Annotated in this window: 54 protein-coding genes (1 of these 54 only partly in view); 25 read left to right on the top strand and 29 right to left on the bottom strand. The window is 71.4% G+C overall.

The window, feature by feature from the left end; all coding sequences use genetic code 11:
• The 3 genes from AB0M88_RS08745 to AB0M88_RS08735 all read left to right on the top strand — a co-directional run.
• Positions 1-260 carry the final stretch of a carbohydrate ABC transporter permease gene (locus AB0M88_RS08745; protein WP_364097590.1) on the top strand. It extends 565 nt beyond the left edge of the window, so only the last 260 of its 825 coding nucleotides appear in the window; the start codon falls outside the window, past its left edge; its stop codon occupies positions 258-260.
• Entirely contained in the window at positions 257-2,788 is a 2,532-nt protein-coding gene (locus AB0M88_RS08740) for a hypothetical protein (RefSeq protein ID WP_364097587.1), read from the top strand. The genes AB0M88_RS08745 and AB0M88_RS08740 overlap by 4 nt, the downstream gene beginning before the upstream one ends.
• Positions 2,789-2,924: 136 nt before the next feature.
• A complete protein-coding gene (locus AB0M88_RS08735; RefSeq protein WP_364097584.1) occupies positions 2,925-4,217 on the top strand; it encodes an RICIN domain-containing protein in 1,293 nt (430 codons plus the stop codon).
• Between the two features lie 46 nt (positions 4,218-4,263).
• On the opposite strand, the gene AB0M88_RS08730 is transcribed toward AB0M88_RS08735, so the two are convergent.
• Complete coding sequence (locus AB0M88_RS08730) at positions 4,264-4,449, bottom strand: hypothetical protein (protein ID WP_364097582.1); 186 nt, start codon at positions 4,447-4,449, stop codon at positions 4,264-4,266.
• Between the two features lie 56 nt (positions 4,450-4,505).
• Between AB0M88_RS08730 and AB0M88_RS08725 the strand changes: the two genes are divergently transcribed.
• Entirely contained in the window at positions 4,506-4,646 is a 141-nt protein-coding gene (locus AB0M88_RS08725; protein ID WP_364097579.1) for a hypothetical protein, read from the top strand.
• On the opposite strand, the gene AB0M88_RS08720 is transcribed toward AB0M88_RS08725, so the two are convergent.
• On the bottom strand, positions 4,643-6,649 hold the full coding sequence (locus tag AB0M88_RS08720) for a serine/threonine-protein kinase (RefSeq protein WP_364097577.1): 2,007 nt from the start codon (positions 6,647-6,649) through the stop codon (positions 4,643-4,645). The genes AB0M88_RS08725 and AB0M88_RS08720 overlap by 4 nt on opposite strands.
• A 27-nt stretch (positions 6,650-6,676) precedes the next feature.
• Positions 6,677-7,183, bottom strand: a complete 507-nt coding sequence (locus tag AB0M88_RS08715) for an FBP domain-containing protein (RefSeq protein WP_364097574.1) — start codon at positions 7,181-7,183, stop codon at positions 6,677-6,679.
• 136 nt (positions 7,184-7,319) lie between these two features.
• Here AB0M88_RS08715 and AB0M88_RS08710 point away from each other — a divergent pair, with 136 nt between their 5' ends.
• The 4 genes from AB0M88_RS08710 (at position 7,320) to AB0M88_RS08695 (ending at position 11,491) form a co-directional block, all read left to right on the top strand.
• Positions 7,320-8,060 (top strand): DUF554 domain-containing protein, encoded by a 741-nt coding sequence (locus tag AB0M88_RS08710; RefSeq protein ID WP_364097571.1) that lies wholly within the window; start codon positions 7,320-7,322, stop codon positions 8,058-8,060.
• A 59-nt stretch (positions 8,061-8,119) separates the two neighbouring features.
• Entirely contained in the window at positions 8,120-9,010 is an 891-nt protein-coding gene (locus AB0M88_RS08705; protein ID WP_364097569.1) for an SDR family NAD(P)-dependent oxidoreductase, read from the top strand.
• Positions 9,011-9,021: 11 nt separating this feature from the next.
• Positions 9,022-9,783 carry an SDR family oxidoreductase gene (locus tag AB0M88_RS08700; RefSeq protein WP_364097566.1) on the top strand — a complete coding sequence of 254 codons (762 nt, stop codon included), beginning with the start codon at positions 9,022-9,024 and terminating at the stop codon, positions 9,781-9,783.
• Positions 9,784-9,913: 130 nt separating this feature from the next.
• Positions 9,914-11,491 (top strand): methyl-accepting chemotaxis protein, encoded by a 1,578-nt coding sequence (locus AB0M88_RS08695; RefSeq protein ID WP_364097564.1) that lies wholly within the window; start codon positions 9,914-9,916, stop codon positions 11,489-11,491.
• Here AB0M88_RS08695 and AB0M88_RS08690 read toward each other — a convergent pair.
• Both AB0M88_RS08690 and AB0M88_RS08685 read right to left on the bottom strand, forming a co-directional pair.
• Positions 11,485-13,227 carry an ATP-binding protein gene (locus AB0M88_RS08690; RefSeq protein ID WP_364097561.1) on the bottom strand — a complete coding sequence of 581 codons (1,743 nt, stop codon included), beginning with the start codon at positions 13,225-13,227 and terminating at the stop codon, positions 11,485-11,487. The genes AB0M88_RS08695 and AB0M88_RS08690 overlap by 7 nt on opposite strands.
• Positions 13,224-13,937 carry a response regulator transcription factor gene (locus AB0M88_RS08685; protein ID WP_364097558.1) on the bottom strand — a complete coding sequence of 238 codons (714 nt, stop codon included), beginning with the start codon at positions 13,935-13,937 and terminating at the stop codon, positions 13,224-13,226. Before AB0M88_RS08685 ends, AB0M88_RS08690 begins: the two co-directional genes overlap by 4 nt.
• A gap of 100 nt (positions 13,938-14,037) precedes the next feature.
• Here AB0M88_RS08685 and asnB point away from each other — a divergent pair, with 100 nt between their 5' ends.
• Positions 14,038-15,984: an asparagine synthase (glutamine-hydrolyzing) gene (gene asnB, locus AB0M88_RS08680; RefSeq protein ID WP_364097555.1), complete on the top strand. Its 1,947-nt coding sequence runs from the start codon at positions 14,038-14,040 to the stop codon at positions 15,982-15,984.
• Here asnB and AB0M88_RS08675 read toward each other — a convergent pair.
• Positions 15,961-16,800: an ABC transporter permease gene (locus AB0M88_RS08675; RefSeq protein WP_364097552.1), complete on the bottom strand. Its 840-nt coding sequence runs from the start codon at positions 16,798-16,800 to the stop codon at positions 15,961-15,963. The genes asnB and AB0M88_RS08675 overlap by 24 nt on opposite strands.
• Entirely contained in the window at positions 16,797-17,696 is a 900-nt protein-coding gene (locus AB0M88_RS08670; protein WP_364097549.1) for an ABC transporter ATP-binding protein, read from the bottom strand. Before AB0M88_RS08670 ends, AB0M88_RS08675 begins: the two co-directional genes overlap by 4 nt.
• A 132-nt stretch (positions 17,697-17,828) precedes the next feature.
• On the opposite strand from AB0M88_RS08670, the gene AB0M88_RS08665 reads away from it, so the two are divergent.
• The 3 genes from AB0M88_RS08665 to AB0M88_RS08655 are packed head-to-tail and all read left to right on the top strand — an operon-like array spanning position 17,829 to position 20,104.
• The gene (locus AB0M88_RS08665) at positions 17,829-18,980 is read left to right on the top strand and encodes a sensor histidine kinase (protein ID WP_364097547.1); all 1,152 of its coding nucleotides are present in this window, start codon (positions 17,829-17,831) and stop codon (positions 18,978-18,980) included.
• Positions 18,977-19,642: a response regulator transcription factor gene (locus tag AB0M88_RS08660; RefSeq protein ID WP_364097544.1), complete on the top strand. Its 666-nt coding sequence runs from the start codon at positions 18,977-18,979 to the stop codon at positions 19,640-19,642. The genes AB0M88_RS08665 and AB0M88_RS08660 overlap by 4 nt, the downstream gene beginning before the upstream one ends.
• Positions 19,643-19,681: 39 nt before the next feature.
• Positions 19,682-20,104 (top strand): NUDIX domain-containing protein, encoded by a 423-nt coding sequence (locus AB0M88_RS08655; protein WP_364097541.1) that lies wholly within the window; start codon positions 19,682-19,684, stop codon positions 20,102-20,104.
• Positions 20,105-20,150: 46 nt separating this feature from the next.
• Here the strand turns inward: AB0M88_RS08655 and AB0M88_RS08650 are convergent, their stop codons facing one another.
• Together AB0M88_RS08650 and AB0M88_RS08645 are read right to left on the bottom strand one after the other, a co-directional pair.
• Positions 20,151-20,813 (bottom strand): ATP-binding protein, encoded by a 663-nt coding sequence (locus AB0M88_RS08650; RefSeq protein ID WP_364097539.1) that lies wholly within the window; start codon positions 20,811-20,813, stop codon positions 20,151-20,153.
• Positions 20,810-22,114, bottom strand: a complete 1,305-nt coding sequence (locus AB0M88_RS08645; RefSeq protein ID WP_364097536.1) for an MFS transporter — start codon at positions 22,112-22,114, stop codon at positions 20,810-20,812. The genes AB0M88_RS08650 and AB0M88_RS08645 overlap by 4 nt, the downstream gene beginning before the upstream one ends.
• Positions 22,115-22,145: 31 nt before the next feature.
• Between AB0M88_RS08645 and AB0M88_RS08640 the strand changes: the two genes are divergently transcribed.
• A complete protein-coding gene (locus tag AB0M88_RS08640; protein ID WP_364097794.1) occupies positions 22,146-23,078 on the top strand; it encodes a LysR family transcriptional regulator in 933 nt (310 codons plus the stop codon).
• Positions 23,079-23,154: 76 nt separating this feature from the next.
• On the opposite strand, the gene AB0M88_RS08635 is transcribed toward AB0M88_RS08640, so the two are convergent.
• From AB0M88_RS08635 to AB0M88_RS08625, 3 genes are all read right to left on the bottom strand, one after another.
• Complete coding sequence (locus AB0M88_RS08635) at positions 23,155-23,724, bottom strand: dihydrofolate reductase family protein (protein ID WP_364097533.1); 570 nt, start codon at positions 23,722-23,724, stop codon at positions 23,155-23,157.
• The gene (locus AB0M88_RS08630; RefSeq protein WP_364097530.1) at positions 23,721-24,311 is read right to left on the bottom strand and encodes a dihydrofolate reductase family protein; all 591 of its coding nucleotides are present in this window, start codon (positions 24,309-24,311) and stop codon (positions 23,721-23,723) included. The genes AB0M88_RS08635 and AB0M88_RS08630 overlap by 4 nt, the downstream gene beginning before the upstream one ends.
• Before the next feature lie 427 nt (positions 24,312-24,738).
• Positions 24,739-25,014, bottom strand: coding sequence for a hypothetical protein (locus AB0M88_RS08625; protein ID WP_364097527.1), 276 nt, complete (start codon positions 25,012-25,014; stop codon positions 24,739-24,741).
• A gap of 382 nt (positions 25,015-25,396) precedes the next feature.
• On the opposite strand from AB0M88_RS08625, the gene AB0M88_RS08620 reads away from it, so the two are divergent.
• Positions 25,397-26,113, top strand: a complete 717-nt coding sequence (locus AB0M88_RS08620) for a hypothetical protein (protein ID WP_364097524.1) — start codon at positions 25,397-25,399, stop codon at positions 26,111-26,113.
• On the opposite strand, the gene AB0M88_RS08615 is transcribed toward AB0M88_RS08620, so the two are convergent.
• The gene (locus AB0M88_RS08615; RefSeq protein ID WP_364097521.1) at positions 26,106-26,783 is read right to left on the bottom strand and encodes a hypothetical protein; all 678 of its coding nucleotides are present in this window, start codon (positions 26,781-26,783) and stop codon (positions 26,106-26,108) included. The genes AB0M88_RS08620 and AB0M88_RS08615 overlap by 8 nt on opposite strands.
• A gap of 239 nt (positions 26,784-27,022) precedes the next feature.
• Positions 27,023-28,630 carry a hypothetical protein gene (locus tag AB0M88_RS08610; RefSeq protein ID WP_364097518.1) on the bottom strand — a complete coding sequence of 536 codons (1,608 nt, stop codon included), beginning with the start codon at positions 28,628-28,630 and terminating at the stop codon, positions 27,023-27,025.
• A 433-nt stretch (positions 28,631-29,063) separates the two neighbouring features.
• Here AB0M88_RS08610 and AB0M88_RS08605 point away from each other — a divergent pair, with 433 nt between their 5' ends.
• The gene (locus tag AB0M88_RS08605) at positions 29,064-30,029 is read left to right on the top strand and encodes an A4/G1 family peptidase (protein ID WP_364097515.1); all 966 of its coding nucleotides are present in this window, start codon (positions 29,064-29,066) and stop codon (positions 30,027-30,029) included.
• Between the two features lie 216 nt (positions 30,030-30,245).
• Here AB0M88_RS08605 and AB0M88_RS08600 read toward each other — a convergent pair whose 3' ends face one another.
• The 10 genes from AB0M88_RS08600 to AB0M88_RS08555 all read right to left on the bottom strand — a co-directional run bounded on the left by AB0M88_RS08600 (position 30,246) and on the right by AB0M88_RS08555 (position 40,494).
• Entirely contained in the window at positions 30,246-31,592 is a 1,347-nt protein-coding gene (locus AB0M88_RS08600; protein ID WP_364097512.1) for a hypothetical protein, read from the bottom strand.
• Positions 31,593-31,682: 90 nt separating this feature from the next.
• The gene (locus AB0M88_RS08595) at positions 31,683-32,336 is read right to left on the bottom strand and encodes a zf-HC2 domain-containing protein (RefSeq protein WP_364097509.1); all 654 of its coding nucleotides are present in this window, start codon (positions 32,334-32,336) and stop codon (positions 31,683-31,685) included.
• Positions 32,333-32,815 carry a sigma factor-like helix-turn-helix DNA-binding protein gene (locus tag AB0M88_RS08590; RefSeq protein ID WP_364097507.1) on the bottom strand — a complete coding sequence of 161 codons (483 nt, stop codon included), beginning with the start codon at positions 32,813-32,815 and terminating at the stop codon, positions 32,333-32,335. Before AB0M88_RS08590 ends, AB0M88_RS08595 begins: the two co-directional genes overlap by 4 nt.
• Positions 32,812-34,512, bottom strand: a complete 1,701-nt coding sequence (locus AB0M88_RS08585) for a YncE family protein (protein ID WP_364097504.1) — start codon at positions 34,510-34,512, stop codon at positions 32,812-32,814. Before AB0M88_RS08585 ends, AB0M88_RS08590 begins: the two co-directional genes overlap by 4 nt.
• A 49-nt stretch (positions 34,513-34,561) precedes the next feature.
• The gene (locus AB0M88_RS08580) at positions 34,562-35,653 is read right to left on the bottom strand and encodes a VWA domain-containing protein (RefSeq protein ID WP_364097502.1); all 1,092 of its coding nucleotides are present in this window, start codon (positions 35,651-35,653) and stop codon (positions 34,562-34,564) included.
• Entirely contained in the window at positions 35,653-36,636 is a 984-nt protein-coding gene (locus AB0M88_RS08575; protein ID WP_364097500.1) for a VWA domain-containing protein, read from the bottom strand. Before AB0M88_RS08575 ends, AB0M88_RS08580 begins: the two co-directional genes overlap by 1 nt.
• Positions 36,633-37,559, bottom strand: a complete 927-nt coding sequence (locus AB0M88_RS08570) for a DUF58 domain-containing protein (protein ID WP_364097497.1) — start codon at positions 37,557-37,559, stop codon at positions 36,633-36,635. Before AB0M88_RS08570 ends, AB0M88_RS08575 begins: the two co-directional genes overlap by 4 nt.
• Positions 37,560-38,540, bottom strand: coding sequence for an AAA family ATPase (locus AB0M88_RS08565; RefSeq protein WP_364097494.1), 981 nt, complete (start codon positions 38,538-38,540; stop codon positions 37,560-37,562).
• A gap of 26 nt (positions 38,541-38,566) precedes the next feature.
• Entirely contained in the window at positions 38,567-39,439 is an 873-nt protein-coding gene (locus AB0M88_RS08560) for a trypsin-like peptidase domain-containing protein (RefSeq protein ID WP_364097491.1), read from the bottom strand.
• A 68-nt stretch (positions 39,440-39,507) separates the two neighbouring features.
• Entirely contained in the window at positions 39,508-40,494 is a 987-nt protein-coding gene (locus AB0M88_RS08555) for a gfo/Idh/MocA family oxidoreductase (protein WP_364097488.1), read from the bottom strand.
• 163 nt (positions 40,495-40,657) lie between these two features.
• On the opposite strand from AB0M88_RS08555, the gene dhaK reads away from it, so the two are divergent.
• From dhaK to AB0M88_RS08530, 5 genes are all read left to right on the top strand, one after another.
• The gene (dhaK, locus tag AB0M88_RS08550) at positions 40,658-41,659 is read left to right on the top strand and encodes a dihydroxyacetone kinase subunit DhaK (RefSeq protein ID WP_364097485.1); all 1,002 of its coding nucleotides are present in this window, start codon (positions 40,658-40,660) and stop codon (positions 41,657-41,659) included.
• A gap of 5 nt (positions 41,660-41,664) precedes the next feature.
• Positions 41,665-42,294: a dihydroxyacetone kinase subunit DhaL gene (gene dhaL / locus AB0M88_RS08545; protein WP_364097482.1), complete on the top strand. Its 630-nt coding sequence runs from the start codon at positions 41,665-41,667 to the stop codon at positions 42,292-42,294.
• 1 nt (position 42,295) lies between these two features.
• Complete coding sequence (ptsP, locus tag AB0M88_RS08540; RefSeq protein ID WP_364097479.1) at positions 42,296-44,788, top strand: phosphoenolpyruvate--protein phosphotransferase; 2,493 nt, start codon at positions 42,296-42,298, stop codon at positions 44,786-44,788.
• Positions 44,789-44,799: 11 nt separating this feature from the next.
• Positions 44,800-45,444 (top strand): hypothetical protein, encoded by a 645-nt coding sequence (locus AB0M88_RS08535; protein ID WP_364097476.1) that lies wholly within the window; start codon positions 44,800-44,802, stop codon positions 45,442-45,444.
• A gap of 131 nt (positions 45,445-45,575) precedes the next feature.
• Positions 45,576-46,319, top strand: coding sequence for an alpha/beta hydrolase (locus AB0M88_RS08530; protein ID WP_364097473.1), 744 nt, complete (start codon positions 45,576-45,578; stop codon positions 46,317-46,319).
• Between the two features lie 3 nt (positions 46,320-46,322).
• Here AB0M88_RS08530 and AB0M88_RS08525 read toward each other — a convergent pair whose 3' ends face one another.
• Entirely contained in the window at positions 46,323-47,261 is a 939-nt protein-coding gene (locus AB0M88_RS08525; RefSeq protein ID WP_364097470.1) for a DMT family transporter, read from the bottom strand.
• A 38-nt stretch (positions 47,262-47,299) separates the two neighbouring features.
• Between AB0M88_RS08525 and AB0M88_RS08520 the strand changes: the two genes are divergently transcribed.
• Together AB0M88_RS08520 and AB0M88_RS08515 are read left to right on the top strand one after the other, a co-directional pair.
• Positions 47,300-47,839, top strand: a complete 540-nt coding sequence (locus AB0M88_RS08520; protein ID WP_364097468.1) for a CGNR zinc finger domain-containing protein — start codon at positions 47,300-47,302, stop codon at positions 47,837-47,839.
• A gap of 64 nt (positions 47,840-47,903) precedes the next feature.
• Positions 47,904-49,085: a putative acyl-CoA thioester hydrolase gene (locus AB0M88_RS08515; RefSeq protein WP_364097466.1), complete on the top strand. Its 1,182-nt coding sequence runs from the start codon at positions 47,904-47,906 to the stop codon at positions 49,083-49,085.
• Between the two features lie 26 nt (positions 49,086-49,111).
• Here AB0M88_RS08515 and AB0M88_RS08510 read toward each other — a convergent pair whose 3' ends face one another.
• Entirely contained in the window at positions 49,112-49,786 is a 675-nt protein-coding gene (locus tag AB0M88_RS08510; RefSeq protein WP_364097463.1) for a TetR/AcrR family transcriptional regulator C-terminal domain-containing protein, read from the bottom strand.
• Between the two features lie 65 nt (positions 49,787-49,851).
• Here AB0M88_RS08510 and AB0M88_RS08505 point away from each other — a divergent pair, with 65 nt between their 5' ends.
• Positions 49,852-50,301, top strand: a complete 450-nt coding sequence (locus AB0M88_RS08505) for a nitroreductase/quinone reductase family protein (RefSeq protein ID WP_364097461.1) — start codon at positions 49,852-49,854, stop codon at positions 50,299-50,301.
• A gap of 275 nt (positions 50,302-50,576) precedes the next feature.
• Here the strand turns inward: AB0M88_RS08505 and AB0M88_RS08500 are convergent, their stop codons facing one another.
• Positions 50,577-52,907: an FtsX-like permease family protein gene (locus tag AB0M88_RS08500; protein ID WP_364097458.1), complete on the bottom strand. Its 2,331-nt coding sequence runs from the start codon at positions 52,905-52,907 to the stop codon at positions 50,577-50,579.
• Positions 52,904-53,572 (bottom strand): ABC transporter ATP-binding protein, encoded by a 669-nt coding sequence (locus AB0M88_RS08495; RefSeq protein ID WP_364097455.1) that lies wholly within the window; start codon positions 53,570-53,572, stop codon positions 52,904-52,906. Before AB0M88_RS08495 ends, AB0M88_RS08500 begins: the two co-directional genes overlap by 4 nt.
• 131 nt (positions 53,573-53,703) lie before the next feature.
• Here AB0M88_RS08495 and AB0M88_RS08490 point away from each other — a divergent pair, with 131 nt between their 5' ends.
• Both AB0M88_RS08490 and AB0M88_RS08485 read left to right on the top strand, forming a co-directional pair.
• A complete protein-coding gene (locus AB0M88_RS08490; RefSeq protein ID WP_364097452.1) occupies positions 53,704-54,900 on the top strand; it encodes a sensor histidine kinase in 1,197 nt (398 codons plus the stop codon).
• A gap of 25 nt (positions 54,901-54,925) precedes the next feature.
• Positions 54,926-55,603 (top strand): response regulator transcription factor, encoded by a 678-nt coding sequence (locus AB0M88_RS08485; RefSeq protein WP_364097449.1) that lies wholly within the window; start codon positions 54,926-54,928, stop codon positions 55,601-55,603.
• Here AB0M88_RS08485 and AB0M88_RS08480 read toward each other — a convergent pair.
• Positions 55,604-57,237, bottom strand: a 1,634-nt coding sequence (locus tag AB0M88_RS08480) for an aldehyde ferredoxin oxidoreductase N-terminal domain-containing protein (RefSeq protein WP_364097446.1), incomplete at its 5' end; no start/stop codon positions are given.

Raw genomic sequence — 57,237 nt, 5'->3', positions numbered from 1 at the left:
TGAGCCGCCCGGCGACCGCGGCCGTGGTGATCTTCCTGGCGCTGTGGATCTGGAACGACTTCCTGAATCCGCTGTTCATCCTCGGACCGCTGCACGGCCAGACCATCACGACCGGGCTCTATCTGTCGGTCGGGCAGTTCCAGATGGACTACGGCCAGCTGTTCGGCATCATGTTCCTCGCCGGGGTGCTGCCGGTGGCCGGATATCTGGCCATGCAGAAACAGTTCGTGGCCGGGCTGACCGCCGGATCGACGAAGTGATCCCCGTTCTGCAGGACGTCGCCGGCGAATGGATCGCCGCTTCCGAACTCGCCCACCTACCCTCGCTGCGCAATCAGATCGGGCAGGGCCACGTCAACGCGGATCTGTCCTCGATGTCGTGGATCGCGGCACCGCCCTACACGTTCGGCTATCACACCGGGCGGCTGCACATCGACGGCGTGGTGCCGATGGCCCAGCGCTTTCGCTGGAAGCCGTGGGGCGTGCAGCGGTCCCATACCGACGACCGGCTCACGATTCTCACCGACACCCGAATGAGCCTCGGCGAGGACGTCCTGCTCTGGGAAATCACGGTCACCAACCGTACGGACTCCGCGCTGGAGACCCTCGTCTCGCAGGATCTCTTCGCCCCGGTCGCGCATTCCGAGACCGGGTGGGGCTGGCTCTACGACGTGCCGTGGAATTCCGGGAACTACCACGATTTCATGACCCTCGAACGGGTGCGCTCGTTCGCTCCGCATCTGGTGGCGCCCGGGAAGCGGACGCTGCGACTCGGAGTGCCGCGACTGCCCGGCCTGCAACGCGACGGCTCGGCGATGTCGCTGGACGACGCGCTACCGCGACACGTCAGCGCGGACACCGTCTATCCGCACCGCACCTCGGTCGCCGGCGCCATCCGGTCGGTCACCCTCGACGGCAGCCCGGTGAGCGCGCCCGAGGAGGTGATCACCCTCCACCCGGCCGGCGAGGTCACGCTGGAGGCGTTCGAGCTGCGGCCGGGCGCGGTCCTCGCCTGCGAAGTGCGGCTCGACCGGGACGGCCAGACCGGCGTGCTGCTCACCCACGGCAATCACCCGGACTCACTCCAGGTGGGCGTTTCGGAGGGGTCCCTCTGGGTGGGAATCGGCGGGGAGAAGGCGTACGGCGGAGCGCCGGCGGCCGGGGTCTGGCATCACGTGGCCGTGCACCTCTCGGCCGACCGGGTGCTGCTGGTCGTCGACGGCGTTCCGGCCGCTTCCACCCAGCCGTGGACAGCCGCGGGGCGATGGACGGCTACCTATCAGGCCGGACATCTGACCATTGTGGATTCACGGTCGGCGGGGCGGGCGGTCTATTCGTTCGGGACCCTGCCCGGATCGGTCGAGTTGCTCGGTGCGGGCGGGCAGGCGAACTGGCGTTTGCGGTTGGGGGCGGGCGAGGCGCGTACGGTCTCGGTGGCCTGTTCCTTCGGAGCGTCTGCCGACCGCCCGGTCGATTTCGACCGGGTTTTCGCCCGCGGCGAAGAAGGCTGGGAACGGTTGTGGCAGAACGCGTTCACGCCCGGAAACCCCGACTTCAGCGGCCACCTGCCGACGCTTTCGACCCCCGACACCGACCTGGCGAAGTCCTATTACATGGCGGCTCTGCTAGCCGTCTATATGCGGAACACGCGGGTGAGCCCGCTCGGGCCGGTATTCCTGACCGGCGGCCCGCGACTCGGCCCGACGACGACGTTCTATTGGGACCACACGGAGTGGAGCCGGCTCTATGCGCTGCTGGAGCCGGCCGGTCTCCGCTCGTGGCTGCTGGCGGCGCTGGCCTCGCCCTATTCGTCGGCGTTCGGCTTCGACACCCGCCATCTGGGGCCGCTGGGCAACCATTACGCGTCCAATGAATACTCGCTGTTCCGCCTGGTCGAGCACTACGTCGGGGTAACCTCCGACCTCGGCTTCCTCGACGTTCCCGCCAGCGACCGGACCGTCTTGGAGCACCTGCGCGGTTTCGCCACCCGGTCGTCGGGAGCGTTGATCGACTACGGCAGCGACCCGTGGGAGCTGCTCGAATGCGTGCCCAACTATGTCAATGTCGTGGCCGGATTCAACGCCGCCCAGGTCGGCATGATGCGCTCGTTCGCCGCTTTGGAACATTTTCTGGGGCAGCCGGCTGCCTCGCCGTCGACCGCTTCGCCGTCGACCGCTGATGCGGCGGCCGCTGATGCGGCGGCCGATGCGCTGGCCGCGGCGGTCATCGGGCTCGCGGCGCCGGGCGGCCGCTGGCGGATCGTCCACCCGGGCCGGTCCCGCGACGACGTGATCGGGCACTGCCTGGACTTCGGGCTCGTCGCCGCGCACCTGCAGGACGATCTCCCACCCTCGGTCTCCGCCGCGATGATCGACTTCGTCGAGACCCGGCTCCTGGCCGCGACCTGGATGCGCGCGCTCGCCCTCGACGACCCGGCCGCTCCCCTGGCCGACCGCCCGGACCACGGCGCGGCCGGCGCGTTCGGCGCCTGGCCCGGCGTGACCGCCTACGGCCTGGCCCGACTCGGCCGCCCCGACCTGGCGCTGAACCTGCTCCGCGAGACCCACCGCTCGGCCTCCGGCGCGCTGTGGGGCCAGGCCCAGGAGATCGTCGGCGACCGCGTCCGGGTCGCCGAGGCCGGCGTCTCCAACCGCGACGCCGTCTCCGGCGTCGCCACCGCCGAGGCGATCGTGGCCGGCCTGTTCGGCTACGAGCCGGGCTTCCGCGCCCTCGCCGAGTCCCGCCCCGAAGTCATCGAGGTCCCCGGGCTGGGCCGCCTCCGGTTCTGAGCCCGGGAGAGCGCTCTATCAGAACTTAATTCATCTTCTTGGGGTAAGGGCCTTGTCCGGCGCGGCATCGACCGTTAACAATGTTGCCAATTCGGTCCCCGCTTTCCTCCCCCTATCCGAAACGAGGACGCCCCCCATGCCTCGAAAATTCCTGCGTACCGCCTTCGCGGCCGGCCTCGGGCTGGTGGCCGCGGCGGCGGTCGGCATCGCCGTGCAGCCCGCCCAGGCCGCCGCGACGCCGTTCAAGGTGCTCGCGTTCTACGACACCGACAGCGGCGACCCCGCGCACAACAACTACGTCAAGGAAGCCCTGCCCTGGTTCACCCAGACCGGCAGCCAGAACGGCTTCTCGTTCGAGAGCACCACCGACTGGGGCCGGCTCTCCGGCGACCTGTCGTCCTACAAGGTCGTCATGTTCCTCGACGACGCGCCGCACGACTCGGCCGGCCGCAACGGTTTCCAGCGGTACATGGACAACGGCGGTGCGTGGATCGGCTTCCACGTCAGCGCGTACACCGACAACGCCAACGAGTGGCCGTGGTACTACAACACGTTCCTCGGCTCCGGGAACTTCCAGACCAACACCTGGGGCCCGACCGCCGAGACGCTGAAGATCGAGGACCGCAACCACCCGTCGACGGCGGGCCTGCCGGCCACGATCCAGTCGTCGGTCAGCGAGTGGTACTCGTGGAGCAACGACCTGCGGCAGAACCCGAACATCGACATTCTCGCGTCGATGGACCAGGGCACGTTCCCAGTCGGTGACGACCCCAACCAGCAGTGGCACAGCGGCTACTACCCCATCATGTGGACGAACAAGAACTACAAGATGCTGTACGCCAACTTCGGCCACAACGCGATGAACTACACGACCAACACCGGGCTGTCGTCGACGTTCGCCAGCGCGCAGCAGAACCAGTGGCTGATCCAGGGCATCGTCTGGCTGGGCGGCGGCACCACGACCACGACCCCGCCGACCACTCCGCCGACGCAGGGTCCGATCTCGTCGACCACGTGGTACCAGGTGATCAACAAGACGAGCGGCAAGTGCGTCGACGCCAAGGCGGCGGGCACCGTCAACGGCACGGCGATCCAGCAGTACACGTGCAACGGCACCGTCGCCCAGCAGTACCAGTTCGTGCCGACCAGCGGCGGCTACCTGCGCATCAACAACCACGGCAACAGCGCCCAGGCGCTCGACGTGACCAACGTGTCGACCGCCGACAGCGCCCCGATCCAGACCTGGACCTACAGTGGCGGCAACAACCAGCAGTGGCAGGCGGTCGCCGAGTCGGGCGGCTACTACCACTTCGTCAACCGCAACAGCGGCAAGTGCCTGGACACCCCGGGCGCCTCGGTCGCCGACGGCGTCCAGCTGGTGCAGTACACCTGCAACGGCACCGGCGCCCAGTCGTTCCGCCTGCAGTAGAGAACAACAACGGGGCCGGCACCCGGCGGGGGTGCCGGCCCCGTTGTCATCCGGCCTGTGCCCGGGCGAGGGCCTCGGCCGTCGCCGCGTCGGCCGCCAGGTGGATGACCAGGCGCTGGTCGTCGTCGGCCGGGAGGTCGAGGGTCTCGTACCCGAGGCGGAGCGGCCCCAGCCCGGGATGGGCCAGGCGCACCGTGCCGGTCGCGTGGGGAAAGCCGGGTACCGTCGCCACCCGGTCCGTGAACGCGTCCCCGGCGATCAGCGTCAGCTCGTCGGCAGCGCCGCCATGTGGGGTTCGGCCCGGAACGGCCCGTTCTTCAGCCGGGCGACCTCTTGTTCTCGCCCACCGGCGGCACCCCTGACCCCGGCGACCTGCGCCGGTGGTCGGCCGAGATCGCCCCGGCGGTGCGGGAAAAGGTCGGCGGCTAGCCTGGGAGGTCGAGCTCGTCGACCTCAACGATCGTGCCGCCGCGGATCACGACCCGGGCCGGGAACGGCGCGTTCATCGTCGCCCAGGCGTTGAAGCGGTCGCGCGTCGAGGCACACTTGCCGGCCCGCGTACGAGTGTCCACGCACGACTGATCTCCGGCCCGGAACTCGCGTACGCGGTAGTCGCGGGCCACCGGAACCGTGACCGTCATCCCCTTGGGGTCGAGGACCGTCGCGGCCGCGCAGCGGTCGGAGCTCGCGTCGGTCTGATGCCGGCGGCAGAACTCGGCGCCGGTGACCAGATCGGCCGGTTCGGCCACGGCCACCAGCGAGTCGTCGTTGAGGTAGTACATCGTGACGTCGAACGTCGCGTCGCCGTGCAGGAAGGCGGGCAGCGGGATCGGCTTCGGGCCGCCCGCGCGCAGCACGGCCTGGCGGAAGACGACCTGGGCCCGGGCGTCGCCGCCGCTCTTCTCGGCCAGCGCCCCGAAGGTCACCTTGCCGCTGACCAGCGTGGCCTCGGTGAGCGGGCCACTCAGCACCTGAGACCCGTCGACGCCGACCGTCACCTGTGACGCGTTGGCGAAGACCGTGAGCTCGTGGGCCAGGTGGCCGGTCTTGCCCCGGTAGGCGGCCGAGGCGAGCGTCGTGACGGCACCGTCGCCCTGGACGCCCAGTGTGACCTTGTCCGGGCAGACGGCGACACGGTAGTCGCCCTCGGTCGTGATGCGGAAGTAGACCGCGGCGCAGGAGTCCTCCGACAGCTGGGCCAGCACGTCGATCGTCTGCGTGCTCGGGAACACGGTGTCCGGGCCGAGGTCGCAGCGCACCTCGGAGGTCGTGGCCACCACCAGACCGCCGTCGTTCCGGCAGGATCCGGTGGTGTCCTCGAGGTCCTGCCACTGCGCCTCGCGGCCCAGCGAGTCGATCAGGATGGGACCGGCGACGGTGGACGGCGCGGGCGACGCGAACGGCACCGGCGGTGCCGCGTCGACCCCGGAGTGCGCGACGTGCGAGATCAGCAGGCCGCTCGCCGCGGCGAGCGTGGTCAGACCGGCGGTGACGGCCGCGAGCTTCCGTCGCGGTTTTTTCCGTACGCGCGGGGGCACGTCGTCCGGGACGCTCCGCGCTGCCTCGGCGGCCCGCCGCACGTCGGGAAGCATCGGCAGGGCGCCCGGGGTGCCCGGCGCTCCCCTCAGCAGCAGGTCGAGCAGTTGGTGGGCGGTCGGGCGCTCGACCGGGTCCTTGGCCAGGGCGAGCGCGACCACCCCGGCCAGCGGCTCGGGCAGCCCGTCGAGGACCGGTGGCGCGGTGAGGATGCGGGCGGCGGTCACGGTCGGGATGTCGCCGGTGAACGGGGTGCGGCCGGTGCCCGCGTATGTCACCACGGCGCCCCACGCGAAGATGTCGGCCGCCGGGGTGAGGTGCCGGTCGGTGGCCGGGTCGAAGCGCTCGGGCGCCATGTAGGCCAGGGTGCCGACCATCTCCTCGGTGCGCGTGTGATGGCTGGTCGCCTCGAGCGCCCGGGCGATGCCGAAGTCGATCACCTTGGGGGCGCCGAGGGCGAACAGCACGTTGCGCGGCTTGAGATCGCGGTGGATCACGCCGGCGCCGTGGATCGCGGCCAGCGCGGCCGCCACCCCGACCGCCACGCTGTGCAGGTTGCCACCGGTGAGCGGGCCCTGGTCGCGGATCACCTCGGCCAGGCTGGGGCCGTCGACGTATTCGACCACCAGGTAGGGCGGGTCGTGGTCGGGGTCGGCGTCGAGCACCTCGGCGGTGCAGAACGGCGGCACCTGACGGGCCCGGTTGACCTCGCTGCGGAACCGGGCCCGGAAACGCTCGTCGGGCGCGAACTCGGGCCGGATCACCTTGATCGCGACCGGCCGTCCCTCGGGGTCACGGGCCAGATAGACCGCGCCCATGCCGCCCTCGCCGATCCGGGCCACCGTGCGGTATCGCCCGAGGACGCGCGGATCGGCGGGAAGCAACGGGCTCGACATGGCGAGCCCACCATAGACGAGGAGGGTCTATGCGGCGACCCGCCGCACGAAGCCGTCGAGCTTCGTCATCGCCCGCTCGATCTTCTCCTCGACGCTGAGCGTCTCCTCGTATTTCACCAGGCGCAGCCGGGGCTGGCGCTTGCCGCGCAGATAGAGCGAGCAGGCGAGGTCGGAGCAGAGGTATTCGCCGAGGGAGTTGCCCTTGCGGCCGGAGGCGCCGGCCCGGGCCGCGGTGAACAGGCTGACCCCGCCGGACCCGTGGCTGGTCAGGCAGACCTGGCACATGCTCGACCGGGCGGCGCCGCCGGACGCGGAGCCCCGGTCGGCCCGGCGCAGCATCAGCGTGCGCAGACCGTCGGGGCCGGGCACCGCCATCGCGGCCCGCAACGGGGCACTCGGGTCGATCCAGCCGAAGAAGTCGAGGTCGGCCCAGGGAGTGCCGGCGAAGTCGGGTGGAAGTTTGACCCGGGTCGCGTCGCCCTTGCTGCAGTTGAGGAACGAGCGCCGGATCTCGGCCTCGCTGATCGGTTCCATGGTGTTTCCCCTGCCCGTGAGTCAACCGGGACCATGTCACGAGCGCCCGGCCGGCGGCACCTGATTTTTCTCGCCCCGCCCACGCCGTGTCACGATCTTCGAACCGGTCGCAGCAGAATCTCGGGGGGAACGAACCGTGGCGGTACCCGGACTGGGCACGCTGATCAACGCTGCCGCGATCGTCGCCGGGGCCGGGCTGGGCACGGTGGCCGGCCATCGGTTGCCCGACCGCGTACGCCACACCGTGACCGACGTGCTCGGCCTGATCACCCTGGTGATCGGCGGCCTGGACGTGGCGTCGCTGGTCGACCCGGCGCTGACCCGGGCGGTCGGCGGCCGGGCGCCGCTGCTGATCATGCTGGGCGCGCTGGTGATCGGTTCGGTGGCCGGCGCCGCCGTGCACCTGGAGCGCCGCCTCGAACAGGTCGGCGAGTGGATGCAGCGCCGGCTGACCCGGGGCGGGGAGGCCGGCTCGTTCAGCGAGGGCTTCGTCACCGCTTCGCTGGTCGTCGCGGTCGGCCCGCTGGCGATCCTCGGTGCGCTGTCGGACGGGCTGGGCCGCGGCATCGACCAGCTGGTGATCAAGAGCGTGATGGACGGCGTGATCTGCATCGCGTTCGGCGCCTCGCTGGGCTGGGGCGTGGCCGCGGCCGCCCTCTCGGTGATCGCCGTGCAGGGGTCGTTCACCGTGGTCGGGGCGACACTGGGCACGTTGCTGCCCGACGCCGAGATCGCCACGATCTCGGCGGTCGGCGGCGTCCTGCTGCTCGGGGTCGGGTTGCGGGTCCTCAACGTGCGGCAGATCCCGGTGGCGAACATGCTGCCCGCGCTGATCGTCGGACCGCTGCTGACCTGGATCGTCTCGATCAGCCGGTGAAACGATCCCCCGTCGTTTGACCGAAGCTATCTCCGGGTGATCCTTCCTAGCGTTCACCCATGCCAAAGAACATCTTCGTCACCGGCGCGTCCAGCGGCTTCGGGCTGATGACGTCCCGGGCGCTGGCCGACGCCGGACACACCGTGTTCGCCGGCATCCGGGACATCGGCGGTCACAACGCGGCGGCCGCCGCCGACGCGGCGGGCTACGCGAAGGCCAACGGCGTCGACCTGCGCGCCGTCGAACTGGACGTGACCGACGAGACCTCGGTCGAGCAGGCCGCCGCCGACGTCCTCGGCCAGGCCGGCCGCCTCGACGTGATCGTGCACAACGTCGGCCACATGGTGGTCGGGCCGGCCGAGGCGTTCACCCCGGAGCAGCTCGCCTCGCTCTACGACACCAACGTGCTCGGCGCGCACCGGGTCAACCGCGCCCTGCTGCCGGCCCTGCGCGCCCAGCGCGACGGCCTGCTGGTGTGGATCGGCAGCAGCAGCACCCGCGGCGGCACCCCGCCCTACCTCGGGCCGTACTTCGCGGCCAAGGCGGCGATGGACGCGCTCGCCGCGACCACCCAGCTCGAGGTGGCCCGGTTCGGCATCGAGACCACGATCGTCGTGCCGGGCTCGTTCACCCAGGGCACCAACCACTACGCGCACTCCGGGCGACCGGCCGACACCGACGTCGCGGCCGCCTACGACGAGCTGTATCCGCAGCTCATGGAGCACATCTCGACCCGGATGGCAGCGCTCGAGCCGGCCGACGCCGACCCGAGCCGGATCGCCCGGATGGTCGTCGAGGTGGTGGACACCGAACGCGGCAAGCGGCCGTTCCGCCTCCACTACGACCCGACCGACGACGGCGCGGCCGTGGTCAACACCGTCGCCGACCGGATGCGGGTCGAGTTCCTCGGCCGCCTCGGTCTCTCCGACCTGCTTCACCCGACGTTCTAAGGGGATTTGTGATGGCTGGAAAACTGAGCGGCAAGGTCGCGATCGTCACCGGCGGCAGCGCCAACCTGGGCAAGCTGTTCGTCGAGGCGCTGGCCGACGACGGCGCCGACGTCGTCGTGCACTACAACACGGCTAAGCGGGCCGACGAAGCCGCCGTCGTGGTCAAGGACCTCGAGTCGCGGGGCGTACGGGCGTTCGCCCACCAGGGCGACCTGACCGCCGACGGCGAGATCACCAAGCTGGCCGACGCCGCGATCGCGCAGTTCGGCCGCTGGGACATCCTGGTCAACACCGCCGGTCTGATCATTCGTAAGGCGCTCGCCGACACCACCGAGGACGAGTACGACCGCTCGATGGCGATCAACGCCAAGGTGCCGTACTTCCTGATGAAGGAGGCGGCGACCAAGATGGCCGACGACGGCCGGATCGTGAACATGGTGACCACGCAGGTCGCGTTCACGGCGCCGACCTACTCGGCGTACGCGGGCAGCAAGGCGCCGGTCGAGCACTTCACCAAGGCGTTCTCCAAGGAGATCGGCGTCCGCGGCGTGACCGTCAACTGCATCGCCCCGGGCCCGCAGAAGACCGCGTTCTTCTACAACGCGGAGACCCCGGAGACGATCGCGTGGCTTTCCGGCCTGACGATCAGCGGCGACATCGGCGACCCGATCGACGTGGTGCCGGTGATGCGTTTCCTGGTCGCGCCCGAGACCCGCTGGGTGACCGCGCAGACCATCTACGTCAACGGCGGCATGATCGCCCCGATCAACTGAACGTTGCCGCGGGCCGCGCGGTGCGCCCGCCGCGCCCTGGTTGGTAAATTATACCACGGACACGGCGATGCGCCATGCTTTGAACCGAATCACTGCTATCTGAGAGTGTTTACGGTTGTCGGGAGGCTTTGTGCGCTCGTTGAGCATTCGCGGGAGTCTGCTGGTGGTCGCCGCGATCACCCTGGTCGTGGCCGCCGTGGTCGGCGTCATCGGCATCGTGCGGGCGGGCTCCATCGCCAAACGCACCGATACGATGTATACCGACTCCCTCCAGCCCCTGAACGTCGCCAAGGATCTGCAGCAGCTGGTCTGGCACGGCCGCTGGGCCAGCCTCTCCGGCACCACGAGCAGCAGCCTGAGCGCGGCCAAGACGTACAACGACCAGGCGGCACAGATCTTCAACCAGATCCCGCTGCAGATCAAACAGTTCCGCACCTACCACGTCTCGGCCCCGGAGCTGGCCGCGCTGAGCTCCTTCGAGGCGTCCTGGGCGAAGTACAACCAGCTCCGGGCGCAAGCCGTGCAGCTGAAGGCGGCCGGCCGGATGGCGGAGTGGGAAAACCTGCGCACGACCGGCCTCAACCCGACGATCGCCCAGGCCATCCAGCAGATCGACACCCTGGTCAACACGTCGCTCAAACGCGCCGCGACCTCCGCCGCGGACGCCAACCGCTCGGCCCGCGACGCCCGCGTCACGATCATCCTGGTGCTGGTCGTCGGACTGCTGATCGCGGGGTCCGTCGCCCTGGTGACCGCCCAGGCCATCGGCCGGCGGCTGACCGCCCTCCAGCACGTGCTGTCGGAGATGGCCGACGGCGACCTGACCGGGAACGAACCGGACACCGCCGGCCACGAGATCGGCGCGATGTCCCGCTCGGTGCACCAGGCGGCGACCCGGATGCGCGAGACCGTACGCGAGGTCGCCCAGATCAGCACCGGGCTGTCCACCGGCTCGACCGAACTCCAGCAGGCCAGCCGCGACCTCGCCGGCAACACCGACCAGGCCTCCGGCCGCATCGGTTCGATCGACGCCGCGGCGGGCGAGGTCAGCGCCGGCGTGCAGGCGGTGGCGAGCGGCGCCGAGGAGATGGGCGCGGCGATCCGCGAAATCTCGATCAGCGCCACCGAGGCGGCCCAGGTCGCGGCCAACGCGGTCGGCGCGGCCGCCCAGGCCAAGGAACTGATGGTCAAACTCGACGAGTCCTCCGCCCAGATCGACAGCGTGGTCCGGGCGATCACCGCGATCGCCGAGCAGACCAACCTGCTGGCGTTGAACGCGACCATCGAGGCGGCGAGGGCCGGCGAGACCGGCAAGGGCTTCGCGGTCGTCGCGGGCGAGGTCAAGGACCTGGCCCAGGAGACCGCCAAGGCGACCGAGGAGATCAGCCGCCGCACCGAGGCGATCCAGGCCGACACCCGCGTCGCGGTCGACGCGATCGCCGGCATCGGCGAGGTCATCGAGCGCATCAACGACTACCAGAACACGATCGCCTCGGCGGTCGAGGAGCAGAGCGCCACCACCAGCAACATGACCGGCGACCTCAACCGCGCGGCCGGCGGCACCTCCCAGATCAGCCGCGAACTGGCCGACGTCGTCTCGGTCACCGCCACCACCCGCGACGCCGCCCAGGCCACCGAGCGCACCGCCGGCGACCTGGCCGACATCGCCACCCGCCTCAACACCATGGTCGGAGCCTTCCGCTACTGACCGGGCGGCCTCTCCCGGGGCAGGTGGACGGTGAAGGTGGTGCCGATGTGGGGGCGGCTGGTCACGTCGATGCGGCCACCGTGGTCGGTGACTATGCGGTGGGCGATGGTCAGGCCCAGGCCGGTGCCGCCGGTGGCGCGCTGGCGGGCCGGGTCGGCGCGCCAGAAGCGGTCGAAGACGCGGGGCAGGTCGCCCGGCGCGATGCCGACGCCGGTGTCCTGGACGGTCAGCACCGCCTCGCCGTCGTCCGCCCGCACCTTGAGCAGCACGTGGCCGCCCTCGTCGGTGTAGCGGATCGCGTTGCTCAGCAGGTTGCCGAGGACCTGGCGCAGGCGGTCCGAGTCGGCCTGGACCCAGACCGGGTGGGGGGCGTCGACGGTCAGGGCGATGCCGGCCTCGGCGGCGACCGCGCGGTGGGCGGTGGCGCCGGCCGAGACCAGGTCGGCCAGGTCGGTGGCGGACCGGGCGTAGTTGAGGTCGCCCGCCTCGGCCTGGGCCAGCACCTGCAGGTCGTCCAGGATGCGGCCCTGGAGCAGGGTTTCCTCGTGCAGTGAGGCGAACAGTTCGCGGCTGGGCTCGACCACGCCGTCGGACAGCCCTTCCAGATAGCCGCGGAGGTTCGACAACGGCGTACGCATCTCGTGCGCGACGTCGGCGATGAGCCGGCGCTGTCTCTCCTCGCTGCGTTGCACCGCCTCGGCCATGGTGTTGAACGACTGGGTGAGCCGGTCCAGTTCGCTGCGCCCGCGCACCGGCACCCGGATGTTGAAGTGGCCGCCCGCGAGCAGCACCGACGCCATCGTGAGGCGGCGCACCGGACGGCTGAACCGGCGGGCGATCCACGCCGTGCCGAGCACCGCGACCACGACCAGCCCGGCCGCCCCGAACGCGGCCGGCCGGCCCAGTTCGGCGAGGTCGAGCCCGTTGCGGCTGCCCAGGAAGAGTTGCAACGGCACCGCCGAGACATCGGTCACCGCGGTGCTGAAAGCCCACTCGAGGCAGCCGGCCTTCGGCAGGCCGGTGGCGTCGGGCGTCTGGCAGGTGGTGTATTGGGACCAGGCGGCGGACAGCCACGTCCTGTCGTCGCGTACGGCAGCCGCGGCCTGCGAAACGCAGGCCGGACGGCCGGAGATCTGCGCCGGGGTCAGATAGGGCGGCTTGGCCGTCGGCAGGCCGGCGTCGCCCGTGCAGCGCACCGCCAGCAGCGCGGCCCGGTACTGGGCCGCCTGCCGGAGCATCAGAGCGCCCGGCCCGCCGAGGGCCCCGTCCTGCGGGGCCGGACCGAACAGGTCGGCCGGCAGCAGGCCCGTCTTCTTCACCCACTGCCGCTCGGCCGAGGGGGAAAGCCGGGACGGCGTCTGCAGGATCGACGGGTCGATCGTGGGGCGCGGGTCGATGACGATCGTGCCCCGCACCGGCCCGGAGGCCTGGTTCGCGATGTTGTCGGAGTCGGCCACTATGTCGCCGATCCCGCCGGCTTCGGTCGACCGCAACTGGATGTGCAGCTCGGTCCGGTTCGACTCCTCGGCCACCACCTTGTCGACCCCGGGCCAGCTGCCGTGCCGGAATCCGTAGTCGCGCACCGCGTCGATGATCTCGTCCTGGTGGTCGGCTGCCGCGCGGGCGGCCTGGGCCAGCTCCCGCTGGGTGAGCCGGAGGGTGAGCCACGCGGTGGCGCCGATCGCGGTCACCGCGACGACCATGACCAGCACGAAGATCCGCAGGCGGAAGCTCAATGCTCGGCCATCCGGTAGCCCCGGCCGTACACCGTCTGCACGTAGCGCGGCTCGGCCGGGTTGTCCTCGACCTTGCGGCGCAGGTTGACCACGTGGGCGTCGACCGTCCGCTCCGAGACGTCGTGTTCGAAGCCGAACGTCTTGTCGATGATCTGGCCGCGGGTGAAGACCCGGCCCGGCTCGCCGGCCAGCAGTTCGAGGATGCCGAACTCCTTGGCGGTCAGGTTCACCGGCACGCCCCGGATCCGCGCCTCGAACCGGCCCGGGTCGACCTCGAGGTCGCCGACCTTCAACACCGCGGTGGCTCCCTCGGCCGCGCCGGTCCGGCGCAACAGAGCCCGTACGCGGGCGGTCAGTTCCCGAGGGCTGACCGGCTTGCCCAGGTAGTCGTCGGCGCCGATGTCGAGCCCGAGCAGCATGTCGTTCTCCGACGAACGGGCGGTGACCAGCAGGATCGCCACGTTCGACTCGGCGCGCAGGATGCGGCAGACGTCGAGACCGTCGACGATCGGCATCATCACATCGAGGACGATCAGATCGGGGCGGCGGGCGCGGGCCTGTTCCAGCGCCGCCCGACCGTCACCGACCGTAAGCACCTGATGGCCCTCGCGCTCCAGATAAAGCTTGATGAGCTGCGCGTGCTTGGGATCGTCGTCGGCCACGAGGATACGTGCAGTCACGTCGCGATTCTGGCCCAGGCGGTCAAACATTGTTGGGATCCGGTGAAGTTCCCCTCCGATTTCGATGGGCGCCCGGATCTCGACGACTTCCGCACAGGTTCCTCACAACCCCGGTCGTACGTTCCGCCGCATGTGTGGTCTCAGTGTTTTCGTCAGCAGCCGCCCGCAGGCCGGTGCGCCCGACCCCGACACGATCGCGGCGTTCTCGGCCGCGCTGGAGACGATGCACCACCGCGGCCCCGACGACACCGTCGTCGAGTACGCCGACGGGATCGCCTTCGGTTTCAAACGGCTCGCCATCATCGACCGCGAGGGCAGCCCCCAGCCGGTGCACTACCCGGCGGACTCCGGCCGGTGGACCGTGGTCTGCAACGGCGAGATCTACAACTACCGGCAGCTGCGGGACGAGCTGATCCGGTCGAACGGCGCCTCGTTCACGACCGACGGCGACGCCGAGGTGCTGGCGGCGGCGCTGCACTACTGGGGTGCGGGCGCCCTGCCCCGGCTGCGCGGGATGTTCGCGTTCGTCGCGTACGACCACTGGACCGGCACCCTGCACGCCGCCCGCGACCCGTTCGGGATCAAGCCGCTCTACCTGCTCGAGACCATGGACGGACTGTTCCTGGCCAGCGAGCGCAAGGCCCTGGCGCCGTTCAGCGGCAACGCGGCCGCCGCCCTCGACACCGACGCGCTGGCCCACTACCTCAGCTTCCAGTTCGTGCCCGACCCGCTCACCCTGCACAAGCAGGTTCGCCGGGTGCCGCCGGGTCACCGGCTGACCTGGACCCCGGGCGGTGGCGTCCGGCAGGAACGCTACTTCCGCCCGTCGCTGCGGCCCCTGCACCGGCCGGCCGACGAAGCGCACGAGCACATCCAGTGGGCGCTGCGCGACAGCGTGCGCGCCCACCTGCGGGCCGACGTGCCGGTCGGCGCGTTCCTGTCGAGCGGCATCGACTCGACCGCGATCGTGGCGCTGGCCCGCCAGGAGGTGCCCAACCTGCGGGTGTTCACGGCCGCGTTCGAGGAGGACGGCTACTCCGAACTGGCGGTCGCCCAGGACACCGCCGGCCGGCTCGGCGTCGAGCTGATCCCGGCGCCGATCACCGAGGACGACGTGATCCTCCAGCTGCCGCGGATCGTGCACCTGCTCGACGACCCGATGGGCGACCCGTCGCTGATCCCGCTCTACTTCGTGGCCCGGACCGCGTCCCGCTACGTCACCGTGGCGTTGTCCGGTGAGGGATCGGACGAGCTGTTCGGGGGCTACACGATCTATCGGGAGCCGATGTCGCTGGCCGGGATCAGCTGTCTCCCGGCGGTCATGCAGCGGGGCCTGCGCGGGCTGTCGCACGTCATGCCGGAGGGCATGCGCGGCCGCAGCTTCCTCGAGCGCGGCACGACGCCGATCGAGGAGCGCTACTACGGCAACGCGCGCATCTTCTCCCCGGCCGAGAAGGCGGAGATCATGCGATTCACGGCCGAGCCGCACACCGCGGTCACGGCCCACCTGTACGCCGAGACCGCCGACGTCGACGACCCGGCGTCCATGCAGTACGTCGACCTCCACACGTGGCTGCCCGGCGACATCCTGGCCAAGGCCGACCGCATGTCGATGGCGCACTCGCTGGAGCTGCGGGTGCCGTTTCTCGACCCGGCCGTCTATGCGGCCGCGGCCGGGCTGCCGACCGGGATGAAGCTGCCGGCCCACCAGCGTACGACCAAGGCGGCCCTGCGCGAGGCGATGCGCGGCATCGTGCCCGAGTCGGTCCGGGACCGGCCGAAACTCGGCTTCCCGACCCCGACCCGGGTGTGGCTGAAAGGCTCGATCGGCGACTGGATCGGCGGCCTGCTCGCCGATTCGGGAGCAGGCCACCTGCTCGATCTGCGCTACGCCGGGCAGCTGCTGGCCGACCACCGGGCCGGCCTGGCCGACAACTCCCGCAAGGTGTGGGCGGTCGCGATGTTCTGCCTGTGGCACGCGATCGAGATCGAGCGGACCATCAACCCGGCGCCGTCCGACGTCTACCGGCCCCGGCTGCGGCACGGCGCCCCGCTAGGCCACGTCACGGCGGCGTAGCAACATCGCCGCCAGGGCGACGAAGGCCACGAGATAGATCGCCGCGGTGGCGGTGGCGGCCGTTCCGGTCAGCGAGGTGACCACGCCGGGCGTGCCGTCCGGGCTGCTGGCCGGGGTAGCGCCGACGGCCGCCGCGAGTGAGCCGGCCGCGGTGCCGGGCAGGTGATCGGTGATGGGGTTCAGCCAGTCGAGCAGGCCGCCGACGGCGCGCAGCAGGTTCTCCACCACGAGCGCCCAGACCAGGCCGAGGCCGACCGCCAGGGCCGGGCCGCGGGCGAGCAGTCCGATGAAGACGCCGGCCGCCGTCCACAATGCTGAGATCAGCACCGTGCCGCCCAGGGCCTTGAGCAGCGCGAAACCGCCGGGCAGGGTCAGCGCCTGGCCCTCGGCCGACGCCACGAGCAGCGACAGGGCGAGGTCATAGACGAGGGTCACCAACACGAAGACCATCACCGCGACCAGCAGGGCCAGGAACAGGCCCCGAGCCACCTGCAGACGCGTGCGGCCCTGAGTGAGCACGGTCTTCCAGGTGCCCCAGGAATATCCCGACCCGGCCGCGAGCGCGCCGAGGATGAGCAGGATCGCGCCGCCGAACATCGGCGTACCGCTGACCAGCATGACCGGCAGCTGAGCCGGAAGCATGCTGCTCAGCAGCTCGGCCTTGCTCGCACCCTCGGTCGAGAAGCCACCACTGCCGCTGCTGCGGTAGGAGAGGTAGGGAAACAGGAAACTGAAGAGCCCGCTGAGCAGCAGCCAAACTCCCAGCATCAGCCAGGCGGCCGGCCACTTGCGCAGGCGCAGCAGATCGGCGGTCATGCGGACACCTCCGTCAATTCGAAGAAAGCCTCTTCCAGGGAACGTTCGGCGGGCCGGATCTCCTGGACACCAGCCCCGGCCAGCACCAGCTCGCGGGTCAGCTCGGAGGCCCGCCCGGGGTCGAGGCGCAGGCGCACCAGACCGTCGGCGACGGTGACCGCGTCGTCGCCGGCCAGCCGCATCCCGACCGCCAGCACCACGTCGAGCGGCTCGGCCCGCACCAGCAGGCCGCCGGCCGCCCCGCGCAGCTCGGTCACCGGCGCCTCGATCACCAGCCGGCCGGCGTTGATCACCGCGACCCGGTGGCAGATCTCCTGGACCTCACCGAGCAGGTGGCTGGAGAGCAGCACGGTCTGCCCGGCCGCGGCCAGCGCCGCGACGAGCGTACGCATGTCGGCCACCCCGGCCGGGTCGAGCCCGTTCGTCGGCTCGTCCAGGATCAGCAGCTCCGGGTCGCCGAGCAGGGCCGCCGCCACGCCCAGCCGCTGCTTCATGCCGAGCGAATAGGACTTGAACCGGTCCCCGCCCCGGTCCCGCAGGTCGACCCGTTCGAGCACGGCGTCGGCCGCCGCGTCGGGCAGTCCCCGATAGCGGGTGAGCACCCGCAGGTTGTCCCGGCCGCTCAGGTAGGGAAAGAAGCCCGGGCCCTCGACGAGCGCGCCGACCCGCCGGGCGACCTCGGGACGGCCCGGCTCCCCGCCGAGCACCGTCGCGCGCCCGCCGGTCGGCGTGATCAGGCCGAGCAGCATCCGCAGAGTGGTTGTCTTGCCGGCACCGTTCGGGCCGAGGAAGCCGTAGACCTCCCCGCGCCGGACGGTCAGGCTGACCCGGTCGACGGCGAGGCGCTCGCCGTACCGCCGGGTCAGATCGTGAGTCTCGACCACTGAAGTCGTCATGCCGTCCAGGCTCCCGCCGCACCCCTCCCGGCGCGTCCGCCTGAGCGCGGCCCCGGCCGTACGCGGATCCGCGTAGAAGGGGTACGCGTGATCTGGGACGCGAGAGCGCGCACCCGCGCCTACCGTGTGCTCATGAGGATCGGGCGAACCCGGGGCCGGCTGACCGACCTCGCGATCTGCCTGCCGCTGCTGCTGATCGGACTCGGCGGCACCGGGCCGGCCGGGCGCAACCAGCCGGCCAGCACCCGCGCGCCCGACCACTTCGCATACCTCCTGGTGCTCGTCGCGGTGGCCGGGGTGGCGCTGCGCCGGCGGCCGGCGTGGAGCCTCGCGGTCACCGGGGCCGCGCTGGCGGCCTATCTCGCGGCCGGATATCCGTACGGGCCGGTGCTGTTCACCGCCCCGGTCGTCCTCGGCAACGCCGCCGCCCGCTGGCCGTTCCGCCGCGCGGCGGTGGTCGGCGGGGCCTGGATGCTGACGTTGCTCGGCGCGGTCTTCGTGAAGGAGTCGCGGACCACCCCGCCGATCGGGGCGGTCGGCGCGGCCTGGCTGACCTTCGCCTGGCTGGCGATCGGCGCCGGGTCACTCGCGGTGGGCGCCGCGGTCCGGGTCCGCGGTGAGTCGGCCGCTCGCGTACGCGCCGAGCAGGCCCGCCGGGCGGCGGCCGACGAACGGCTGCGGATGGCCCAGGACCTGCACGACACGATCGGACACGGACTGGCCGTGATCGCGATGCAGGCCGGAGTGGCCCTGCACGTGCTGGAACGCGACCCGGCGCAGGCGCGCGAGTCGATGGAGGCGGTGCGGGCGACCAGCCGGGAATCGCTCGAACATCTGCGCACCCAGCTCGACACCCTGCGCGGCACCGACGAGCCGGCAGCACGACAGCCGAGCGCCGGACTGGCCGACCTGTCCCGGCTGATCGAACGCGTCCGGGCCGGCGGCCTGGCAGTGCGGCTGAGCGGCCGGCCCGCGGTGCCCGACGCCGTGGGCACGGCCGCCTACCGGATCATCCAGGAGTCACTGACCAATGTGCTGCGACATGCGGGCAGCACCTCCGCCTCGGTCACCATGGACGTCTCGGCCGGCGTCCTGCGGGTCACCGTCGCCGACGCGGGACGGGCCCCGGGCGTACCGGCACCGCCGCCGCCGGAATCCGGCGGCTCGGGCATCGCCGGCATGCGCGCCCAGGCACAGGCCCTCGGAGGAACGCTGACCGCCGGGCCCGGACCAGGCCCGGGTTTCACGGTGGCGGCCGAACTGCCGGTGGGAGAACCGTCGTGACGCCGATCCGGGTGGTGGTGATCGACGACCAGGCCCTGGTGCGCATGGGCGTGCGGGCCCTGCTGACGGTCGAGGAAGACACGTCGCTGGTCGGCGAGGCGGCCGACGGCCGGGCCGGCATCGAGCTGATCCGGCGCACCCGGCCCGACGTCGCGCTGATGGACATCCGCATGCCCGCCCTCGACGGCCTGGCCGCCCTGCGCGAGATCACCGCCGACCCGGCCCTGTCCGGCACCCGCGTGGTCATGCTGACCACGTTCGGCCTCGACGAATACGTCTTCGAGGCCCTGCACGCCGGCGCCAGCGGTTTCGTGCTCAAGGACGCCGACCCCGAGGAACTGCTCCGGGCCGTACGCGTCGTCGCCGCCGGCGAGTCACTGCTCTCCCCCGCGGTCACCAGCAGCGTGATCGCCCAGTTCGCCCGGCGCGGCCCGGCCCGCACCACCCACCCCCGCCTCGGCGACCTGACCGAACGCGAACGCGAGATCGCCGGCTGGGTCACCACCGGCATGTCCAACGACGAGATCGCCGCCCGCCTGGTGGTCAGCGCCGACACGGTCCGCACCCACGTGAGCCGGGCGATGGTCAAGCTGCACGCCCGCGACCGCGCCCAACTGGTCGTCTTCGCCATCCAGTCCGGCCTCGGCCCGTCCGCGCCTTGAACCCGTCCCGGCCGGACGGTCCTGCCATAATCCCCACCCATGCACGAGATCGTCACCGCGGCTCTGGTGCGCGAAGGCCGAGTCCTGCTCGTCCACCGAAATCCGGACCGCCGCGCCTACCCGGACGTGTGGGATCTGCCCGGCGGACACATCGAGACGGGCGAGACCGAGCTGGTCGCGCTCGCCCGGGAGATGCACGAGGAACTGGGCGTGCGGATAGCAACCGGCTCGGCGATCCCCCTGTGTCGCCTGGACGCGGGCCGCGGAGAGGAATCCGTACACCTCAGCGCCTGGCTTGTCGGCGAATGGGAGGGGACACCGGCAAACGCCGCCCCCGACGAACACGACGAGATCCGTTGGTTCCGGCCCGAGGAGTTGCCTCCGGTCGCCCACGAACTCATAGGCACGGCGATCGTGAAGGCGAACCTCAACGCGCTGACGGTTCGCGCGGTGGAATCGTGAGCGCCGAGCGCACCGGACGGGGCCGTCCGCTCGGCCCGAGCGGATGTCACGGGGTTGGCGTCCGGGCGTCGTATCCGGCCAGTTCCTGCTCGTCGGGCGGTTCGAAGTGACGCCGCCATTCGTCAACGTCCGAGCGTTCAACGGGAGGATCCTCCATGGCCCGTTCTTGGATCCGGCGCCAAAGTTCGTCATCCGGGACATCGAGGTAGTGCAGCTCCACGGCAGCCCCGAGCCTTTGGGCCTGAAGTCTCAGGGCGTCGCGCTCTGAACGGGCCCACGTTCCCCATTCGATAATCACCGTGTTGCCGAGGAGCAGCAGTTCCTTGGCCACCGACCATTGAAGCGTTTCTACACGCTGTCGCATGGCGTCGTCCCACACGCTGATGCCGAGCGCTGTCATCCACTCATCCGGTCCGAGCCGTAGGCCGCGCCGTTGAGCGGCTACTTCCTTGGCCCTGGTCGTCTTCCCGCTGCCGGGCAGCCCGCAGATGATGATGAGTCGGCCCCGCGATGACCCATTAATTGGGCGATCAGCACCGTCCCTCGTCATACGAGCCATTGTCTCCCGACGCCGGCGAGCCACGCGGCGGCGGACAGGCTGCTCGTCCGGACAGTAATCCGTCGCAGCAGTGCCGATCGACCACCCGAATCGGCTGCAGATGCCGACGAGCTCGTCGGGATATTCGTCGGACCTGTCGATGTTGGTCATGACCCTCTCCCGGCTACGACGGTGTCCGCGTTGCGGATCTTGGACACTGCCGCCGGTGCGCCGAGGAACACCAGCATCGCCAGGCCGGTCGGGATAACCAGGGCAACCGGCAGCGTCGCCCGTGCGGCGACGTAGCCGATGGCTGCCGGCCCGACCAGACCGCCGGAGTAGCTGACGGTCGTGGCCGCGGAGAGCCGGGGGCCGACCGCTCCGGCGGCGCCCAGCGCGCTGAGCACGACGGGCCACACCACGGCCATGCCCATGCCGGCGAGCGCCCAGCCGGCGGTGGCACAGGCCACCTTTGTTGGCATAGCCGCCGGCAATGCGCCTGAGGCCAGCACCAGGCCGTGCCCGGCGGCGGCAGCGCCTCCGGCCAGTCGCAGGGTCGTCGAGGCACCGAGCCGGGCACGCACCACGTCGCCGGCGAACCGCACCACCGTCATCGCGGCGAAGAAGACCGTGTACACCAGTGAGGCAACGGACGGGTCCGCGTGCAGCACTCGCGTGGCGTGGACACCGGCCCAGTCGGTTGCGGCGCCTTCGGTGATGAAGGCTGCCGCCCCGACGGCACCGAGCATGATCACCAGTGTGGAACGCGGCGCCCGCGTCGTCGTGGCCGCGATATCCGGTCGGGTGTCCGCATCCGCCGGTGCCGCACGCATCCACATAGGAAGCCTCGACGCCGCGGCCCGGCCAGCGACAGCAAGCGCGACCCCACCGGCGATCTGGACCCCCCGTACGTCCAGGCCGAGGCGTAGAGCGGCGGCAACCGCCGTTCCGCCGGCGACCGCGCCGAGCGCCCAAGTGCCGTGCATCCGCGCGATGACCGGCCGGCCGAGCGCGCGCTCAACGGTCACCGCCTGCACGGTCAGAGCCACGTTGAGGCCGCCGAACTGAACACCAAGCACGAAAGCGGACACTGTCAGCAGCCCGGCCGATGAAGCAGCGGCCGGACCGGCCAGTGCCACCGCCGACGCCGGAATGGCGAACTGCAGCAGGCGCCGTGCGGTCCACCGGTCGACCAGCCGTCCGGCGAGCGGCATGGCGATGAGGGTGCCGACCGCCAGTGCTGTCAACGCTCCGCCGAGTCGCCCCGGACCGAGGTTCAGCCGGGCGTCGGTGGCGGCGAGCGTGGCACCCCATACCGCCGTCAACACGCCGGCGAGTCCGAAACACGCTGCGACCGCGCCGAAGGCGCCGGCCACTTTGCCATCTGAGCGATCCATGCCGCGATCGTTTCGTGGCACACCAGTCAAGGTCGAACACCTATCTGGCCATGATTCACACGGCACCCGCGTCAATCGAGGTAGAAAGGAGCCTGTGCCCGACGACCTGGAATTCAGACTCCTGCGGTACTTCGTCGCCGTGGCGGAAGAGCTGCATTTCAGCCGGGCCGCGCAGCGCCTGTTCGTGGCGCAGCAGGCACTCAGCCGGGACATCCGACGGCTCGAGGAGCGGCTCGGCGTCCGGCTGCTCGACCGCACCACCCGCCGGGTCGCGCTCACCCCCGCCGGTGCCGTACTACTCACTCGAGCCCGGGAGCTACTCGCGCATTTCGATGCGACCGTACGCGAGCTGCGCGGCGAGCGACGGTCCCTGACCGTCGACGTCGTCGGGCCGGGCCTCACCCCCGAACTCGTTCTGGCCGCGGCTCGGCAGCACGCGCCGGACGTCGAGTTCTTCGCGCGTTTCCACAGTGGCTACGAAGCCGCCCCGCCGATGCTGCTGGCCGGGCGGCTCGACGTGACCTTCGGCCGCCACCACCCGCTGTCCGACCGGCTGCGGCAGCGGACCGTGCGGCGAGAACCGTTCGCCGTGCTCGTATCGGAGCACCACCCCCTCGCCCGGCTCGACGCGGTGCCGCTCGCGTCGCTGCGGGACACCGGGCTGTGCTTTCGTGCCGGCAACCACGCCACACCCGGATGGGAGCACGCGGCCGTGCAATTGCTCGCCCCGTTCGGCATAGACCCGACGGACGCGCATCCACACGTCTACGGACTCGACGAACTGGCACGCCACATCCACGACCGCAACGCGCCCGTACTCGCCATGACCACCCAGCCCGCGGTACCCGGAGCTGTGCTACGCCCGCTCGTCGAGCCGGTCGCCCTGTTTCCCTGGTCGATGATCTGGGATGCCGGCACCAACCATCCCGGCCTGCAGGCCCTGCACCAAGCCATCGACCAACTGACCGCGACCAACCACTGGCTCCGCATACCTGACGGCGCCTGGCTCCCCGAGCCGGAAGCGTCACAGCCTCGCTGACAAGTGCCTTGGAATCCCAACCACATGCCGTTGCTTCGGCGCGGCAACCAAGCTGGTCACCGCCGTTGACGCAAGGTCACCGCAGCACCCGGTAACGCAGGTGCGTCACGTCGCGGTCGTGCAGCCGCCGGACCAGTTCCAGCTCGACCGGCCCGGAGTCGACCGGGTCGAACAGCCGGCGACCCGCGCCCAGGAGCACCGGAACGAGATTGATCTCCATTTCGTCGAGTTCGCCGGCTCGGAGCAGCGCTTGTCCCGCGCCCGCACCGTGGACCAGCACGCCCCGGTCACCGGCCGCGGCGCGGGCCTGCCGGGCGCATTCGGCGACGTCGGTGAAGTACCTCGTGTTGGCCGACAGTTGCTCACTGTCGTCGGGGTGATGGGTGAGGATGAGGATCGGGACGCCGTCGTGGTGGTCACCGTGCCAACGGTCGGCGAGTTCGAACGTGCGCCGCCCCGCGATCACCGCCCCGGTCGCCGAGCCCTCCCGGTAGACGCGCCCGCTGGGGCCGTCCCCCATGCGGTCGTCGAGCCAGTTGAACAGCCGGCCGCCGTTTCGGCCGAGGCCCTGGCCCTTCCGGTCGTCCGGTCCGGTGATGAAGCCGTCGAGAGACATCGACATGTAGAGCCGGATCGGGCCGGTCATGCTCGCTTCACCTCGTAGCGGAGGTGCAGGGTCTTCGGCGCCTCCAACGTTCGGACCAGGTCCAGTTCGATGTGTTCAGGTGGCAGATCCTCGAACAGGAGTCGGCCCTGGCCGAGCAGGACCGGCATGAGCTGAAGCTCGATCACGTCGAGCAGGCCGGCCTTCAGGCACTGCTGGGCGGTGTACGCGCCGTGCATCATGACGTCCCGGTCGCCTGCGGCCGCCTTGGCCTGCTCGACACACGCCGCGATGCCCTCGGTCACGTAGTGCACCCGCTCGTACGGGTTGTGCGCCGGAGCCTCGTGGGCGGGCACGAAGATCGGTACGCCGTCGTGGTGGTCGCCGCCCCAGTAGTGGGCGAAGTCGCCGGTCCGCCGCCCGGTGATGACGGCGCCGGTCGCCTTCGACTCGTCGAACACGGTCTGGCTTTGGCTGTTGGTAGGTCGGAACTCGGCCACCGTGGGCCCCGGGCCGAGCCATTCCATCAGCCGCATGCCGCCCACACCGGCCGGGTTGTCCTCGTCGTCGTCGGGGCCGGTGATGAATCCGTCCAGGGACATCGCCATGTACAGGATGATGCGGGCCATGACTCCTCCATATGTTCACCTTGATCAGGCTCGAGGCAGGCCGGCCGGGACGTCGTGGCCCTGAACGCCACCGGCATCCTCACGCCGAGGACACCCGGCACCTTGCCACCTGAGCAATCCATGCCGTGATCGTTTCGCGCCGCACCAGTCAAGGTCCAACACCTGTCAACTCGCGATTCACACGGCACCCGTGTCAATCGAGTCGGATCAGCGAGCCGGTCGCCGGGGCGCACGATCTGCCGCAGCCGGCGACCCCTCGTCCTCGGTCAAACGACGTGCCCGAACAGGATCTGCCATCTCGGCAGACCCCGGCTGCTGGCGATAGCGTGCCGGCGACGAACGGGCATCGCAGCCGGACGCGGCCACGGTGCCGATGTAGTCGCCGGGAAGGCACCCCCAGCGGCAAATCCAGATGTCCTGTTGGGCGTCATCGGCCGTAATAAATCAACCGGCCAGGACCGACGATCAGGTCGAGAAGGACCAGGCAGGACATCACGCCACCAACCACGGCGAAGATCCCGCCAATGATCCGGTCGAGAATAACGAGCGGTGTCTGGTCCGCTGGTCCACGGCGAAAACGAGGACTCCATCGCTGAGCCGCTCGCACATGTTTCGCGGCGAGTTCACGGTAATTGGTCGCCAGCGCAGTCCCAGCCACCGTCATAAAGATCGAAAACCCGAGGGCGATCCACGGTGCAGCCACGTCGGTCAGCGTCGCACGGCGGCACAACCACCACGGCTAGCACCCGCTACCCGACCAAGCGTGCCCGCGCGGACCGGTGGGACCCGGCGGGCGCTCCCCTCTGCCGGCCCGGTCAGCGTCGCTATGACCATATCTGACCCGCTCAGCGCCCCAGAGATTCGCGAAAGCAGCCGAAGAGGGCATTGACCTGGGCCTCCCCTTCCCTGAATATCTCTGGTCGCCAGGGTGGATCTCGCCGCGGCTTCGACCGTCGCGGCCCGCGTGGCCGTACGTCCGCAGAAAGTGACCTTCCATGACATCTGTCCCCGGTCGGCTCGTCGTTCTTGTCACCGTTCTCGGGCTGACCGCCGCCGGCTGCAGTTCTCACCAAGCCGGCTCGCCGGTGGTCTCCTCGGAACCGTCTCGAACGGCGCCGCCGCCGGTCGACAACAGGGCACCCCAGCAGATCGTGATAGCCGGCTTTCCGACCGGGACGTCACCCATCTATCACTACACGGTCAAGTCCCTCGACTCCTCCGAGAGCGGCGTGATCGATGCACCCGACAAGATCGCCGAAATCACCCTGTCGCCGCAGCACTACACGAGGCCGCCCTACACCGAGGTCGTGATCTATCTGCTGACGAAGGACAGGTCTTGGCTGAAGCTGGAGGACCAACCGGCCGGCCGCAGCGGGTTTCCGCAGAAGTGGATGTCGTTCGACCCCAAGAAGCTGCCAAACGAGGACGGAACGCCGGATGTCTACTCCGGCGAGACCGCGCCCAGGGCCGCCTACATCATCTTCGAAAACTCCAGCGACATCAGCCGGACCAGCTCGGGCCATTTTCGGGGCACCGTCAATCTCAGCCAGACTGAGGGCTTCTTGACCGCTAAAAATCTCAAGGCACTCGGGAAGAAAGCGGACTCGATCCCCTTCACCGTCGTGCTCGACGCCCAGGGCCGGCTGACGTCGACCACCATGCGGATTCCCGCTGCGGCCAAGTTCAAGGGCGGCACCTTCGAGATCACTTACGACCACTACGGGACTGCGGCCGTGCCGAAACTCCCGACCGCTGCCGAACAGACGAAGGCCCCGGCCACGCTCTACCGGTTGTTCAACTGAAAGCATTGGTGACGGGGTCGGCCCATGTGGCCCGCAGAAGGCCGACCAGACCCGTACTCGCCGAGCGCCTCGCTGCCGAAAGAAGTGACTCGGCGGCTTGCGCCTCGTGGGCCAAGGTCGCGGCAGTCACGGCCTTGCGACGTGCCTCTTCCTCGGCCCGCCCCGCCTCGGCCTCGGCTTGCTCGTACCGTCGTCGAGCCTCGCGCACCCGTAGCTCCCATCCGAGCGGCATCGCGGCCGGGCCGGGCGTGGGTTCGGCCATGACCAGCGTGTGCTGCCAGATCCGGTTGAGTTCAGCCACCGACAGCTGCCTGCGCTGGTAGGCGTCCAGCGCGGCTCGCTGCAGGAGCTGATGAGCTTCGCCGGCCGCCTCGGCGTGTTTCAGTGCCAGTCGGTGGCGTTGCTCCGCCATGTCGCGTGCCGCGGCAGCCTGTACCGCCGCATGCTCTGCTTGGTCGGCTTCCTCCAGGGCGCGTTTCGCCGCTGCGGTTGCCGTTTCGGCATAGGCCGCCACGACGTCCACCTCGTCGGTGATGGGCACGGCCCAGCCGTAATCCGTTCGGATGTCGGCGCGTTCGTGTTGGCGATGAGCAACGATGCCCAGCAGCACCAGAGCCAGCAGCAGGTTGACCTGGACGGCGCCGACAATCAGCACTACGAGTATCGACACTGTGGTCCCTTTCCATGCCGGGCGGCGAGACCCTGCGGTCTCCTCGACCGTATTGCTGATCTTCGGACGGCGCACGGCGAAACGGCGCCTCGATGGAGTGGGTGAAGTCCCCCGGAGCCGGACGGGCCGGTTACGGCTCGCCGGTCAGCCGCATCCGGCCGGGTCGCGGGTAAGCGTGACAATCCCGCTCTTGAAGGGATGGCCATCGGGCCCAGCTGGGCGAGTCGGTGTGCCTGTGTTCATAGGCTCCAGGTCCAGATGGTGCCGTCCCAGTGGCCGGAGATGACGATGGGCCTGCCGCCGAGATTGCCGATCGCGATGGCTTCGGCTCCCTTGTCCGGGCCGGCGAGGCCATCGCCGTAGGGCCGGTCGGTAGCCAGATCCCAGATCCGGATGGTGTTGTCGTCGTTGCCGGAGATGGCGATGGTCCGGCCGTTGACGGTACCGATGGCCACGGTCTTGACCGCGTTGTTGATGTGGCTGAGGATCGTGCCAGCGGGCTCAGCTGCGGTGAGGTCCCAGATCCGGACTTCACCGTCCTCGCCGCCCGAGACCGCGACCGTTGTGCCGCGCGTTGTGCCGATGGCCATCGTTCCGACCATGGCCTGATGGGCGCCGAGGTCGCGGACGACGCGTGACGCGTCCAGATCCCAAAGGCGCACCGTGCCGTCCGCGCTGCCGGACACAGCGATCGCGGTGCCTTTCAGGGTGCCGGTGGCGATGCTGGTTACCTCGGAATCGAGCCTCCCGCCGAGGATCTTGCCGCTGAGTTCGGGGACGGCCGGGTCCCAGACCCGGACCGTGCGATCGTCTGCGGCGGACACGACCACGGTCCGGTTGCTCACGGTTGCCAGCGCGACGCCGTTGATTCCGCCGCCGAGCCGGTCACCTATGCGGGTGCTCGTGGGCGGGTTGGCCGTGAGGTCCCAGACCCGCAGTGTGCCGTCGACGCTGCCGGACACCGCGATCGGGCTGCGTAGGGCGATGGAGTACACGGGTTTGTCGTGGCCGGTGAGTGGACTGCTGCGAGCTCGGCCCGTCGCCGGGTTCCACAGTTGCACAGTGCCGTCGGCCCGTCCGACGACCGCGACAGGCTCGCCCTTCAACATGCCGATCGAGACAGACCAGACGGGGTCGTCCTTGGCGATCGGAGGGCTGAGGAGCCTTCCGACGGAGCTGTAACCGGCGTCGTCGAGGGGCGGGCCGGTTCCCGTGCCCACAGAGCTCGAGGCCGGTGTCGGCCGCGGCGACACGGCTCTGTGTAACCACATGGGAAGGAGGACGCTTGCCCCCGCGACGGCCAGCGCCGCGGGCGCCGCAAGGAGGATGCGCCGTCTGGTGAGGGCACCCGTTTCTCCTTCCAGCGCATCGCTGTTCTCGGCCGCGGGCGCTTGAGCCGGGGACGGAGTCTTGGGAGGCGCCGTGGACGGAGTTCCGGGAGGTATCGTCCCGGCTTCGGCGGGGATGGGGCCGGAAGGGCGTTCCGGGAGGGGACGGACGGCGGCGCGGCGTGGATAGCGGTCAAGCTGGTCTCGTAGGTCCCGATAGGCCTTGTCCCAGCTGCGGCGATCGCCGAGGACGGGCGGCAGCGAAATGTTCTTCTTCGCTGCGACGCGTAGGCAGGTATCGACGAAGACTTCGAAGTTCGCCATTTCCGGCCGAACCGGGCGCTCTCGACTGGTCATTCCGGCTATGGTGCTGCGTTTGAGGCGCACCGCTTTTTCCGCCCGGCGACGCGGAGTCTGTTCGCTTTCGATCTCCAACTGTCTTATGGAAAGACCCACCGCCTCTCGCAGCGCCTGTAATCGGCGAGCGAACGTCACTCTCGGATCGGTCGTCTCATCCACGCACTCTCCTGGGCTTTTGCAGGTGAGGTGTCCGGCACCGCCGGACACTCAGATCGATGCAGCGTACCTCCCCACCAGCGGATAGTCAGGACCCGGCAGAAAATGCGTCCGGGCCGCTTGCCGGACACCTTGCCCGGGCAGGATCGTTGAGCGGGCATCGGTGCACATCTGCCGGTACGTAATCGACGCGCATCAACGGCTTTTGTCAGTTACCCGACTTTCGCCCAGCGCTGCTTCTGGTCTCACACATTCGTCGGCGAATGACCGCCACGGATGCGCAAGGCGCTCATATGGACAATTCCCGGGCCGGCAAAGTCAGCCGCCGGCCAGGACCGCGTCCAACCGCCGCCTTGATCGTCCCGTCTACCGGCGCCGCGGCCGGCGACGGTGCCCGTCGGTCTCGAGCCGGACCACCAACCCGAACGGAGCGGTTATGCCAACTGACCCAGCGAGCGAATTCGTCGACAAGCTACGTGTCTTCGAGTCCGTCCCCGATAGTTTCGACCCACGTGCCGCCTCGGCGAGCGACCTACGCCGGTACGGTTACCCGCGCCGTCCCGATCCCGAGACCGAGCCGCTCTTTTCCCGCCTGTGGGAGGACGCTTTCGACGATCGGACAACGATGATCACACCCAAGCTGAGCATCGATCCGATCATGAGCTCGCGACGGTCCAGACAGCGTCGCTCCGCCGCTCTTGGACTGGTCGACCAGCAACAGTTCGCGGCGAGCGGCTGGGCGGGCGCGATATTGTCCCGGCCTCCGGATGAGCCCTTGACCGCCGTGTCCGGGTCATGGACCGTCCCGAACGTGGCCTCACCGGGTCCGCTTCCGGCTGGAAGCTACACCATCGGTTTCTGGATCGGCTTGGACGGCGCCTTCGCGAGCAATCAGGTGGTACAGGCCGGCATAGCCGCCTCGATCGACGTGCCGGACGGATTCACCCGCTACTGGGCCTGGTTCGAGTGGTTCCCCGCGCTGTCGATGCGGATCGACAATTTCGACATGCTTTACGGTGACACCATCACGATGACGGTCTGCACACCAAGCTCCGACCACGGTTTCGTCTCGTTGAAGAACCAGCGGACCGGCGTGGCCACGAGCGTCGGAATCCCGCAACCCACCCCCGGCCTGCTGTCCGACGGCAGCTCTGCCGAGTGGGCGGTCGAAGCCATCGACAACTTCGTGCCCTACTTCAGCAACGTCCAATTCCATGACTGCACAGCGGGAAGCAAGACCCATCAGCTGGATCTGGGCAACGACTACGCGATCACCGAAATCCGTGGCAACGGCCGGGACTTGACCGCAACAAACGTGTTCCATCACGTAGTGGACGCCATCGGCCACCCGCCAACGGCCATCAACAACGTCGATGTAAGTTTCGTGTCGAGTGGCGTCTAGGGCGATCACCGAACGGTCATGAAAGGCATTCGGTGGAGCGAGTAAGAGGTGCCGGGTAGTCGAGCGCAAGACATTTGCCTTGGTATACCTACGTCGGCTACTTATCCGGACGTCGGCCGGCCCGGCGTGGGTGCTGCCAGACGTAAGGCCGGCCGGCACCCGGGGTCGATGGTCCCAAGCGTGCGGACATCCTCGAGTTGCGGCTCGATCGCGCGCCTACAGGTCGTGCCAGGGAGAGCGGGGCGACGACAACCGCTCGACCGGGGTCGTCGTGGGCGCCGGCTGGCGTGGGGGCCACTCGGGTGGCGCCGTCATCGTCTCGCCGTCCAGTTCTGAGATCCAGCCGTCGGGGTTGGCCGATTCGGGCTTCCAGTCGGGGGAAAGTACGGCGCCCACGTCGAGATCGTCCAGTTCGGACATCCAGCGCGGCCGGGGTACGGCCTTGGAGTCGGGCTGGTCGTCTTCGGTGACCCAGCGGGCCGGGACCGAGTCGGCGTCGGCCGGGCGGGGTGGGCGCCAGTGGGGTTCGGCGTGCCCGGGGGCCGACGTGAGGGAGGCGGCCGCCGGGCGCGCCTGCATCGAGGGCTGGGGCCGGGAGGGTGGGACCCAGACCGGGGGCGGGCCCCACCAGATGATGCGCTGGCTGCCGCGGGCCATTCTCGGGGTGACCGGGATCGGGGCCGGCGGGAGGACCGGCGGGGGTGGTGGCGCGCCCTCGGCCGACGGCACCGCGGTGTCGTTGTTGGCCGGTGCGCTGGCGAGCAGCACGGCCGCGGCCACCGTGACCAGGCCGGCGACCGTGGCCGCCAGGCTCCAGCCGGGGCGTACGGTGTCGCCCAGCATCAGCAGGGCCATCCCGGACGGGGCGATGACCTCGGCGATCCACAGGACGGCGGTGACCGGGCCGACCTGGCCGCGCTGCAGGGCGTTGGCATAGAGCAGCATGCCGGTGCCCGCGAAGACGACGAGCGCGCCGGTCATCGGCTCGGTCACGATGGCCAGCACCGCCGACAGCGGGTGTGCGGTGGCGTCCGGTGGGAGGGCGAGGGCCCGGCCGCAGAGGGCGGCCGCGCCGAGGGCCAGCCCGGCCAGGCCGGCCGCGACGCCCGGGCCGGTGACCTTGGTGGAGATCCAGCCGATCAGGGCGGTGGCGACCGCGGCGACGCAGAAGCCGAGGCGCAGCTGGGGTGAGGCGACCACGGCTTCCTGTGGGCCGGCCGACATGGCCAGGACGGTCAGTGCGGCGACCGTGACGACGATGGCGACCGCGTCGCGCCGGCGGAGCCGGGAGGCGAGGAAGATGCGGGCCGCGACGACGGTGATGGCGAGCGAGCCGGCCAGGACCGATTCGACGAGGTAGACCGCGAGTTCGCGCAGGGCGACCATCGAGCCGGCCCAGGCGAGCAGGTCGCAGACGGTTCCGATGATGTAGAGCGGATGGCCCAGGGTCTGCACGGTGCTGGTGCTGCGCCGGGCGCCGACGGCCTGGAGGATCGACGCCGCCGCGTAGGCGAAGGCGCCGAAGATGGTGATCGCCAGCGCGATCCAGCCGGCGGAGGTCATGACCGTCGCCGCCGTGATGCGTAACGCTGGGTATACCGAGCAATCACACAGCGATAATATCCACGTCGGTGACTTGATCGATAGTCCTGATCACACGGGAACCGTGACGAGAATCTGGCCGGCGTAGGTCTCGGCCTGTACCGAGGTCACGTCGGCCGGGGCCATCAGCGCCGAACCGTCCACCGCCATCGGCCCCGCGGCGGCCAGCCACGAGGCGGCCTGCTGGCGGCCCCCGTCGGCCGAGACCACGAAGATGCGGCACTGCTCGCCCGCCGGCACGCCGGACAGGACGGCATGCACCCGCACCCAGCCGGCGGCCGGCGTGACGGCGACGGTCATCGAGACCCCGGTCCGGGGGTCGGTCGCGGCCACCGGCGACACCGAGGGGGCGGGCGCCGCCGTAGCAGCGGCCGGGGACGTGAACCGGCCGGCCGAGATGCCGCCGGCCAGCGCGATCACGAAAACGGCGACACCGGCGAGCACCCACAGGTAACCACGGGAGCGGTGCGACTCGCGTACGTCGGAAAGCGTCAGTTGCAGCAGGCCGGAACCCTCCGGAGGAGGCCCGTCGAGCAGTGCCTCGGGTGGGATCTCGCCCAGCGCCGCCTCCATCTCGCGCAGGTCGTCGACCTCGCGCCGGCACGCCTCACAACTGTCCAGATGGGACCGGACGGTGGCCCACTCCTCGCCGTCGAGGACCCCCAGGACGTACGCCCCGAGCAGCTCGCTCTCGTGTCCGCTCACGGCGTGACCTCCCGGACGAGCGGCGCCGCCGAGACGCCGAGCGCGTCCCGCAACCGCCGCAGCGCCGCCGACACCCGGGCCTTGACGGTCGCCTCGGACACCCCGAGATCGGACGCGGTCGATGCCACGTCACGCCCCTGGAAGAACACCGCGTGCAGCACCTCGCGTTGCTCGGGCGGCAGCGTGCGCACGGCTCCGAGCACGGCCGTCGAGTCGACCACCAGACCGGCGTCGGCCTCCTCGCCGCGCCGCTCGGCGATCACCCGGCGCACGACCGCGAACAGGTAGGCCCGCGCGGCTCCGGCGCCGGCCGTCGACCGCGGGTCGGACCAGGCCCGCAGCAGGGTTTCCCGGACCACGGACTCGCCGCCGGCTCGATCGCCGGCCAGCCTCGAGGCGTACGCGACGAGCGCCGCACCGTGGTCCTCGAAGAGTCCCCGGATCAGGACCTCGCCGGCCGAGCCGACCGGCCGGCTCACTCCCCCACCCGCAGCACCGAGATCGTGTCGTCCTCGCCGTCGGAGACGTAGGCCGAGCGGCCGTCCGGGGACACCGCGATGTAGCGCGGGCTGTGCCCGACCTTGACCGTCGCCGTCACCTTGCCGGTGTGCCCGTCGAGCACCGAGATCGTGTTGTCGCCCTCGTTGACGATGTAGCCGTGGTCGCCGTCGGCCGAGAACGCCGCACTCTGCGGCTCCTTGCCGACCTTGAACGGGCCGGTCCGCTTGAGCGTGGACGCGTCGATCAGGTTGGCGGCGTTCGCCCCGAACGCGGCGACCAGCACCCGGCGGCCGTCGGGTGAGACGGCCAGGCTGTGCGGGGCGTTGCTGACCGGCACCGACCTGATCACCTTGCCGGTGCCCATGTCGATGGCCGAGACCACGTTGGACTCGTGGTCGGGGGTGAAGGCGCGCATCAGGTCGGGCGAGAAGCCGACCGAGTGCGGGTTGGGCGGCGTCTGGATGCGGCCGTCCGCCTTCATCGTCCCGGGGTCGTAGATCTCGACCCGGCCGGCGCTGTGGATCGGCACCCAGAGCTTGCCGTCGGGGCCGATCGACAACGCGTACGGCTGGGTGCCGGTGACCAGGTTGCGCAGCACCTTGTGGCTGGCCGCGTCGATGACGGCCACGCCGCTGCCGGTCAGGTCGGTCTCGTACATCGACACGAAGACCAGCTTGCCGTCGCGCGAGGTGGTCACGAACCGGGGCGTATCGCGCAGCTTCACCGAGGTGACCTGGCGCGTGCCGACGTCGACAACCGAGAGGATGCGCGCGCTCTGGTTGGCGACGTAGACCGTGCGGCCGTCGGGCGAGACGGTCAGGCCTTCGGGCTCGTTGCCGACCTTGATCGTGCCGGCGACCGTCGGCTTGTCGACGCTGGCGATGCGTTTGGCCAGCGGCTCCCGGGCGACGGCGCTCGGCGGGAGCTGCGTGGTCGGCGCGACCGAGACCGGTGCCGGGGTCGGCGCCGCCACCGGCGCGGGACTGCCCCGGTCGCGCATGGTCAGCGCCATCGCGACGCCCGCGCCGCCGAGCACGACCAGGGCGACCAGCGATCCGGCGAGCACCGCGGTGCCGGCCCGGCGGCGGCGCCGGACGGGCGGGTCAGGAGGCAGCACGGTCACCTGGGGTATGCGCAGGCCACCGAGCGAGTCGACCGCGCGCAGCCGGGCCTCGACCGCGGTGGTCGACATCGGACCGGACGCGATCTGGCCGGTGACGCGTACGTCGGCCCAGCCGGCCGGGCCGCGTACGGTGACCGAGCCGTCGAGCCAGTCGGATCTCGGCTGCCAGACGATGTGCAGCCGGCGGCCGTCGAGCATCGCCCGCAGCCCGGGACCGGAGACGGTCAGGGTGGCGGCCGCGACGGCGAGCGGTGGACCGTCGACCGCGACCTCGGCGGCGAGCCGCGGGGTCTCGGGCGTGACCTGGCCGAAGTCGATGCGGTCGGGGTTGAGGCGGACGGCCGTGCGCTCGAGCGACGCGGCGGCCGAGGCGGCCACGCTGCGGCTGTCGTCCTCGGTCATCCGCTGCAGCACCGCGCGGGCGGCCGCGGCCAGTTGGAGATCGGCACCGGCGGCGATGCGGGTGAGTTCGTCCACCCCGGACAGCCGCTTTTCCCGGATCGGGCTGCCGATCTCGGTCAACACATGCGGTGGAATCCGTAGTTCACTCATAGTGTCCCCTCGATCATCATGGGTGACGATCGATGCTCAGGGGAACCCGTCAGCGCAAATTGGCATTTGACGAAAGGGCGGGGCCGCGGTTCCACCACAGCGACAGGCCGACCCCGGAGAACACCAGCAGCGCCCCGACCAGCACGAACCAGCTGCTGATCTCGACGTGCTCCTGATGCAGGCCGATCTCCTTGGGCAGCCCGGACAGGATGTCGTTGAGCTTGCCCGCGTCCTGGGCCCGGAAGTAGCGGCCACCGGTCGTGTCGGCGACCTTCTGCAGGGTGTCCTCGTCGATCTCCTGAACCCGGGCCCGCCCGCCGTACCCGCCGAACCCGCCGAAGCCCCCGCCGCCGCGCGGCCCGAACGCGCCGTCGTCGCCGATCTGGCTCGCGCTGCAGACCATCGAGGACGGGTTGGTCGTGCCGAAGCCGATCGTGAAGACCCGCAGGTGCCGGGCGGCCGCCTGCTGGGCCGCGGTCACCGGGTCGACGCCGGTCGTGTTGGAGCCGTCGGTCAGGACCACGATCGTGTCCGGCTGGAAGTTGCCGGGCCGGCCGGGCGCCTGGTCACCCAGGTCGACGCCGCTCTTGGTGACGTTCGGATTGATCTCGGCGATCGCGTCGATCGAGGTCAGGATGCCCTGGCCGATCGCGGTGCCCCGGGCCGTCTTGAGCCCGTCGATCGCGTCGAGCAGCTTGCCCTGGTCGGTGGTCGGCGGCACCAGCAGGCCGGCGATGCCGGAGAAGGCGACCAGCCCGATCTTGGTGCCCTCCTTCTGCGCCTTGATGAACTTGCGGGCCGCGTCGCTCGCCGCGGCCAGCCGGTTGGGCCGCACGTCGGTGCTGCACATCGAGCCGGAGACGTCGAGGGCGAGCAGGATCGAGGTGTTGTCGGCCGGGACCGAGACGGTCGCCTGCGGCCGGGCCAGGGCGGCGGCGAGCGGGAGCAGGCCGGCCAGGAACAGGTAGGCCGGGATCTTGCGGCGCCAGGCGGTGCGGCCGGGCAGGGCCGCCTTGATCAGGGCCACGCTGCTCACGGTGATCGCGGACCGCTTGCGCCGCCGGTTGAGCCACCAGCGCACCGCCGGCAGCAGCGGCACGGCCAGCAGGGCGAGCAGCGCCCACGGCCAGCTGAGCGACATCAGACGATCCTTCCGTGCCAGCGGGTGCCGAGCAGCCCGCCGAGCGTCAGGAACACCAGCGCGGCCCCGGCGAACGGCCCGGTCAGCTCCACCTGCTCCTTCTTGGTGGTCAGCCGCAGGTCGATCGACCTGGTGACCGCGTCGACGGCGTCGGCGTCACCGGCCGCGTGATAGGCGCCGCCGCTGGTCCGGGCGACGGTCGTGAGCTCGGACGCGTCGAGCGCGGTGCCCAGCTGATAGCCGTCGACCTGCACGGTCGCGCCCTTGGCGGTGCCGACCCCGATGGTCTGGATGCGAACCCCGGCGGCCGCCGCGACCTCGGAGGCGGCCTCGGCGTCCGGGCCGCCGGTGTTCTGCCCGTCGGAGAACAGCACGATCGTCCCCGACGGGAAATAGCCGAGGCGGCCGGTGGTCGGGGCCTGGCCGTCCTTGGGCAGCGCGACCGGCTTGCCGGTGATCGTCCCCAGCGAGACCAGGATGGCCTGGCCGAGCGAGGTGCCGCCGCCCGCCTCGGCCCGGTTGATGGCCGCGATCGCGAGGTCGTGGTCGCCGGTCGGGGCCTGGGTGAGCAGGGCGGTGTCGCCGAACAGCAGCACGCCGACGTCCACGCCGGACGGTTGCCCGTCGACGAAGTCGGCCGCGGCGGCCTGGGCGGCGGCGAGACGGCTCGGGTTGACGTCGGTCGCCTTCATGCTGTTGGAGACGTCGAAGGCGAGGATCACGGTGCCGCCGACCTTGGGCACCTTGAGATCGGCCTGCGGCCGGGCCAGACCCACGAGCAGAATCGGGAAGGCGGCCAGGAGGAGGGCGTACGGCAGATGCCGGCGGATGACCGCCCGGCGTGACCCGCCGCCGGCGAGGGAACCGAAGCCGGAAGCGGTGAGTGCGGCGCTGCGGCGCCGCTGCAGGAGGACGTACGCGGTGACCGCGCCCGCCGTCAGCAGCACGGCCAGGATGATCACGATCGGGTAGTGGACGCTCACCGGCGGCTCCGTCCCGAACGGCGCACCATGTCGACGAGGGCGGCCAGCAGATCCTGATCGGTCGTGATGTGGTGCGGGTCGACGCGGGCCTTGCGCATGCCCTCGGCCAGTTCCGCCTCCCGCGCGCCGACCTGACCAGCCAGCCGCTGCCGCAGAAGCGGGTCGCTGGTGTCGACCAGCAGCTGCTCGCCGGTCTCGGCGTCCTCGACCAGGATCAGGCCGACGTCGGGCAGTTCGGCCTCGGCCGGGTCGGTCACCCGGATGACCACGACCTCGTGGCGGTGGGTGAGCATGGCCAGCGGTCGCTCCCAGCCGGGGCCGGCGATGAAGTCGCTCATCACGAAGACGAGGCTGCGGCGGCGGGCCGTGGTGGTCGCGGCCAGCTTGAACATCGCCGACAGATCGGTCGTGGTTCCGGTGGTGGCCGCGGATTCGCTCATCAACTCGCGGGCGATCCGCAGGATCTGATCCCGGCCGGTGCGCGGCGGCATGACCAGGTGCTTCCCGTTGTCGAACAGGATCGCGCCGACCCGGTTGCCGCCCTGCGAGACCAGCCGCCCGAGGCCGACCGCGAGCTCGGTCGCGACCGACTCCTTGCCCTGCCGCGCGCCCTCGCCCCGCCCGGAACCAACCCGCCCGGAACCGCCCCGCCCGAACCGCATCGAGGCCGAGCGGTCGACCACCAGCCAGGCGGTGAGCTCGCGGTCCTCGGTGTACTGCCGGACGAACGGCTCGTCGAGGCGGGCGGTCACGTTCCAGTCGATGTGGCGTACGTCGTCCTCCGGGACATAGGCCCGGAGGTCGGTGAAATCGACGCCGTCGCCGTGCCAGACCGTGCGGTAGGCGCCCTGCAGCCGCCCGTCGAGGCGGCGGCCGAGCCGCCACTCCAGGCGCCGCAGGAGGCGATCGGGTGCGGTAGCCACTTACCGGCCCCGGCCCGCCGGCTCCGGAACCTGCAGGTTCGCCAGGATCTTGGAGAGGATCACGTCGGCCGTGACCTCGTCGGAGAGTGCCTCGTAGGACAACACGAGGCGGTGCCGCATGACATCGAGCGCCAGATCGGACAGATCCTCCGGCACGACGTATTCGCGCCCCCGGATGTACGCGAGAGCCCGCGCCGCCAGCACGAGACTGATCGACGACCGTGGACTGGCCCCGAACGTCACGTAGCGCGCCAGGTCGGCCAGCCCGGCCCGCGCCGGGTCGCGGCTGGCGTGGGCCAGGTTGACCGCGTATTCGATCAGCGACGGGTCGACGTAGACGGTGTCGACCTCGTTCTGCAGCGCGACCAGGCGCTCCGGGTCGATGATCCGCTGGATCACCGCGGCCGGGGCGAGCGCCCGCTCGACGACCACGAACTCCTCGGTCATGCTCGGGTAGCCGACGACGACCTTCATCATGAACCGGTCGACCTGGGCCTCGGGCAGCGGATAGACGCCCTCCGACTCGATCGGGTTCTGCGTCGCCATGACCAGGAACGGGTTGGGCACCTTGTGGGTCTCGCGGCCGATCGTGACCTGGCGCTCCTGCATCACCTCGAGCAGGGCGCTCTGCACCTTGGCCGGCGCGCGGTTGATCTCGTCGGCGAGCAGCAGGTTGGTGAAGACCGGGCCGAGCGACACCTGGAACTCGCCGGTCGGCTGGTGATAGACCCGGGTGCCGAGGATGTCGGCCGGCACCAGGTCGGGAGTGAACTGCACCCGGTGGAACTCGCCGCCGATCGCCTCGGCGAGCGACTTCACCGCCAGGGTCTTGGCCAGGCCGGGCACGCCCTCGACCAGGATGTGACCGCGGGCGAGGAGGGCGACGAGCAGCCGTTCGAGCAGCGCGTCCTGGCCCACGATGGTCTTCTTGACCTCGTAGAGCACCTTCTCGATCGGGCTTTTCTCTTCCGTCCAGCTCATGCGTCCCTCTTCTTGCAGTCCTGTTCCTACAGGGGCGGGGCGGGTTGCCCGCTGCCCCGGCCGGCGCCGAGCGCGGACCCGATCGGGACGGCGAAGCCGATGCCGATGAACGTGTCGGAGCCGGTCGGGTTGGTCAGGGCGACCACGATCCCGACCACCTGCCCGCGCTCGTTGATCAGCGGTCCGCCCGAGTTGCCCGGGTTGACCGCCGCGTCGAACTGGATGAGCCCGCCGATGTCGCCGTTCTTGTCGCGCGACAGCACCCGGCCGAGCCCGGAGACGACTCCGTTGGTCGTGGTGCCGGTCAGGCCGAACGGGTTGCCGATGGCGGTCACGTCGTCGCCGACCGCGACACCGCCGCCGAGCACGGCCGGCACGAGGGTTCCGGGCAGCTTGGCCGGGGTGAGGGTGGCGATGTCCTGCTTGGGGTCGCCGGTCGCGACGGTGGCCGGCGACGAGGTGCCGTCGACGTAGGTGACCTGGACGCTCCTCGACCCGGCGATCACGTGGTCGGCGGTGAGGATGGTCCCGTCGGCGTTGATGATCACGCCGGTTCCGGTGGCGACCTCGGTCTCCTGCCTGCCGTTCACGCTCGAGCTGCCGCCGACCGCCCGGATCAGCACGACCGAGGGGCGGACGGTCTGGTAGATCTGGGCGACGGTCAGCGGGGCGTCGGAGGCCGACGGGCTCGGTGCCGGCTTCGCGGTGACCGGGGCCGGGGTGTCGCCGCCGCCGCGGATCAGGACCACGGCGGTGATCGCGACCGCCCAGATCACCACCAGGCCGATGAGGATGTGACGTCGCTGGGGCCGAGGCCAGCGACGCCGCACGGGCACCGGCGGCTCGTCACCGTCGGTGCGCATCACGGTCATCACGGGACCCGGGCCCGGACTCTCCATGGATCCGACTCTAGGTTCGTTTCCTCAAAATTGGCCGTGAGCGGCCTCGCTGTCTGCGCAACGCGAGATCACCCACCCTCGCCGAATCCGCCGAAACCGGGCGTCGTCACGGTTCGGCCGGTCGCCGCCGCCTCCTCGATCGCCAACCCGACCGCGTGATCGTGCAGGCCCTCGACCAGTGGATAGGGCGGTGGGGCGGCACCGCGTACCCAATCGGCGGTCGCCCGCAGCAGGCGGGCCGTGGCGATCTCATCGTCGTTGAAACGCATCCCCGGCCCGGGGATCGCGTCCCGGCCGATGACCGTACGCACGATGGTGCGCGGCCCGGCCAGCCTCAGCACCTGGTCGTCCTGCAGTTCGCCGTGGCTGCCCCGGATGCGCAGCTGACGGGACCGCAGCTGGTTGCGGGTCTGGTTGTCGGTGAAGTCGTAGAGCCCGCTCCGCCCGCCCCCGAAGTCGAGTGTCGCGATCGTCGTGGTCGCCCGCTTCGGCCGCGGGTCGTCGGTCCAGCCGCCCCGGTCGAGCGGGTCCACCAGGTCGGCCTCGTGCCGGCTCGCCCGGACCGTGACGCTGCCCCGCCCGACCCCCAGGAAGCCCCGCATCAGGGACACCGCGTGATAGAGCTGGGTCGACGAGACCTGCACCTGCGTGGGCGTGCCGATCAGCCCCGCCTCGACCACCGATCGGCGGGCGGAGTGGGTGGGCATCAGCAGATATTGCTCCGCGACCTGCACCAGCCCGGTGCGGCCGACCGCCGCCCAGAGCCGCCGCATCGCGCCGAGATCGCCGGCCGGCGGCGTCTCGGCCAGCACCGGCCGGCCATGTCCGACCAGCTCCTCGACCACACCGGGCGTGACCGTCCGCGGAACCGCCGTGACGACGAAATCGGGCCGGGCCACCCGCAGACACTCCGCGACACTGCCGAACGCCGGCACCGGCAGCGGCCGGGGACTCCGCACCACGGCCCCGACACAGCGCGGCTCGCCCGCCCGCGCACTGATCCGCCAATAGGCCGCCGCCCGGAAGCCACCCCCGACCACCGCGAACGAAACCATCAGCAAGCCTCCCCACATTGCGGCACGTTCGGCAATGCCGAACGGCGTTCCTGGCGCGAACGCCCGCGGGCGGATGACGATCGAGGCAGGCTGCGCCGCCCCGCCTCGGCGTAGCTTGTCTGAGGGCAGGTCGTCAGCCCGGCATCCGAGCGAGGAGCCACCGATGAAGAAACTCATCAACGACCCGGCAACCGTCATCACCGACGCGCTTCGCGGCCTCGCCGCGGCCCATTCCGAGCTGCGCGTCGACTTCGAGAACCGCATTGTCTACCGCGCCGACGCGCCCGTCGCGGGCAAGGTCGGGCTGATCTCCGGTGGCGGCTCCGGGCACGAGCCGCTGCACGGCGGATTCGTCGGGCCCGGCATGCTCGACGCCGCCTGCGCCGGGGAGGTCTTCACCTCGCCGGTGCCCGACCAGATGGTCGCCGCGACCAAGGCCGTCGACGGCGGGGCCGGGGTGCTGCACATCGTCAAGAACTACACCGGCGACGTCATGAACTTCGAGATGGCGGCCGAGATGGCGGCGGCCGAGACCGGCGTCGAGGTCGCCTCGATCGTCACCAACGACGACGTCGCGGTCGAGGACAGCCTCTACACGGCGGGCCGCCGGGGCGTCGGCGTCACCGTGCTGGTCGAGAAGATCGCCGGTGCGGCGGCCGAGGAGGGACGCCCGCTGGCCGCGGTCGCCGAGATCGCCCGCAAGGTCAACGCCAACGGCCGCAGCATGGGCATGGCGCTCACCAGCTGCACCGTCCCGGCGGCCGGCAAGCCCACCTTCGACCTGCCGGACAACGAGATGGAGATCGGCATCGGCATCCACGGCGAGCCCGGGCGGCGCCGGGTGCCGGTCGCGCCGGCCCACGAGGTCGCCGAGATGCTGGTGACCCCGATCCTCTCCGACCTCGACTTCACCGGCGGCGACGGCGTCATCGCCTTCGTCAACGGGATGGGCGCGACCCCGCTGATCGAGCTCTACGTGATGTACCACGAGGTCGCCGAGATCCTGTCCAAGAACGGCATCTCGATCGCCCGGTCGCTGGTCGGCCCCTACATCACCAGCCTCGACATGGCCGGCTGCTCGGTCACGCTGGTCAAGGCCGACGACGAGTTGCTGCGGTTGTGGGACGCTCCGGTGCGTACGCCCGGCCTGCGGTGGGGAGTCTGACAACCATGAGCGACAGCGTCGACGTCACGGCCTGGCTGCACGAGTTCGCCCGGCTGATCGCGGAGCACAAGGACGAACTGACCGCGCTCGACTCGGCGATCGGCGACGCCGACCACGGCACCAACATGGACCGTGGCATGACCGCCGTGGTCAAGGCGCTCGACGAAGGAGGCGGAGGCAGCCCGTCGACCCTGCTCAAGCAGTCCGGGATGAAGCTGATCAGCACGGTCGGCGGGGCGAGCGGCCCGCTCTACGGCACGGCGTTCCTGCGCATGGCCACCGCGGCGGGCGACGCCCCGGCGCTCGACGGGCCGACCTTCGCCAAGGCGCTGCGGGCCGCCCTCGAAGGGGTGGTCACCCGGGGCAAGGCGGTCGCGGGCGACAAGACGATGTTCGACGCCCTGTCACCCGCGGTCGACGCCCTCGACGCGGCGCTGGCCGACGGACAGTCGCTGACCGAGGCCCTCACGACGACGGTGGCCGCGGCCGAGAAGGGCCGCGACGCGACGATCCCGCTGGTCGCCCGCAAAGGCCGGGCCAGCTACCTGGGCGAACGCAGCGCCGGCCACCAGGACCCGGGCGCGACGTCGGTGACGCTGCTGCTCGCCGCCGCGGCCACCGCGGCCGGCGCCTGACATGGTCGGCCTGGTGGTGGTCGGGCACAGCCGTGCCCTGGCCCTCGCCGCGGTGGCGCTCGCCTCCGAGATGGTGCCCGACCAGGCGGTCCCGATCGAAGTGGCGGCCGGCCTCGACGACACCACCTTCGGCACCGACGCCACGGCCATCATGGCCGCCATCACCGGCGCCGACCAGGGCGACGGCGTCGTGGTCCTGATGGACCTGGGCAGCGCCCTGCTCTCGACCGAGCTGGCGCTGGAACTGCTGGACGACGCCGTACGGGAAAGGGTGACGCTGTCGGCGGCGCCGCTGGTCGAGGGGCTGGTGGCGGCCGCGGTCTCGGCGGCGGCCGGGGCGACGCGGCCGGAGATCGCGGCCGAGGCGGCGAACGCGCTGGCCGGCAAACAGGCCCAGCTGGGACTCACGCCGGAGGTCGCGCCGGGCGGGCCCGCGGAGGGTACGCCGTCGGACGCGTCGTTCGTCGTCAGCAACCCACACGGCCTGCATGCCCGGCCGGCCGCCCGCCTGGTCGCCGAGGCGCGGAAGTTCGAGGCGTCGGTCGAGTTGCGCAACGCGACGACCGGCTCGGCCTGGGTGCCCGCCGGGAGCCTGTCGAGGGTGACCACGCTCGGTGCGCTGGAGGGCCACTCGGTCGAGTTGCGCGCGTCGGGGCCCCAGGCCCGCGAGGCGACGGATGCCCTGATCGCGCTGGCCGGACGTGCTTTCGACGAGTCTCCGGCACCGACCGATGAGGTGTCGCCGCCCAGCGCTGCCGCGGCTCCCCGCTCGCCGGCTTCGCCGCCGTCGCCCAGCCCGCTCATGCCCGGCACGCCCGGCCCGGCGTCCACGGTCATGGCCGGACGAGCCGCCTCGCCCGGGATCGGAATCGGACCGGTCTGGCACCTCGGGGGCGGAACTCCCGAAGTTCCGGATGAGCCCGGCCAAGGACCGGCGATCGAACGACGGCGGCTCGACGAAGCGCTGGCCTCGGTGCGGGCAGAGATCGACCGGGTTCGCGACGCCACCGCCCGCGAGGTCGGGCCGGCCGAGGCGGAGATCTTCGACGCACATCTACTGCTACTGGACGATGTCGACCTTTTGGACGAAGCGCACCGGCGGATCCGGGACGGGGAAGCCGCCCCCCACGCCTGGGCGGTCGCCATCCGGCGGACGGCGGCCGCGTTCGAGGCCCTCGGCGATCCCTACCTGCGGGCGCGGGCGGCCGACGTACGCGCCGTGGGCGACCAGGTCCTCCGGGCGCTACTCGGAGTCGCCGCCACACCGGTGAGCGGCGACGGCGTGCTGGTCGCGCCCGACCTGACCCCGGCCGAGGCGGCGGCGCTCGATCCGGCGACGGTCACCGGGGTGCTGCTCGCCGCGGGGAGCCCGACTTCGCACGGGGCGATTCTCGCCCGTACGCGGGGTGTCCCGGCCGTCGTCGGCCTGGGACCGGCGATCCTGGATCTCCCCGACGGCACCTCGGTGGTTTTCGACGGCGGCACCGGCGACGTCGTGATCTCGCCCGGCGCCGAGCAGGAATCGGCGTTCCGACGACGTGCCGCCGAGCAGGAAGCGTCCCGAGCGAGAGCCGCCGCGCGATCCGCGGAGCCCGCCGTCACCCGCGACGGCGTGACCGTCTCGGTCGGCGCCAACGTGGGCTCGGTCGCCGACGCCTCGGCCGCGCCCGGCGCCGACATGGCCGGGCTGGTGAGGACCGAGTTCCTGTTCCTCGGCCGCGACGCCGCGCCCGGCGTCGACGAGCAGGAGGCGACCTACCGGGCGATCGCCGCCGCCTTCGACGGCCGGCGCATCACCCTGCGCACCCTCGACGTCGGCGGCGACAAACCCTTGCGCTATCTGCCCGGTCCGGCCGAGGCGAACCCCTTTCTGGGCGTACGCGGCCTCCGGCACTCCCTCGCCCACCCCGACCTCCTGGCCGCCCAGTTGCAGGCGATGGTCCGGGTGGCCCGCGACTACCCGGTCGACATCATGTTCCCGATGGTCAGCACGGTCGACGAGGTGATCGCGGCCCGCCGCCTGCTCGGTCCCGCGCCGGAGGACCTGCGGGTCGGCATCATGGTCGAGGTTCCGGCCGCCGCGCTGAAGGCCGTCGCGTTCGCCCCGCACGTCGACTTCGTCAGCATCGGCACCAACGACCTGACGCAGTACGCGCTGGCCGCCGAGCGAGGCAACGCCGCCCTGGCGTCCCTGGCCGACGGCCTCGACCCGGGCGTCCTGCGCCTGATCGACTCCGTCGCCCGCGCCGCCCGGGGCCGTTTCGAGGTGGCCGTCTGCGGCGAGCTGGCCGCCGACCCGGCCGCGGTTCCGATCCTGGTCGGCCTGGGCGTCCATGAGCTGAGCATGGCCCCGCCGGCCATCGGGGCGGTCAAGGAACTGGTCCGCACCCTCGACGCCAAGGAGGCGGCCGCGCTCGCCGCCGCCGCCCTGACCCAGCCCTCCGCCGAAGCGGTGCGCAATCTGACCCTTGGTGGAGACCGCGGGCCGACCTAACGTTCTCCAGCGTGCGCAATAAACAGATCAACCTCGTCGATGTGGGGCTGGAGGCGTCCTTCGATGCGTCGATGACGTTTGTGCAGTCGGTGTTGCAGAACATCAACGCCGGCTACGACAACCCGGTCGCCAATATCGACTTCATCCGGTCGCGCGACCTCGACACGGTCCTCTCGGCCTTCACCTCGACCTGTCACGTGCTGCACGTGATGGCCCACGGCGACGCCAGCGAGACGCCGAGCTTCCTCAGCGACGACAACTCGTTCACCGTTTCGTTCGAGGAGCTGGGCGTGGTCGCGGCGGAACGCGGCCGGGGCATCTCGGCCGGGGCGATCCTGGCCGACGGCTGCCGCACCGGCACGGGCGCCTGGCAGCGGGCGGTCCGCGACTGCCTGCAGGGTGAGGTCACCTACATCGGGACCTCGGCCAACATCGGCTGGCACGACAGCACGGTCTTCTGCTCGACCTTCTACGGCGCCCTCTTCCGCAACCGCGGCAAGGGCCTGACGCCGGCCCAGCAGGCTCGCGACGCCGCCGAGCGCGCGGTCTCCGCCTACGCCACCCTGACCGACCGGCCGTGCCCGTTCAAGGTGGTCACGCTCGGCCCGAGCCGGCGGGCGCTGAAAGCGCTGGCGGTGCGGGCCCGCAACGGCTAACGTCCGCGGCGCCCGTGACACCGCGCGAGGAGGTGAGACCCATGACCGCAGCACGCACGTGGGTGCTCCCACTCGCCGTCACGGTCGGGAGCGCCTGACCATTCACGGCACTCCCGAAAGGCACCACCACCATGCGCTTCACCGCAGAGACACCGTCCAACGGCATCGTGGAACGCGACTTCCACCTGGGCGAGATCCCGGGCGTGCTCTGGTCGCCCGCCAAGGCCGCCCCCGGCGCACCGCTGGTTCTGATGGGCCACGGCGGCGGCCTGCACAAGAAGACTCCGGCCATGGCGGCCCGCGCCCGCGAGACGGTCGCCACCTGGGGTTTCCATGTGGTCGCGATCGACGCGCCCGGGCACGGCGAACGCCCGCGCACCGACGAGGACGATCAGGCCCGCGACGACATGCGCCGGGCCATGACGGCCGGCGACAAAGAGCGCTTCAAGGACGTCAGCATCCGCTACATCAGCGGCATCACCAAGCGGGCCGTTCCGGAATGGCAGGCGACCATCGACGCCCTGCAGGGCTGGCCCGCGATCGGCGCCGGGGCGCCGGTCGGTTACGGCGGCGGCGTTTCGATGGGCACCGCGATCGGCATTCCGCTCACGGCCGCCGACCCGCGGATCCGGGCCGCCATCTTCGGCGGCGGCTTCTTCGTGTACGACGAACTGGTCGAGGCCGCCCGCCGCATCACCGTGCCGGTCCAGTTTCTCCTCCCGTGGGACGACGAGCACGTCGACCGCCAGTCGTCGCTGGACCTGTTCGACGCCTTCGCCTCGGCGGAGAAGACGCTGCACGCCAGCCCGGGCGACCACCGCCGGATCCGCTGGGCCGGCGTCGACGACGGATTCCTGGCGCGCCACCTGAGCTGAGGGTCACCGGCGGTCTCCGAGCTTGACGGCCACCACGCCGGCAATGATCAGGAGGCCGCCGGCCAGCTGCGACCAGCCGGGCAACTGGTCGACCAGCAGCCAGGCGAAGCCGACCGCCGCGACGACCTCGAGCAGCGCCACGAAGGACGCGACCCGGGAACCGAGCAGGCGGCTCGCCGCGATGCCGGTGACGTAGGCGAGGGCGGCCGTGACGAGCCCCAGCAACAGCAGCGGAACCCACCACGCGACTGGGCCCGGGGCGAACGAGACGGCTGCCGTGTCGGCGTGCATCGGGAGGATGCCGGTGACGGCCAGCAGGCCCAGAACGACGGCGCCGACGGTCAGCCCGACGCCGGCCAGCGACAGCGGCGGCAGCCCGGTGCCGGTGTCGGCCGAGATCAGGAAGTACGAGGTCGCGCCGACCATCGCGGCCAGCGCCCAGGCCACGCCCGACCAGGCCAGGTGGGCGCCCGAGACCAGGTTGAGCACGAGGACCAGGCCGAGGGCGGCCAGCACGGCGCCGAACACGGTCAACAGCCGGGGACGCTGCCCGCGCCGGATCCACAGCCACGCCACGACGGCGGCCGGGGCGGTGTATTCGATCAGCAGCGCGGGGGCGACGTCCATTTTCGCGACCGCGGAGAAGTAGCAGAACTGGGCGCCGGCGACCGCTAGTACGCCGTACATCAGAAGGCGCGCGAGTTGACCGCGCAGCAGGCCCCACCGCCCGCGGAGCGAAGCGAGCGTGAAGGGCGCCAGCCCGAGCGCCGCGAGCCCGATGCGGGCCAGCACGATCGCGCCGGGGCTCCACCCGTTGGCCAGCAGGCCAGTGGCGAGCGGCCCGGAGAGGCCGAACGAGGTGGCCGAGGCGACGGCCAGCAGCAGGCCGCCACCGACGCTGCGCGAGACGACAACCGGGGTGTCATTGTCTAACTGCGTCATAGAAAATGACGCTAGGGAAGCGCGCGTAAGATGTCAAGGTGCTCTTAGCCCATGACACAGAGGCCTCGCTGCAGGCCGCGGTCGACCTGGTCAACAGCGCCGTGGAGCCGGACACCCTGACCGGGCCGGCCGAGGTCGACGAGTGGTATTCGAAGCATCGCTACACCGGCCGGCGCGATCGCGACGACGCCGAGCTGGCCGCGCTGCGGGAACTGCGCCCGGTGCTGCGGGAGCTGCTGACCGCCGAGCGGGACCGGGCGGCCGGCCTGGTCAACGCCATGCTGGCCGACGCCCGGGCAATCCCCCAGCTGGTCCGGCACGACGAGATGGACTGGCACCTGCACGCGGTCCCCGCCGACGAGCCGCTGGTCGGCCGGGTGCTGGTCGAGACCGCGATGGCGATGGCCGACCTGGTGCGCGGCGACGAGATGTCCCGCCTGGCGATCTGCGCCGACGCGACCTGCGACGGCGTGGTGCTCGACCTGACCCGCAACCGGTCCCGCCGGTTCTGCAGCACGACGTGCGCCAACCGCAACGCCGTCGCCGCCTACCGGGCCCGCCGCAAGGTCACCACGTAGATCGAACTCTGCTGATGTATGCTGCCGGAAACGCCTGAGGTAAGCGCATTCCTGAGGAGAATCCATGTGGACGGCGGCGTTGGCACTCGCGGCACTCATGATCGCTCCCGGCACCCCCGCGCGGCCGGTCCTCAGCCCGAGCGAGGCGGCACCCTTCGTGGCCGCGAACTACTGGCGCTTCGCCGGGGCGTACACCTCGCCGGAGACCGACCCCTGGCGACCGCAACCGATCGTCACCGCCCGGCCTGACCTCGTGGTGAGGAACGGCGAAGCCGTGCAGGCGGCGGTCAACGCCGCCTACCGGATGGGCGGCACCACCCGGCGGCGCATCGCGATCATGCCCGGCACCTACACCGGAACCGTCTTCATCCCGGCCGGCTCGCCCCCGCTGACGATCTACGGCGTCGGCCGCCCGGAGGACGTGCGGCTGGAGTTCACGGTCGACGCGACGATCACCCCGGCGGCGTGGGCCACCCTGGTCAACCCGGACGGCCGCTACGCCTCGGGCGACCCGGCGTGGCCGATGTTCCAGTCATGCGCGACCAAGACCAGCACCACCGCCGGCCTCTGCGCGACCGTGGTCTGGGCACAGAGCACCGACCTGCAGCTCAAGGGCCTGACCATCACCAACACGCTGCTCGACACCGTCGACCGCGGCACCCACCAGGCGCTCGCGCTGCGCACCGACGCCGACCGCACCCAGCTGGAAGATCTGCGCCTGATCGGCCGGCAGGACACGCTGCTCACCAACGCCGACGACGTCGCCCGCATCGCGCGGGTGTCGGTCCGCGACAGCTACATCGAGGGCGACACCGACTTCGTCTTCGGCCGGGCAGCCGCGGTCTTCGACCGCTGCCGCTTCCGCCTGGTCTCCAGCCGCAAAGACTCCGGGGGCGTCATCTTCGCGCCGAACACGGCGCCCTCCTTCCCGTACGGGTTCCTGGTCACGCATTCCCTCATCGAGGCGGACGCGGGCTACCGGGCCGCGCCGACCGGATTTCTCGGGCGCGCGTGGGATCAGGGTGCGAGCGCGACCGGCTACCTGCCCGGCGTCACCCCGAACGGCCAGCTGGTCCTGCGCGACAGCGTCCTGGGCCGCGGCTTCAACACGCTGACCCCGTGGGCGCCGGCCGCCACCACGGCGCGGCCGTTCCTGGCCCGCACCGACCCGGGCCGCGACCTCAACGACGTCAACTACAACCGCCTGTGGGAGTACGCCAACGTCGGCCCGGGCGCACACACCTGATCCCACCCGGTCCGCAGCGCCCGACCTCACCCCGGCCCGCGGCGCCTTTCCAGGCCGTCGATCAGGAGGTCGAGGCCGAAGGCGAACTCGGCCTCGTCGTCGCATCCGCTGAGCGCGCCGTCGTGGGTGACCGCCGCGGCCAGCTCGACCACGTGCGGCAGGGTCTCGGCCCATTCCGGCGGGGGCGGGGCCGACTCGCCGGCCGCCGGCGCGTCGTCGAACAGGTCCTGACTGAACCCGAGGATGCGGCTGCCGAGCAGGTGGATCGCGTGGTGGCCGAGGTCGACCGAGCAGCCGCCGGTCCGCATGACCGCGAGCACCCGCTCGATGTGAAGCAGCACGGCCGGCGTCGGCGTGGCCCGGTCGGTGAAGACCCGGACCGCCCACGGATGGCGCAGCATGACCCGCCGCGCCCCTATGATCAGCGCCCGCAGTCGCGCGGTCCACGCCCCGGCGGCCGGTGCCTGCGGGATCTCGGCCGCGACCGCGTCGGCCATCGCACCGAGCAGCGCCTTCTTGTCGTGCACGTGGTAATAGATCGACATCGCGTCGACCCCGAGGTGCTGGGCCAGGCGCCGCATGCTCAGGCCGTCGAGCCCGTCCCGGTCGGCCAGCTCGACCGCGGCGGCGACGATGCCCTCCCGGCTGAGCCGGCTCGGGGCGCGGGTGGCGGCACGACTGTCGGAAGAACGGCGGGGCACGGGCTTGACCCTACAGTGTAGGGTGTGCCCTACGGTGTAGACCTACAGTGTAGGGGGAAGCTCCGATGCCCAAACTGCCTCCGCGGTGGTTCGTCCGAACCGCCTGGACCACCCACCGCGCCCTCCTCCGCGTCACCTTCGACCGGGTGGGTCTCTCCCACCCCACGCCGGGCCGCTGCGGCATGCTTCGGCTGCACACCATCGGCCGCCGCTCGGGACGCCGCCGGGCGGTCGTGCTGTGCTACATCCAGGACGGCGACAACCTGGTCACCCTGGCCATGAACGGCTGGGACCGGGCCGACCCGGCCTGGTGGCACAACCTCCAGGCCCAACCGTCGACCACGGTCGACCTGGTGGGCCGCCCCCGGGCGGTCGAGGGCCGCCGAGCCGAGGGCGCCGAGCGCGATCGCCTGTGGACGGCCCTTCACGACTACCAGGGCTACGGCGACCTCGACGCCTTCGCCGCCCAGCGGGGACGCGAGACCACAGTGGTCGTCCTCGCCCCCGCCGCCTGACAACGCCGAGGCCACGCCTGCGCCTCATCGCCGGGCGCCGAAACGCAGCCCGATTCGCCGGCGTCCGCCTTCCTGCCCAGGGTGCTTTCCCGACCGGGGTGCTTTCCCGACCCGGGTACTTTCCCGACCCGGGCGCTCCCCCGACCCGGGCGCTCCCCCGACCCGGGCGCTCCCCCGACCCGGGCGCTCTCCCGCTTGGCGACCCAGCACCTCGCCGCCCGGCACCCGCCGACGGGGCCCCGCCGCTCCGCTTGCCGAGGGGCGGGGCGGCCTGGCTACTCGGCGCGGAGGGCGGCGGCGACCGAGGTGCGGGCGGCCCAGCCGGCCGGGATCAGGGCTCCGATGACGGCCAGGACGATGCCGGCGGCGCCCAGGCCGATCAGTTCCGGGGCGCCGTAGGCCGCCGCCACCTCGTGCGGCATGCCGGTGCCGGCGGCCCGGGCGATCGCGCGGATGATCACGCCGTGGAGCAGGACGCCGAGCGGGACCGCCAGCACCCCGCCGGCCAGGCCGATCGCGACCATTGAGGACACCACCGTGATGCGCACCTGGCGCGGGGTCTGGCCGATCGCCTTCAGGACGCCGATCTCGTGGACCCGTTCGCGGGTGTCGAGCACGACCGTGTGCAGGACGCCGAGGGCGGTCACCGCGCAGAGCAGCAGGCTCAGCGTGCCGATCAGGGCCAGGGCGACCCGGATGCTCTCGTGGTCCTGGGCGGCGGTCGTGCTCTGGGCGACCGCGGTCTCGCCCAGCGCGTCGTTGAGGCGCTGGACGTAGGTGCCGGTGCCGGTGCCCGGCGTCAACGCCACCTCGAACACGATCGGGTCGCCCGGGTCGGGCAGGCCGGCGGCATCCATGATCAGCGTTGACCCGCTGCCGTTGGTGAACGCCTCGCCGACGATGTGCAGCCGGCGGCTGCCCTGCTGGGTGGTCACGGTGATGAAGTCGCCCACCCGGGTGCCGGTCAGGTGCAGCATCCGCGACGAGACCACGGCCTCGGCCGGGGTCTGATACCAGCGCCCGGACAGCATCGGATAGCCCGTCCAGGTGGCGCCGCCGTCGTAGGCGTTGATCTCGATCTGCGCGCTCGACCCGGCCAGGCTGCCGTCGACCGGCGTCATCCCGACGACGTGGGCCGTCCCGGTCGTCGCCGCGATGGTCTTCCGCACGGCCGCCACATCAGTGCTGCGGCCGGCGCCGACCGGATCGTTGGATCCCGGCGGCCCACCAGGACCGCCGGCACCACCCGGGCCGGGACCGATGCTGACCTGGACGGGCGCTGCCGCCGAGCGGTCGAAGTCGGCCACCACCCGGGACAGCGACGTCGCCAAGCCGATCGCGAAGATCAGGGTCGCCGAGCCGAGCAGCACCGCCAGAACGGTCACCGCCGAGCGGGCCGGCCGGGCGAACGGGGTGCCGAAGCCGAACGCGACCGGCTGCGGGAGGCGACTGGCGGCCAGGGCACGGCGTACGCGGAAACCGCGACCGGTCCGCGGAGCGCGACCGACGGTGATCGCCTGCACCGCCGGGAGCCGGCCGGCCCGGGCCGCCGTCACCACCGCGACCGCACCGACGATCAGCGGGAGGCCGAACAGCACGGCCAGTCCCGCCCACGGCGGCACCGACGTCGACCCGGGCAGGCCGTAGGCCTCGGCGGTCTGGGACAGGATCGGGAACGACACCGCGTAGCCGAGCGCGGTCCCGGCCACGCCGGCCGGCACGGCCACGGTCAGAATCTGTCCGGTGTGGACCAGCACCACCTGCGCCGGGGTGAAGCCGAGCGTCTTCTGGACGCCGATCGCGCGGAAGCCGGCCACCACCGCGCCCGCCACCACGTTACCGATGATCAGCACCGAGATCGCGAGGCCGAGGAGCGCGAAGGCGACCACGAACGGCACGATCGCCTTGAGGTTGGCCGAGATGCTCAGCTTGACCGCGAGGTAGCTGGTCGAGCCGGTCAGCGGGAAGCCCGCCGTGGCCGTGGCCAGCCCGGCGCGCACCGCGGTCTCGGAACCGGCCGACGCGAACCGGTAGAGCATCTGCCGCCCGGTCGCGGTGAACTGGCCCGGCCACACCCACGCGCTCGCCGTCCGGGTCGCCGAGCCCGCGACGCCCACCACGGTCAGCGTCGGCCGGCTCGGCAGGTCGAGCGTGACCCGGTCGCCGATGTGCCAGTCCCGGCCGTAACCGGGCACATCGCTCGACAGGACGATCTGGCCCGTCCCGGTCAGCCAGTGGCCGTGCGAGATCGCGAGCCGGTCGACCTCGCCGCCCGCGTCGGACCGCGCGACGATCAGGCCGGCGGGCATCAGCGCCCGCCCCTCGATCGACGGCCCGGCGGTGAACGTGCCGAACGGCCCCGCGGCGGCGGTCACGCCCGGCCGGTTCGCGGTCGACGCGACCGCGACGCCGGGCGGAAACGCGGCCGCGGCGTGCGCCCCGTGCTGCCGTTGGAAGGCCTTCTCGAACGGCGCGTCCGACGCGACCAGCAGGCCCAGGCCGAGGACCGCGGTCGCGCTGGACAGCAGCACCACCGCCGCGATGATGGCGCTCTGCACACGATGCCGCCGCACAGCCGCCCAGCCCAGCGAGAGAACCGCCCTCACGCCGCCCACCGCCCGTCGCGCATCGTCTCGATCCGGGTTGCCGCACCCTTGGCGAGACTCTCGTCGTGGGTCACCAGCAGCACGGTCTGGCCGCCCTGGTTGAGGTCGCGCAGCAGCCCGAGCACCTGGGCACCGGCCCGGGCGTCGACCGCACCGGTCGGCTCGTCGGCCAGCAGCAGCGGCGGCCGGTTGATCAGGGCGCGGGCCACCGCGACCCGTTGCCGCTCGCCGCCCGAGAGCCGGGCCGGATAGGCGTCGGCCCGGCCGGCCACCCCGAGGGCCTCTAGCAGCTCGTCGGCCCGGGCCCGCGCGGCCCGGCGGGAGCTGCCCGCCAACTGGGCCGGCAGCAGCACGTTGTCGCGGGCGGTCAGCTCGTCGAGCAGGTGGAAGAACTGAAAGACGATGCCGATGTTGGCTCGCCGGAACCGGGCCAGCGCGGTCTCGGACAGCCGGTTGAGCACGGTGCCGGCCACCTCGACCTCGCCGCCGCTCGGCCGGTCGAGCCCGGCGACCAGGTTGAGCAGAGTCGATTTCCCGCTGCCCGACGGCCCCATCACGGCGACCGCTTCACCGGGTGCGACGGTCAGGTCGACGCCGCCGAGGGCGGGCGGTCCGGCCGGCTCGTACTGTTTGACCACTGTCCGCAGGCGCACCAGATTGTCCATGCCCGGCAACGTAGGAGCGCGGGCACCGAGGGCACATCAACCCGAGGATTGAACCCCGGCACGGCCGTCAACTCGCGGATGTAAACCCCTGGGTTGATGCCGGCGCGGCGCCGGATCCGCAGAATGAGCCCATGCCTCGCTACCTCACCCCGCGCCGACTCGACGTCGCGCTGGTCGTGGTGCTCGGCATCGCGACGATCTATTACGCGCGCACCGGGTGGAACACGGAGAGCTCGAACGGCGACGCACCGTTTCTGATCGGCCCGTTTCCCATGCCGCTGCCACCCTTCCCGCCCCCGCCGCCGAGCTTCTCCGACACCCTGCCCGACATGCTGGAAAACCTGGCCGTCGTGTTGATGCTGCTGGTCCGCCGACGATGGCCGATCCAGCTCTTCGCGACCCAGTTCGGCTGGCTGCTGGCCCTCGACGTCGAGAGCAACCCGGCATCGCTGCTCGCGGTGATCATCGGCGCCTATTCGGCGGTCGCCTTCGGCCGCCGGCTCTGGCTGTCGATGGGCACGCTGCTCGCCGCCTGCCTGCTGATGGTCGCGGTCAAGCAGAACACCTGGCCGAGCCTGCCCGACTGGTCCGGCGTCTTCGTGATCCTGCTGCCGGTCGGCCTGATCGGCGCCGCGGTCCGGGCGGGCCGTGAGCGGGTGCGCGCGTCGGCCGAGCGGTCCGAGGCGTCGACCCGGCTGGCGGTCGCCCAGGAGCGGTCACGCATCGCCCGCGAGCTGCACGACGTCGTCAGCCACCACGTCAGCGTGATGACGATCCAGGCCGGTGCCGCCGGCAAGGTCATCGACGCCCAGCCCGGCCTGGCCCGCGAGGCGCTCACCGCGATCGAGTCGAGCGGCCGCGAGACGATGGCCGAGCTGCGCCACCTGCTCGGCCTGCTCACGCCGGGCCCGGGCGACGAGATGCTGCATCCGCAGCCCGGCCTGGAACAGCTGGATCAGCTGATCGCGACGGTCCGGCAGGCGGGCCTGCCGGTCACTTCCCGACGTACGCCGGTGGACCTGCCCCGCGGTCTCGACCTGACGGCCTACCGGGTCGTGCAGGAGGCGCTGACCAATGCCCTGCGATACGCGCCGGGCGCCGCGACCGACGTGGCGGTGAGGGCCGACGGCGACGGCCTCGTCATCGAGGTGGTCAACGACGCGCCACCGCCCGGCACCGCGGTTCCGGCGGCCGCGGCGGGCTCGGGCACCGGCCTGCTCGGGCTGGCCGAGCGCCTCAAGATCTACGGCGGCACCCTGGAAACCGGCCGCCGGCTCGGCGGTGGCTTCCGGGTGACGGCCCGGCTCCCCTTGGAGGCGACCGCATGACCGGGATCGCGATGCGGAGGACGCAGTGACGCGGGTGGTGATCGCCGACGATCAGGTGCTCGTGCGCAGCGGCTTCACGATGATCCTGGCCGCCGAGGGCATCGAGGTGGTCGGGCAGGCCGGCACGGGCGAGGAGGCCATCGCGGCCGTTCGCCGCCTGCGGCCCGACGTGATCCTGATGGACATCCGGATGCCCGGTCTCGACGGCCTCGAGGCCACCCGGCGCATCCTCGCCGAGGCGCCGCTCACGACGGCCGGCGACCCCGTACGCGTCGTCATGCTGACCACGTTCGACCTCGACCAGTACGTCTATGCGGCCTTGAGCGCCGGAGCGAGCGGCTTCCTGCTCAAGGACGTGACCCCCGACCACCTGGTCCACGCCGTGCGCCTGGTCCAGGCCGGCGACGCCCTGCTCGCTCCCACGATCACCCGCCGCCTGGTCGAACGCTTCGCCCGCTCCGACCCGTCGTGTGCCGCCGCGCACCGCGACCTGGCCGCTCTCACGCCGCGCGAGCGCGAGGTCCTCGTCCTCATGGCCGGCGGTCTCAGCAACACCGAACTGGCGGCCGCCCTCCGCCTGAGCGAGGCCACGGTCAAGACCCACGTGACCCGCATCCTCACCAAGCTCAACCTGCGCGACCGCGTCCAGGCGGTGGTCCTCGCCTACGAGACCGGCCTGGTCACGCCCCGGCTCGCCGGATGATCACGGGCTCGTGAGGCGCTCGCGGAGCGCCGCCACCGCCTCGGAGAACACGGCCCGGTCGAGCACCGACCCGGTGTAGCGCCCGGCCCGCACCGGCTCGTCGAAGAACAGGTCGGGCAGCGTGTCGCCGGACGGCCCCAACCCCAGCCGGCGGTTGATCGCGAACTGCAGCCGCAGCCGTTCGGCGCCCAGCGCGAGCACGTCGGGCCGGCGACCGGTCACCGCCTCGACCAGGTCCTCGACCTGGCTGAGCCGCAGCGGCCGGGTCGGCGTCGCGGCGAACAGGCACACGCCGAGCGCGTCCAGCCCGCTCCACAACCGCATCAACTGCGCGGTCCCGTCGACATCGAGCCGTCCGCGCGGCCGCGGCACCTCGACCCCGAGCCGTCGCATCTCGGGGAAGCTCGACGGCATCCCCTCGTCCGGGTCGAAGTCGAGGTCGTGCTCGATCAGGTCGTAGCGCGGCCCGATCGGCGAGACCGCGTAGGCGAGGCCGAGGTTGGGCTGCACCCGCGGGTCGAACGGCGGTACAGCCACGCCCTTGGTGGTCATCCGGGCCGCCGGGAGATGCTCGATCCGGTCGGGCCCGACCGGCACCTCCGCCCCGGACAGCACCGCTTCGGCCAGCGCCGCCCCGACTTCGACCGGGTCGAGGCCCAGTTGTTCGCAACGGGCGAGCAACGGCCACGGGTCGGCGATCCCGGCGTTCGGCCCGAGCATGGCCAGGGCTTCCTGGTGGAGGCCGGCTCCCGCGTACACCTTGATGCAGTCGGTGGGGCACCCAGGGCAGGCCGCGACGCCCGCGGCGCGGGCGATGGCGTCGGGCACGACGCCGAGCCCGCCGCCGCGCGTGGTGTCGGTGAAGCCGTCGACCGGCGCATATCCGGGTTCGCCGGCCCACACCCCGAACCCGGGTGTTCCCCGCTGCCAGACGGTGAGCTGGTTGGTGGCCGCCTCGGCCGCATAGGTGGCGGCGATGCGGGCCACCGCCGCCGGGTCGGCGACCGGCACCGGCGCGTCGCCTACGGCGACGATCGCCTTCACGTTCCTGGCGCCCAGAACGGCCCCGAGACCGAGTCGCGGCAGCGGGTGGTGACGGCAGGTGACGATTGACGCGTACGGGATCTGCCGCCCTCCCGCCGGACCGATGACGGCAACCGCGGCCCCCGAGCCGTGCCGTTCGAGCAGCCGGTCCGTTGCCGGACCGGTCTCGCTTCCCCACAGGTCACCGGCCGGTTCGATCGTCGCCCGGCCGTCGGAGATCACCACGCAGACCGGCTCGGGAGCGCGTCCATAGAGGACGATGCCGGTGACGCCGGCCGCGCGCAGCCCGGCCGCGAAGGGTCCCTCGGCGCGGGTTTCCGCCACACCGCCGGACAACGGCGAGACGCCGATCGCCGCGCATCGGGCCGTGCCGGGCGCGCCGGAGCCTCCGACCTGTCCTGCCACCAGCGCGAACGGCCTGTCCTCGAGGCTTGCTTCGACCAATCTGAGCGCGTCGACCGGGCCTTCGAAACCGAACGGGGCGGACGCCGGCGGCGAAGGGGGCAGTTCGCCGCCGGCGAGCGAGTGGCGGTTAATGCCCCCGCGGGCCCGGCCGGTAACGCGTACACGGCCACCGACGCGGCGTTGAT

This window comes from Actinoplanes sp. NPDC051411, from assembly GCF_040682075.1.
GTDB lineage: Bacteria > Actinomycetota > Actinomycetes > Mycobacteriales > Micromonosporaceae > Actinoplanes.
This window is presented reverse-complemented; position numbering and strand designations above follow the sequence as displayed.

Bases quoted from the DNA above. Each gene is read 5' to 3' on its own strand.
- AB0M88_RS08675 (WP_364097552.1), bottom strand. From the start codon at position 16,800: ATGACCGCCGATCTGCTGCGCCTGCGCAAGTGGCCGGCCGCCTGGCTG.
- AB0M88_RS08735 (WP_364097584.1), top strand. From the start codon at position 2,925: ATGCCTCGAAAATTCCTGCGTACCGCCTTCGCGGCCGGCCTCGGGCTG.
- AB0M88_RS08635 (WP_364097533.1), bottom strand. From the start codon at position 23,724: ATGACCGGCCCGATCCGGCTCTACATGTCGATGTCTCTCGACGGCTTC.
- AB0M88_RS08490 (WP_364097452.1), top strand. From the start codon at position 53,704: ATGCCTCGCTACCTCACCCCGCGCCGACTCGACGTCGCGCTGGTCGTG.
- AB0M88_RS08655 (WP_364097541.1), top strand. From the start codon at position 19,682: ATGCACGAGATCGTCACCGCGGCTCTGGTGCGCGAAGGCCGAGTCCTG.
- AB0M88_RS08685 (WP_364097558.1), bottom strand. From the start codon at position 13,937: ATGTTTGACCGCCTGGGCCAGAATCGCGACGTGACTGCACGTATCCTC.
- AB0M88_RS08630 (WP_364097530.1), bottom strand. From the start codon at position 24,311: ATGGCCCGCATCATCCTGTACATGGCGATGTCCCTGGACGGATTCATC.
- ptsP (WP_364097479.1), top strand. From the start codon at position 42,296: ATGGTCGGCCTGGTGGTGGTCGGGCACAGCCGTGCCCTGGCCCTCGCC.
- AB0M88_RS08700 (WP_364097566.1), top strand. From the start codon at position 9,022: ATGGCTGGAAAACTGAGCGGCAAGGTCGCGATCGTCACCGGCGGCAGC.
- AB0M88_RS08530 (WP_364097473.1), top strand. From the start codon at position 45,576: ATGCGCTTCACCGCAGAGACACCGTCCAACGGCATCGTGGAACGCGAC.
- asnB (WP_364097555.1), top strand. From the start codon at position 14,038: ATGTGTGGTCTCAGTGTTTTCGTCAGCAGCCGCCCGCAGGCCGGTGCG.
- AB0M88_RS08580 (WP_364097502.1), bottom strand. From the start codon at position 35,653: ATGTCGCTCAGCTGGCCGTGGGCGCTGCTCGCCCTGCTGGCCGTGCCG.
- AB0M88_RS08525 (WP_364097470.1), bottom strand. From the start codon at position 47,261: ATGACGCAGTTAGACAATGACACCCCGGTTGTCGTCTCGCGCAGCGTC.
- AB0M88_RS08565 (WP_364097494.1), bottom strand. From the start codon at position 38,540: ATGAGCTGGACGGAAGAGAAAAGCCCGATCGAGAAGGTGCTCTACGAG.
- AB0M88_RS08650 (WP_364097539.1), bottom strand. From the start codon at position 20,813: ATGACCAACATCGACAGGTCCGACGAATATCCCGACGAGCTCGTCGGC.
- AB0M88_RS08555 (WP_364097488.1), bottom strand. From the start codon at position 40,494: ATGGTTTCGTTCGCGGTGGTCGGGGGTGGCTTCCGGGCGGCGGCCTAT.
- dhaK (WP_364097485.1), top strand. From the start codon at position 40,658: ATGAAGAAACTCATCAACGACCCGGCAACCGTCATCACCGACGCGCTT.
- AB0M88_RS08515 (WP_364097466.1), top strand. From the start codon at position 47,904: ATGTGGACGGCGGCGTTGGCACTCGCGGCACTCATGATCGCTCCCGGC.
- AB0M88_RS08705 (WP_364097569.1), top strand. From the start codon at position 8,120: ATGCCAAAGAACATCTTCGTCACCGGCGCGTCCAGCGGCTTCGGGCTG.
- AB0M88_RS08585 (WP_364097504.1), bottom strand. From the start codon at position 34,512: ATGAGTGAACTACGGATTCCACCGCATGTGTTGACCGAGATCGGCAGC.
- AB0M88_RS08560 (WP_364097491.1), bottom strand. From the start codon at position 39,439: ATGGAGAGTCCGGGCCCGGGTCCCGTGATGACCGTGATGCGCACCGAC.
- dhaL (WP_364097482.1), top strand. From the start codon at position 41,665: ATGAGCGACAGCGTCGACGTCACGGCCTGGCTGCACGAGTTCGCCCGG.
- AB0M88_RS08670 (WP_364097549.1), bottom strand. From the start codon at position 17,696: ATGACGACTTCAGTGGTCGAGACTCACGATCTGACCCGGCGGTACGGC.
- AB0M88_RS08715 (WP_364097574.1), bottom strand. From the start codon at position 7,183: ATGGAACCGATCAGCGAGGCCGAGATCCGGCGCTCGTTCCTCAACTGC.
- AB0M88_RS08605 (WP_364097515.1), top strand. From the start codon at position 29,064: ATGCCAACTGACCCAGCGAGCGAATTCGTCGACAAGCTACGTGTCTTC.
- AB0M88_RS08505 (WP_364097461.1), top strand. From the start codon at position 49,852: ATGCCCAAACTGCCTCCGCGGTGGTTCGTCCGAACCGCCTGGACCACC.
- AB0M88_RS08495 (WP_364097455.1), bottom strand. From the start codon at position 53,572: ATGGACAATCTGGTGCGCCTGCGGACAGTGGTCAAACAGTACGAGCCG.
- AB0M88_RS08600 (WP_364097512.1), bottom strand. From the start codon at position 31,592: ATGACCTCCGCCGGCTGGATCGCGCTGGCGATCACCATCTTCGGCGCC.
- AB0M88_RS08720 (WP_364097577.1), bottom strand. From the start codon at position 6,649: ATGTCGAGCCCGTTGCTTCCCGCCGATCCGCGCGTCCTCGGGCGATAC.
- AB0M88_RS08665 (WP_364097547.1), top strand. From the start codon at position 17,829: ATGAGGATCGGGCGAACCCGGGGCCGGCTGACCGACCTCGCGATCTGC.